The organism is Streptomyces sp. NPDC002888, assembly GCF_042888465.1.
In the GTDB taxonomy this organism is placed as follows: domain Bacteria; phylum Actinomycetota; class Actinomycetes; order Streptomycetales; family Streptomycetaceae; genus Streptomyces.
The window spans coordinates 1-57671 of the sequence record NZ_JBIAPU010000034.1; the positions used below are offsets into that span (position 1 = coordinate 1).

33 protein-coding genes and 2 pseudogenes (1 of these 35 running past the window's edge) are annotated in these 57671 nt (G+C 68.7%); 22 read left to right on the forward strand and 13 right to left on the reverse strand.

Annotation, left to right across the window (positions count from 1 at the left end; translation table 11 throughout):
* The coding region (locus tag ACFYWX_RS39380; protein WP_389429855.1) for a LysR substrate-binding domain-containing protein at window positions 1–758 on the forward strand (758 nt) is incomplete at its 5' end.
* 5 nt (window positions 759–763) lie between these two features.
* Here the strand turns inward: ACFYWX_RS39380 and ACFYWX_RS39385 are convergent.
* The 6 genes and pseudogenes from ACFYWX_RS39385 to kdpF all read right to left on the reverse strand — a co-directional run.
* A pseudogene (locus ACFYWX_RS39385) lies at window positions 764–925 on the reverse strand (sensor histidine kinase KdpD); the annotation flags it as partial.
* Window positions 926–927: 2 nt separating this feature from the next.
* Window positions 928–1611: a response regulator gene (locus ACFYWX_RS39390; protein ID WP_389429856.1), complete on the reverse strand. Its 684-nt coding sequence runs from the start codon at window positions 1609–1611 to the stop codon at window positions 928–930.
* A 114-nt stretch (window positions 1612–1725) separates the two neighbouring features.
* Window positions 1726–2394 carry a potassium-transporting ATPase subunit C gene (locus ACFYWX_RS39395; protein ID WP_389429857.1) on the reverse strand — a complete coding sequence of 223 codons (669 nt, stop codon included), beginning with the start codon at window positions 2392–2394 and terminating at the stop codon, window positions 1726–1728.
* A 24-nt stretch (window positions 2395–2418) separates the two neighbouring features.
* A complete protein-coding gene (gene kdpB / locus ACFYWX_RS39400) occupies window positions 2419–4542 on the reverse strand; it encodes a potassium-transporting ATPase subunit KdpB (RefSeq protein ID WP_389429859.1) in 2124 nt (707 codons plus the stop codon).
* The gene (gene kdpA, locus ACFYWX_RS39405) at window positions 4539–6218 is read right to left on the reverse strand and encodes a potassium-transporting ATPase subunit KdpA (RefSeq protein ID WP_389429861.1); all 1680 of its coding nucleotides are present in this window, start codon (window positions 6216–6218) and stop codon (window positions 4539–4541) included. The genes kdpB and kdpA overlap by 4 nt, the downstream gene beginning before the upstream one ends.
* An 8-nt stretch (window positions 6219–6226) precedes the next feature.
* Window positions 6227–6316 carry a K(+)-transporting ATPase subunit F gene (gene kdpF, locus ACFYWX_RS39410; RefSeq protein ID WP_037659531.1) on the reverse strand — a complete coding sequence of 30 codons (90 nt, stop codon included), beginning with the start codon at window positions 6314–6316 and terminating at the stop codon, window positions 6227–6229.
* Between the two features lie 460 nt (window positions 6317–6776).
* Here kdpF and ACFYWX_RS39415 point away from each other — a divergent pair, with 460 nt between their 5' ends.
* From ACFYWX_RS39415 to ACFYWX_RS39435, 5 genes and pseudogenes are all read left to right on the forward strand, one after another.
* Window positions 6777–7340 (forward strand): DUF1707 domain-containing protein, encoded by a 564-nt coding sequence (locus tag ACFYWX_RS39415; protein ID WP_389429862.1) that lies wholly within the window; start codon window positions 6777–6779, stop codon window positions 7338–7340.
* A gap of 223 nt (window positions 7341–7563) precedes the next feature.
* Window positions 7564–9519 (forward strand): amino acid transporter, encoded by a 1956-nt coding sequence (locus ACFYWX_RS39420; protein WP_389429863.1) that lies wholly within the window; start codon window positions 7564–7566, stop codon window positions 9517–9519.
* A 103-nt stretch (window positions 9520–9622) separates the two neighbouring features.
* Complete coding sequence (locus tag ACFYWX_RS39425) at window positions 9623–10141, forward strand: hypothetical protein (RefSeq protein WP_389429864.1); 519 nt, start codon at window positions 9623–9625, stop codon at window positions 10139–10141.
* A gap of 33 nt (window positions 10142–10174) precedes the next feature.
* Window positions 10175–10343: pseudogene (locus ACFYWX_RS39430) on the forward strand (integrase core domain-containing protein); the annotation flags it as partial.
* Between the two features lie 188 nt (window positions 10344–10531).
* A complete protein-coding gene (locus ACFYWX_RS39435; protein ID WP_389429866.1) occupies window positions 10532–10894 on the forward strand; it encodes a hypothetical protein in 363 nt (120 codons plus the stop codon).
* 820 nt (window positions 10895–11714) lie between these two features.
* Here ACFYWX_RS39435 and ACFYWX_RS39440 read toward each other — a convergent pair.
* From ACFYWX_RS39440 to ACFYWX_RS39455, 4 genes are all read right to left on the reverse strand, one after another.
* Window positions 11715–12806: a DNA helicase gene (locus ACFYWX_RS39440; protein ID WP_389429867.1), complete on the reverse strand. Its 1092-nt coding sequence runs from the start codon at window positions 12804–12806 to the stop codon at window positions 11715–11717.
* On the reverse strand, window positions 12803–14656 hold the full coding sequence (gene drmB, locus ACFYWX_RS39445) for a DrmB family protein (protein ID WP_389429869.1): 1854 nt from the start codon (window positions 14654–14656) through the stop codon (window positions 12803–12805). Before drmB ends, ACFYWX_RS39440 begins: the two co-directional genes overlap by 4 nt.
* Window positions 14653–17790, reverse strand: a complete 3138-nt coding sequence (locus tag ACFYWX_RS39450; protein ID WP_389429870.1) for a helicase-related protein — start codon at window positions 17788–17790, stop codon at window positions 14653–14655. The genes drmB and ACFYWX_RS39450 overlap by 4 nt, the downstream gene beginning before the upstream one ends.
* A 66-nt stretch (window positions 17791–17856) precedes the next feature.
* The gene (locus ACFYWX_RS39455) at window positions 17857–21423 is read right to left on the reverse strand and encodes a sigma-70 family RNA polymerase sigma factor (RefSeq protein WP_389429871.1); all 3567 of its coding nucleotides are present in this window, start codon (window positions 21421–21423) and stop codon (window positions 17857–17859) included.
* 334 nt (window positions 21424–21757) lie between these two features.
* Between ACFYWX_RS39455 and ACFYWX_RS39460 the strand changes: the two genes are divergently transcribed.
* The 8 genes from ACFYWX_RS39460 to ACFYWX_RS39495 are packed head-to-tail and all read left to right on the forward strand — an operon-like array spanning window position 21758 to window position 44291.
* Window positions 21758–28078, forward strand: a complete 6321-nt coding sequence (locus ACFYWX_RS39460; protein ID WP_389429872.1) for a protein kinase — start codon at window positions 21758–21760, stop codon at window positions 28076–28078.
* 29 nt (window positions 28079–28107) lie between these two features.
* Entirely contained in the window at window positions 28108–31056 is a 2949-nt protein-coding gene (locus tag ACFYWX_RS39465; RefSeq protein WP_389429873.1) for a helicase-related protein, read from the forward strand.
* Window positions 31056–35198, forward strand: coding sequence for an Eco57I restriction-modification methylase domain-containing protein (locus ACFYWX_RS39470; RefSeq protein WP_389429874.1), 4143 nt, complete (start codon window positions 31056–31058; stop codon window positions 35196–35198). The genes ACFYWX_RS39465 and ACFYWX_RS39470 overlap by 1 nt, the downstream gene beginning before the upstream one ends.
* On the forward strand, window positions 35195–36853 hold the full coding sequence (locus ACFYWX_RS39475) for a hypothetical protein (protein WP_389429875.1): 1659 nt from the start codon (window positions 35195–35197) through the stop codon (window positions 36851–36853). Before ACFYWX_RS39470 ends, ACFYWX_RS39475 begins: the two co-directional genes overlap by 4 nt.
* The gene (locus ACFYWX_RS39480) at window positions 36850–37464 is read left to right on the forward strand and encodes a hypothetical protein (protein WP_389429876.1); all 615 of its coding nucleotides are present in this window, start codon (window positions 36850–36852) and stop codon (window positions 37462–37464) included. The genes ACFYWX_RS39475 and ACFYWX_RS39480 overlap by 4 nt, the downstream gene beginning before the upstream one ends.
* The gene (locus ACFYWX_RS39485; RefSeq protein WP_389429877.1) at window positions 37461–39578 is read left to right on the forward strand and encodes an Hsp70 family protein; all 2118 of its coding nucleotides are present in this window, start codon (window positions 37461–37463) and stop codon (window positions 39576–39578) included. Before ACFYWX_RS39480 ends, ACFYWX_RS39485 begins: the two co-directional genes overlap by 4 nt.
* Window positions 39579–39580: 2 nt before the next feature.
* On the forward strand, window positions 39581–42553 hold the full coding sequence (locus ACFYWX_RS39490; protein ID WP_389429879.1) for a GTPase: 2973 nt from the start codon (window positions 39581–39583) through the stop codon (window positions 42551–42553).
* The gene (locus tag ACFYWX_RS39495) at window positions 42546–44291 is read left to right on the forward strand and encodes a GTPase (protein WP_389429881.1); all 1746 of its coding nucleotides are present in this window, start codon (window positions 42546–42548) and stop codon (window positions 44289–44291) included. The genes ACFYWX_RS39490 and ACFYWX_RS39495 overlap by 8 nt, the downstream gene beginning before the upstream one ends.
* A gap of 60 nt (window positions 44292–44351) precedes the next feature.
* Here the strand turns inward: ACFYWX_RS39495 and ACFYWX_RS39500 are convergent, their stop codons facing one another.
* Both ACFYWX_RS39500 and ACFYWX_RS39505 read right to left on the reverse strand, forming a co-directional pair.
* Window positions 44352–44537, reverse strand: coding sequence for a DUF397 domain-containing protein (locus ACFYWX_RS39500; RefSeq protein ID WP_389429882.1), 186 nt, complete (start codon window positions 44535–44537; stop codon window positions 44352–44354).
* Window positions 44534–45391, reverse strand: coding sequence for a helix-turn-helix domain-containing protein (locus ACFYWX_RS39505; RefSeq protein WP_389429883.1), 858 nt, complete (start codon window positions 45389–45391; stop codon window positions 44534–44536). Before ACFYWX_RS39505 ends, ACFYWX_RS39500 begins: the two co-directional genes overlap by 4 nt.
* A 158-nt stretch (window positions 45392–45549) precedes the next feature.
* Here ACFYWX_RS39505 and ACFYWX_RS39510 point away from each other — a divergent pair, with 158 nt between their 5' ends.
* The 3 genes from ACFYWX_RS39510 (at window position 45550) to ACFYWX_RS39520 (ending at window position 48353) form a co-directional block, all read left to right on the forward strand.
* The gene (locus ACFYWX_RS39510; protein WP_389429885.1) at window positions 45550–46008 is read left to right on the forward strand and encodes an ATP-binding protein; all 459 of its coding nucleotides are present in this window, start codon (window positions 45550–45552) and stop codon (window positions 46006–46008) included.
* A 78-nt stretch (window positions 46009–46086) separates the two neighbouring features.
* Window positions 46087–47292 carry an ATP-binding protein gene (locus ACFYWX_RS39515; protein WP_389429887.1) on the forward strand — a complete coding sequence of 402 codons (1206 nt, stop codon included), beginning with the start codon at window positions 46087–46089 and terminating at the stop codon, window positions 47290–47292.
* Complete coding sequence (locus ACFYWX_RS39520) at window positions 47289–48353, forward strand: ParA family protein (RefSeq protein WP_389429888.1); 1065 nt, start codon at window positions 47289–47291, stop codon at window positions 48351–48353. Before ACFYWX_RS39515 ends, ACFYWX_RS39520 begins: the two co-directional genes overlap by 4 nt.
* A gap of 82 nt (window positions 48354–48435) precedes the next feature.
* Here the strand turns inward: ACFYWX_RS39520 and ACFYWX_RS39525 are convergent, their stop codons facing one another.
* Window positions 48436–48852, reverse strand: a complete 417-nt coding sequence (locus ACFYWX_RS39525) for an EVE domain-containing protein (protein WP_389429890.1) — start codon at window positions 48850–48852, stop codon at window positions 48436–48438.
* Between the two features lie 127 nt (window positions 48853–48979).
* Here ACFYWX_RS39525 and ACFYWX_RS39530 point away from each other — a divergent pair, with 127 nt between their 5' ends.
* From ACFYWX_RS39530 to ACFYWX_RS39550, 5 genes are all read left to right on the forward strand, one after another.
* A complete protein-coding gene (locus ACFYWX_RS39530) occupies window positions 48980–51082 on the forward strand; it encodes an AAA family ATPase (RefSeq protein ID WP_389429891.1) in 2103 nt (700 codons plus the stop codon).
* The gene (locus ACFYWX_RS39535; RefSeq protein WP_389429892.1) at window positions 51075–52313 is read left to right on the forward strand and encodes an McrC family protein; all 1239 of its coding nucleotides are present in this window, start codon (window positions 51075–51077) and stop codon (window positions 52311–52313) included. Before ACFYWX_RS39530 ends, ACFYWX_RS39535 begins: the two co-directional genes overlap by 8 nt.
* Before the next feature lie 217 nt (window positions 52314–52530).
* On the forward strand, window positions 52531–54168 hold the full coding sequence (locus ACFYWX_RS39540) for a hypothetical protein (protein WP_389429894.1): 1638 nt from the start codon (window positions 52531–52533) through the stop codon (window positions 54166–54168).
* 109 nt (window positions 54169–54277) lie between these two features.
* The gene (locus ACFYWX_RS39545; RefSeq protein WP_389429896.1) at window positions 54278–55369 is read left to right on the forward strand and encodes a PASTA domain-containing protein; all 1092 of its coding nucleotides are present in this window, start codon (window positions 54278–54280) and stop codon (window positions 55367–55369) included.
* Between the two features lie 528 nt (window positions 55370–55897).
* Window positions 55898–57671: the 5' portion of a DUF4357 domain-containing protein gene (locus ACFYWX_RS39550; protein ID WP_389429989.1), read on the forward strand. The gene runs 44 nt beyond the window's last position; the window shows 1774 of its 1818 coding nt (coding positions 1–1774); the start codon lies at window positions 55898–55900; its stop codon lies beyond the right edge, outside the window.

Here is a 57671-nt window from a genome sequence, read left to right on the forward strand (position 1 = left end):
TGAGGCTGACCGCGCAGGCCGAGATCCTCGTCTCCCACACCGAAGCGGTTCTCGAACGCCTGGAGCGCGCGGAGGCGGACATCGCCGCCTCCCTGTCCGACGTGACCGGCACCCTGCGCGTCGCCTCGTTCCAGACGGCCGCCCTGGCCCTCGTCCCGACCGCGCTCGGCCTGCTGCGTGACCAGCACCCCCACCTGCGCGTCCACGTCACGCACATGGAGCCGGAGCAGTCCCTGCCTGCCCTGCAAGCACGCGACTTCGACCTCGTCCTCGCCGAGGAATACCCGGGCAATCCCAACTCGCGGCCCGCCGAACTCGAACAGGAAGTCCTGCTCGACGACCCCTTGCACCTCGCCATGCCGCAGCCGGCCGACGCAAGGGACGCCGACGGCCCGACGGCGGCGCTCCGCTCACTCGCCGACCACCCCTGGGTGATGGAACCCGAAGGCACAGCCGCCCGGCACTGGGCCATGACGCTGTGCCGCAACGCCGGCTTCGAACCCGACGTACGGTTCGAGACCACCGACCTCCTGCTCCATCAGCGCCTCGTCGAGCAGAAACACGCCGCGGCTTTCCTGCCCGGCCTCGTCTGGAGCGGGCAGCCCCCGACCGTCACCCTGCGCCAGCTCCCCCACGGCCGGCGCACACGCCGCATCTTCACCGTGGTACGCCGCGGCAGCAGCCGGCACCCCGCCATCCAGGCATGCCGGAACGCCCTCCGCCACGCGGTCACACTCCATTCCGGCCAGGCGCAGTGATTGTGGTGCAGCATCACCTCGGTGCGCGGCCGGTGGTGGTGCTCCACGAAGGCGACCACACAGTCGGTACCCCGCTCCACCCGGCGGTGCGCCTCGGACAGCATGGCGTAGGTCTTGCCGACGCCCGGTGCCGCGCCGAGATAGATCCGGAGCTTGCCGCGTGCCATGTTCACCCTTCGAAGCGGTAGCCCATGCCGGGCTCCGTGATGAGGTAGCGGGGATGCGCGGGATCTGTTTCCAGTTTGCGCCGCAACTGGGCCATGTAGACCCGCAGGTAGTTGGTCTTGTTGCTCTGGGAGACGCCCCAGACCTCCTGGAGCAGGTGCTTCTGGGAGACCAGCCGCCCCGGGCTGGTGACCAGGATTTCCAGCAGATGCCACTCGGTGGGCGTGAGCCGGACGTCGCCACCGCCTCTGTTCACCTTCTTGGCCAGCAGGTCGATGGTGAAGTCGTCCGTCTCGACGAGCGTGGTCCCAGGGGCGAGTGGCACCTCCTCGGTGCGGCGGACTGCCGCCCGCAGCCGGGCCAGGAGCTCGTTCATGCTGAACGGCTTGGTGATGTAGTCGTCGGCGCCCGCGTCGAGGGCGGCGACCTTCTCGTCGGACGCCTGTCGGGCGGACAGCACCAGGATCGGTACGCGGGTCCAGCCACGCAGGCCCTTGATGACGTCGACGCCGTCCATGTCCGGCAGCCCGAGGTCGAGCATCACCACGTCGGGCTGACGGGCGGCCGCGAGCCGGAGCGCGGTGGCGCCGTCGGGGGCCGCGTCGACCCCGTACCGGCGTGCCTGGAGATTGATGATGAGGGCCCGTACGAGCTGCGGGTCGTCCTCCACCACCAGCACTCGTGTCATGGGCGTGCGCCTTCCTGTCGTACGTCGTCGGGCCGTACCGGCTTTATGACGGCGGGAGCCGGCGGCACCGGTGCTGTCACCGGCCGCCGACCCCCGCTCGGGCGGATAACGCCATCAGCTCTTCGCCAGGAGTTCCTTGAGCGCGATGTTGAGTTCCAGGACGTTCACCCGGGGCTCCCCGATGAAGCCGAGGGTGCGGCTCTCGGTGTGGTCGTCGACCAGTTTTTCCACCTGGGCCACGGACAGCCCGTTCTTCTCCGCGATCCGGTGGACCTGGATGTCCGCGTACTGCGGGGAGATGTCCGGGTCCAGGCCGGAGCCGGAGGAGGTGACGGCGTCGGCGGGGACGTCGGAGGGGCTGACCTTGTAGTCGGCTGTCGAGTTGTCCTTGACGACGGCCGCCTTGGCGGCGGTCACCCAGTCGATCAGGTCCTTGTTGTCGGCGGACCGGTTGGTGGCGCCGGACAGGATCAGGCTGTACTGGGTGTTGACGCTGTTGGTGCCGAGCCCGTTCTGCGGGCGGCCCTGGAACCACTTCAGGTCGGGATCCGGGGTCTCCTGGCCCTTCTTCAGCGGGAGGTCGTACGACTGACCGATGAGCGAGGAGCCGACGACCTTGCCGTCCGCCTTGACCTCCGAGCCGTTCGCCTTGTCGTTGAACAGGGCCTGGGCGATGCCAGTGACGACCAGTGGGTAGATGACGCCGGTCACCAGGGTCAGCACGAGGAGGGCGCGCAGGCCCGCCCCGAGCAACCGGACGGTATTGGTTACGGAGTTGTTCATGGCCTTCAGCACGCTTTCAAAAAATTACAGCCCGGGGATGAGGGAGATGAGCAGATCGATGAGCTTGATGCCGATGAAGGGGGCGATCAGGCCGCCGATGCCGTAGATCGTCAGGTTGCGGCGGAGCATCCTGTCCGCGCTCACCGGCCGGTACTGCACGCCCTTCAGGGAGAGCGGGACCAGCGCGATGATGATCAGCGCGTTGAAGATGACCGCGGAGAGGATCGCTGAGTCCGGCGAGGACAGGCCCATGATGTTGAGCTTGTCCAGGCCCGGGTAGACGGCCGCGAACAACGCCGGAATGATCGCGAAGTACTTGGCGACGTCGTTGGCGATGGAGAACGTCGTGAGCGCGCCCCGGGTGATGAGGAGTTGCTTGCCGATCTCGACGATCTCGATGAGCTTGGTCGGGTTGGAGTCGAGGTCGACCATGTTGCCGGCCTCCTTGGCGGCCGACGTGCCCGTGTTCATCGCGACGCCGACGTCGGCCTGGGCGAGGGCCGGGGCGTCGTTCGTGCCGTCGCCCGTCATCGCGACGAGCTTGCCGCCCGCCTGCTCCCGCTTGATGAGGGCCATCTTGTCCTCGGGGGTGGCCTCCGCGAGGAAGTCGTCGACGCCGGCCTCTTCCGCGATGGCCTTCGCCGTCAGCGGGTTGTCGCCCGTGATCATGACGGTCTTGATGCCCATCCGGCGCAGCTCGTCGAACCGATCCCGCATGCCGTCCTTGACGACGTCCTTGAGGTGGATGACGCCCAACACCCGTGCGCCTTCGGTGTCTTCGACAGCCACGAGCAGCGGCGTACCGCCCGCCTCGGAGATCCGGTCGGTGAGCGCGCCGGCGTCCTCGGACACCTCGCCGCCCTGCTGCCGAACCCAGGCGACGACTGATCCGGCCGCGCCCTTGCGGATCTTGCGCCCGTCGACGTCCACGCCCGACATCCGGGTCTGGGCGGTGAAGGCGATCCACTCGGCGCCGGTGAGTTCGCCCTGGTCGCGTTCGCGCAGTGCGTACTTCTCCTTCGCCAGTACGACGATGGAGCGGCCCTCGGGCGTCTCGTCGGCCAGTGAGGAGAGCTGGGCGGCGTCGGCGAGTTCGAGCTCGGCGGTGCCGCTCACCGGCACGAACTCCGACGCCTGACGGTTGCCGAGCGTGATGGTGCCGGTCTTGTCGAGCAGCAGGGTCGAGACGTCTCCGGCGGCCTCGACGGCCCGGCCGGACATGGCCAGGACGTTCCTCTGCACCAGGCGGTCCATGCCGGCGATGCCGATCGCGGAGAGGAGGGCGCCGATGGTGGTCGGGATGAGGCAGACCAGCAGCGCCACCAGCACGACCATCGTCAGGTGCGTGCCCGCGTAGTCCGCGAACGGCGGCAGCGTGGCGACCGCCAGCAGGAAGACGATCGTGAGCGACGCGAGCAGGATGTTCAGCGCGATCTCGTTCGGCGTCTTCTGCCGGGCCGCGCCCTCGACCAGGGCGATCATGCGGTCGATGAAGGTCTCGCCCGGCTTCGTCGTGATCTTGATGACGATGCGGTCGGAGAGGACCTTGGTGCCGCCGGTGACGGCCGAGCGGTCGCCGCCCGACTCCCGGATGACCGGTGCCGACTCTCCGGTGATGGCGGACTCGTCGACCGAAGCGACGCCCTCGACGACGTCACCGTCGCCGGGGATGACGTCGCCCGCCTCGCAGACGACCAGGTCGCCGACGCGCAGTTCGGTGCCGGGCACCTGCTCCTCGCGGTCCCCGACGAGCCGCCGGGCGACGGTGTCGGTCTTGGCCTTGCGCAGGGTGTCGGCCTGCGCCTTGCCGCGGCCCTCGGCGACCGCCTCCGCCAGGTTGGCGAAGACGACGGTCAGCCACAGCCAGGCGCTGATGGTCCAGCCGAACCAGTCACCCGGGTCCTTGAAGGAGAACACGGTGGTCAGCACCGAGCCGACGAGCACCACGAACATCACGGGCGACTTGACCATCACCCGCGGGTCGAGCTTGCGGAAGGCGTCCGGAAGCGACTTCACCAGTTGCTTGGGGTCGAAGAGGCCCGCGCCGACCCGGCTCTCCTTGTGACCGGTCGGGACGTCCTGGTGGGGTGCCCGGGTGGGGGTGGCTGTGGACATCGCGTCCTCTTGCTTCGTTACGTCGGTGGTCATGACGCCAGCCCCTCGGCGAGCGGTCCCAGCGCTAGGGCGGGGAAATAGGTCAGGCCGGTGATGATCAGGATCGCGCCCACCAACAGGCCGGTGAACAGGGGCTTCTCGGTGCGCAGGGTGCCCGCGGTGGCCGGGACCGGCTTCTGCTCGGCGAGCGAGCCGGCCAGGGCCAGCACGAACACCATCGGCAGGAAGCGGCCCAGCACCATGGCCAGCCCCAGCGTGGTGTTGAACCACTGGGTGTCGGCGTTCAGACCGGCGAAGGCCGAGCCGTTGTTGTTCGCGGCCGAGCTGTAGGCGTAAAGGATCTCGGAGAAGCCGTGCGCGCCGCTGTTGGTCATGGAGTTGCCCGGAGTGGGCAGGGCCATCGCGGCGGCGGTGAAGATGAGCACCAGGGCCGGGGTGATGAGGATGTAGCAGGCCGCCAGTTTGATCTCGCGGGTGCCGATCTTCTTGCCCAGGTACTCGGGCGTGCGGCCGACCATCAGGCCGGCGATGAACACCGCGATGATCGCCATGATCAGCATGCCGTAGAGGCCGGAGCCGGTGCCGCCCGGCGCGATCTCGCCGAGCTGCATGCCGAGCATGGTGATGCCGCCGCCGAGACCGGTGAACGAGGAGTGGAAGGAGTCCACCGCGCCGGTCGAGGTGAGCGTCGTCGACACCGCGAAGATCGACGAGGCGCCGACCCCGATGCGGGTCTCCTTGCCCTCCATCGCGCCCCCGGCGATCTGGAGCGCCGGACCGTGGTGCGCGAACTCGGTCCACATCATCAGCGCGATGAAGCCGACCCAGATGGTGCCCATGGTCGCGAGGATCGCGTAGCCCTGCTTGATGGAGCCCACCATGATGCCGAACGTGCGGGTCAGCGCGAACGGGATGACCAGCAACAGGAAGATCTCGAAGAGGTTCGTGAACGGGGTCGGGTTCTCGAAGGGATGGGCGGAGTTCGCGTTGAAGTAACCGCCGCCGTTGGTGCCGATCTCCTTGATGGCCTCCTGCGAGGCGACCGCGCCGCCGTTCCACTGCTGGCTGCCGCCCATGCTGTGCCCATTGAAGAATTGGCCGACCTCATGAATGCCGGAGAAGTTCTGGATGGCACCGCAGGCGACCAGGACGATCGCGGCGACGACGGAGAGCGGCAGCAGGATGCGGGTGACACCGCGCAGCATGTCCGACCAGAAGTTGCCCAGCTCGCCGGTGCGGGAGCGGGCGAAGCCCCGTACCAGCGCCACCGCCACGGCGATACCGACCGCGGCCGACACGAAGTTCTGCACCGCCAGACCGGCCGTCTGTACGACGTGGCCCATGGCCTGCTCGCCGTAGTACGACTGCCAGTTGGTGTTCGTGACGAAGGACGCGGCGGTGTTGAACGCCTGGTCCGGGTCGATCGCCTTGAAGCCCAGCGAACCGGGCAGCACGCCCTGCAACCGCTGCAGCAGGTAGAGGAAGAGGACACCGACCGCCGAGAAGGCGAGGACGCCGCGCAGGTACGCGGGCCAGCGCATCTCGGTGTCCGGGTTGGCACCGATGCCCTTGTAGATCCACTTCTCGACGCGCCAGTGCTTGTCGGAGGAGTAGACCCTGGCCATGTAGTTGCCGAGGGGGACGTAGGCGAGACCCAGGGCCGCTATGAGTGCGAGCAGCTGGAGCACGCCGGCGAGTACCGGACCCATGACGTGTCTCAGAACCTCTCCGGGAAGATCAGGGCGAGGACGAGATAGCCCAGCAGGGCGACGGCCACGATCAGGCCGACAATGTTCTCGGCGGTCACAGCTTGGCCACCCCCTTGGCGACGAAGGCCACCAGCACGAACACCGCGATGGTGGTGACGACGAAGGCCAGATCGGCCATCACGAACTCCTGGAACTAGAAGAGGTTCGGAAGAGAAGCGGACAGATGGAGGAAACCCCGCACCTGGCCGGAATCGGTCGGCCGTTGACGACTCCCTTACGGCAGTCGCCGCACCTTTGACGGGACTCTTACGGCGGCTCTCGCAGCGGGCTCTTACGGCAGGCGGAAGCGCAGCCGGCAGATGACCGCGTCTGAGCCGTGATCGTCACGGTCCCCCAACGTCACGCCACGGGCGGTCACCCGCCCCCGATGCCGATCAGTCTGTGACTGAATCAGGCCACCCGTGGCCGATGTTGACGCTCTCCTGATGGTTTCTCAGGCCGGATTGACGCGACTTTGACGGCGCTCGCGCGTCACCGGCTCGGCAGTAGAGTGAAAACGTGACTTCCTTGCCGGAAAACTCGCCGTCACTGCTCAGCGAAGACCATCGCGACACGGCCGTGCAGCGCCTGCAGGAGGCGTACGCCGAAGGGCACCTGTCGCATGAGGAACTGGACGAGCGCCTCCACCAGGCGCTCACCGCCAGGACGGACAGCGAGCTCGCGTCGGCCCTGGCCTCGCTCCCGGCGCTTCCCGCGCTTCCGGCAGAGAACGCGGGCACCACGTCCACGATCGCCGCCGCCGGCGGACGGATCAAGCGCGGCGGCATGTGGCGGGTCCCTCGGATCCTCAAGGTCGAGTCCGCGTACGGCAGGGTGCACCTGGACTTGTCCCGGGCGGTCATCGAACATCCGGTGGTCGACATCGAGCTGCAGCTCGGCACCGGCAGGGCAAAGATCACCGTGCCTCGCGACGCGGTCGTCGAGTACGCGGATCTGTACACCGGGTGGAAGGACACGCGCTACAAGCCCCCACGGCGATCCGGCCCCGGCGGGCCGCCGACGATCCGGATCTCCGGGAGCATGGGCTACGGACGGCTGAAGATCCGCCACGCGCGGCGTTGAGGCCGGTGCGGTCGCTCCCTCCATACGGCCCACCCCTCGCCCCCACAACCGAACCAGCCACTCCTTGATGTGCCCGGCGTTCCCACGGCCGGTCTTAACGCAAGCTTGACGCCGGTGTGTGATCCATCCCTCGGCCCTCGCGTCACTCTCTGCATACGCTGGTGCCGCCGTCCGCGTGATGGCCGAAGCCCCACGCTGAGCCGCACACCGGGAGAGCACGCCGATGGCCACCACCGAACACCCGCCGCCGAGCCGTCTGCGGACGTGGATGCTTCAGGGCCTGTCCGACATGGGCAAGGCCGGCGGCCACACGGGCCCGCACGCCGAGCCCGAGCCCCCGCACAAGGGCCAGCCCTGGTACCGGGTGATGTGCCTGACCGGCGTCGACTACTTCTCCACCCTCGGCTACCAGCCGGGCATCGCCGCCCTCGCGGCCGGCCTGCTCTCCCCCATCGCGACCATCGTGCTCGTCATAGTCACCCTGGCCGGCGCCCTGCCGGTCTACCGGCGCGTGGCCGAGGAGAGTCCGCACGGCGAGGGCTCGATCTCGATGCTGGAGCGGCTGCTGTCCTTCTGGCAGGGCAAGCTGTTCGTCCTGACACTGCTGGGCTTCGCCGCCACCGACTTCCTGATCACCATCACGCTCTCGGCGGCCGACGCCTCGACCCACCTGGTCGAGAACCCGCACCTGACCGAAAGCCTGCACGGCAAGCAGCTGCTGATCACCCTGATCCTGGTCGCCCTGCTCGGTGCGGTGTTCCTCAAGGGCTTCCTGGAGGCGATCGGCGTCGCGGTCGCCCTGGTAGGCGTCTATCTCGCACTGAACGTCGTGGTCGTCGCCGTCGGCGTAGGGCACGTCGCCACCGCCGGCCACGTGATCACCGACTGGTCCAGCGCGCTGACCGCCGAGCACGGCAACGTCTTCGCCATGGTCGGCGTGGCCCTGCTGGTCTTCCCCAAGCTGGCGCTCGGCCTGTCCGGCTTCGAGACCGGCGTCGCGGTCATGCCGCACGTGAAGGGCGACGACGGCGACACCGAGGAGCACCCCCGGGGCCGTATCCGCGACACCAAGAAACTGCTGACGGCCGCCGCGCTCATCATGAGCGTCTTCCTGATCGCCACCAGCTTCATCACCACCCTCCTCATCCCGGAGAAGGAGTTCGAGTCCGGCGGCCAGGCCAACGGACGCGCCCTCGCCTACCTGGCCCACGAATACCTGGGCAACGCCTTCGGCACGGTCTACGACGTGTCGACGATCGCGATCCTGTGGTTCGCGGGCGCCTCGGCGATGGCCGGCCTGCTGAACCTGATGCCGCGCTACCTGCCCCGCTACGGCATGGCCCCGCACTGGGCACGGGCCGTCCGCCCGATGGTCATCGTCTTCACGCTCATCGGCTTCCTCGTCACATGGATCTTCGACGCCGACGTGGACGCGCAGGGCGGCGCGTACGCCACCGGCGTGCTGGTGCTCATCAGCTCGGCGGCGATCGCCGTGACCATCGCCGCCCGCAAGGCCGGGCAGCGGGGCTGGACGATCGGCTTCGCCGTCATCTCGGCGGTGTTCCTCTACGTCACCGTCGCGAACGTCATCGAACGTCCCGACGGCGTCAAGATCGGCGCCTGCTTCATCGCCGGCATCATCCTGGTATCCCTGCTCTCCCGCCTGGCCCGCGCCTTCGAGCTCCGCGTGACGAGCGTGACGCTGGACGACATGGCGGAACGATTCGTGCGGGACATGTCCCACCGCCGTATCCGCTTCATCGCCAACGAACCCGACCAGCGCGACAAGGCCGAATACCGCGACAAGATCGAGCAGATCCGGGCCGACAACGACATGCCGGAGCAGGAGGACTTCGTTTTCGTCGAGGTGACGGTCACCGACCCCTCCGAGTTCGAGGCGGGCCTGACGGTGCGCGGCGAGGTCCTGCACAACCGCTACCGCGTGCTGACCCTGGAGTCCTCCTCCATCCCCAACGCTCTCGCCGCGCTGCTCCTCCACGTCCGCGACGAGACGGGCTGCATCCCGCACATCTACTTCGAGTGGACCGAGGGCGGCCCCTTCGCCAACTTCCTGCGCTTCTTCCTCTTCGGCCAGGGCGAGGTCGCCCCGGTCACCCGAGAGGTCCTGCGCGAAGCGGAACCGGACCGCGCCCGCCGTCCCCGCGTCCACACCGGCTGAATCCGGCACCCGCGTCAGGATCCCGTCAGAATTCGCCCGTACGCCGTCAGAACCCCGTCAGCGACAGTCGCAGGGCCCCGCACAGCCGCCTAGCGTCAGCGACATGACACAGATGGACCCGCGGGCCCCGACCGGCGACCGCCACTGGCGCGGCAGCGCCCGGCTGGCGGCGACCTGCGCCCTGGTGTTCTGTGCCCTTTCCCTGCTCGTGGACTGGGACGCGGGCAGCCTGACGCTCCTGCGAGCTCTGCTGTGGCTGACCTTGTCCGCCACCCTCTTCGCCATCCTGCTCCCGAACCGGGTGACCGCGGGCCCCGGCTGGCTGGCGGTGCGCACCCTTTGGCGCAGGCACATGGTGCGTACGGACGCGCTGGTGGCCGTACGGCAGTACGGCTGCGTGTCCTCACACCTCGCCCTGTGCGACACCCACGGCGGGCGCCTGGAACTCGACCCCCGCGTCCTCACCGCCAACCCCCTGATCTGGCACGAACTCGACACCGGCGTCCACCGCTCCGTCGAACGCGGCACGCTCCGCCAAGGCGCGGACATCCTGGAACAGCTCGGCCACCGGATCGACGACGAGACCACGCGAGCGGTCCTGAGGGCGTCCGGGCTGTCCTGATCAGCGGCTGAGATGACACAAATAACGCACCCCAACCGCACCCTGCTGGACGAGGGGGCCTACGCCCGCCCCTACCGCTCAGAAGCCGAACGGCGCGAAGCATTCCCCGACTGGCTGCATACCTACAATCACCACCGCGGACACACCGCGCTCGCAGGCAAACCCACCCGCCAGCCGCGTCCCCAACCTCTCAGGGCAATACCTAGCGCTCCTCGCCGACGCCTCGCCGGAGCGCCGCGCCCCGCTGGAGGAGATGGTCGCGCCGGCCGAGTTCCTCGCCGAGCGCCTGCCCCGGTTGGTCGACGAGTGGGAGGCACACCGCGAGGAGTTGCGCGCCTCGGGACACCTGACCGGCCCCCGGAAATAGCCCACACCGAGAGGTCGCCCACGATGACCGACCACGACCCGACCGACCAGTCCGCCCTGGCCGCTCTACGAGAGCGAGCAGAGCACGGCGACCGCTACGCGGTCAACGAGCTGATCGGGCTCGCCACCGAACTCGGCGACATGAGCGAGCTGCGCCGCCTCGCGGACGCAGGCAACGCCGACGCGACCGACGAACTCATCCAACTCGCCGGGGAGCAAGGCGATCTCGCGGAACTCCGCCGCCTTTCGGACGGCGGCAACGCCACAGCCATTGACGAGCTGATCGAACTTGCCACCGAAGAGGACCACTTGGATGAGCTACGACGCCTCGCCGACGGGGGCAATGCGACCGCGGCCGAGCAGCTCGCGGAACGGACCGCTGAGTGACCGCAGCCCGCCGACCGCGGCATCGCCGAGGACGACGACCGCGCCGGACACCATGAGCAAGCGAGCCTGTGAGGTGCTGGTTCCTCGGCTGACACGGTCTGCTTCCCACTCGTCCAGGAGCTCTCCCGGATCGCGTACGAGTGCAGTCACGGGGTCAGCAAGCTGGGACATCTCCGCGTCTCATGCTGACCGTTTGCTGACCAGAGTGGCCCCGCCACGCCTCTGAACTGCACAGATGACCGAGCGCTAGACCTTGGACTTGAACATGGTGCGAAACATGGAGAAGCTCCCGTTTTCCCTGCTCCCTGCCCGCTTTTTGCAGGTCAAGGGCGGTCTCCGCAGGCTACATCGATTCAAATATTCGGTCAGCCTCCCCAGGCCTTTGATAGCTCACGCTGCTCCATGGCTGACTTTCCCGATGACCTAGCAGATCAGACGTTTCCTCACTCCAACCGCCCGTTTCCCGACCGGCTTCCCGGCTGCTGTTCTGGTACCGGTCAGAGACTCTTACATCGGGTCCCATTTCGGCGGAACGGCACTGGGCCCAGCCTGCATGCGACAGCGTCCGGCGGTCAGGTCCGCCGCCGATCACGACGGCAGTATCCGGGCCGTGATCCAACGTGAGCAGCCGACACCCATTACCAGCACGGTGGATGTCCCCTCTACTCGAATCCAACGGGCCATAACCCGCAGTTCGCCCCGCCTCGGAAGCGTCGCCCCGGCCAGCACGTTTTGCTGGGAACCCGCTTGGTGGTGGTTCGTTACCACGGGCGGCAGCTCGGCCTGTTGCGAAACCGACGGCACGCCTCCAAAGCCTTCGTCATCCTCGCAGCAGGTCACCGGGCCCCACCTGCGCGCACAGAGGTGGCTCCGTTTCTCCCTCGTATGCCAGATGGAGTTCACGTCGTGCCCGGGTCGCCAGAACGTAATACGTCATGCGCAGGGCGGCCGAGGTGGGATCGACCGCCGCATCTGTATGCGTGTCGGGGATGACGACGGTGTCGAAGCCCAGCCCTTTGGCACTCGCCCGGTGGACGAGCACGATCCCCGGGCGGCCGAGGTCCAGCGTGCGGTAACGGCCTTGTGCCGCTCGGGCCCGGGAGGTGTACAGCTGTGGTTTGAGCCGGGGTGATCTGCGCTCCAGACTGCCGAGCAGTGAGAACTGGGTTTCGGTGGAGTTCACGATCACGCCGATGCTCTGCTGCGGGTGCCTCTGCGCCAGAAGGATCAGCAGGTCGGCTGCGCCGCCGTGCGGCAGACGGTGCAATCGCGGGGGCGGCCCTTCGCGTTGTGGGAGGGCAGGCAGACCGGTCCCCGTGTTGAAGCGGGCGGCGAAGGACGCGATCTGGCGTGTGTTTCGATGGTTGCCGTCAAGTGCGAGACGTGTACAGCGGCCCAACCGCTCGGCGATCTCGGCGAGCGTGGAGTTGGCGTCGGTCAGCCGCTGGCACTCGTCCGCGAACACCGTCGTTCGGGCTCCGAGCAGACGGCAGAGGCGATAGAACTCCGGGGGCAGGTCCTGGCCTTCGTCGACGACCAGGGTGAGTCCGGGCACCGGGCCGGTCTCCACGGCACGGTCGTAGAAGGCGGGCCAGTCGAACCAGCCGTCCGTGCCGCGCGGGGGCTGTCCGCCGTACCACTCGGTGAGCCACGCGTGTGCGGTCGCCACGCGCACGCTGCGGTCCGCCGGGCCGAGCGCGTGTACGGTCGCGGCCAGTGACTGGCGGAGCAGATTGGACCGGGTCAACAGGACTGCCGGAGTTCCGGTGAGGGCGAGCATGATGGCCCGCTGGACCGCCAGGAGGCTCTTGCCGCTGCCGGGCGGACCGCTGATCAGGTGATTGCCGTCGAAGGGGAGGCCGTCGAGGCAGGAGCGCTGTTCCGGTACGAGGTCGAGGTAGGTCAGGGTCACATCTCCTCCAGGGCATCCACCGCGGCGCTCCGGGCGGCCGTGACGATCGACTCCAGGTAGCCGGGTACCTGTCCGCCGCCGACGACGAGAGCGCGGTCGAGGAGGGTGTTGCCGGTCTCGCAGCTCGTCTCGGGCAGTAGGGCGCAGGCGTGGCAGGCCGCGCGATTGAGGTTGCCGAAGCCCTGGCCGGTGTGTTCGGCGCAGAGGGGGTCGGCGGAGCACCAGGCGGCGGCTTCGGTCATCCGCAGCAGGGTCTCGGCGAGGCGCGGCGGTTCGCCCTGCTGCACGAGCCCGCCGAGAGTGCCTTCGGCGTCTCCCGCGGCGGTGTAGACGAGGATGCCGTACTGGTCCTGTTCGGGGCGTGCGTAGACGCGTTCGCGCAGGCTGGCCGTCGTGTAGCCAGATTCGAAGGAGAGCTGGCGGATCAGCAGGTGGGCGAGGGTGTGCAGGAGGACGAAGCGCGGGGAGAGTTCTTCCCCGGTCAGGGCTTGGAGCCGATCCTTCTGGAAGGAGCGGTCGAAGTCGGCGCGCATGCCCGCGACGCGCCGGCGCACCTCTGGGTCGCCTTCCCATGCGGTGAGTTCGTCCTTGTCGAGGGTGAGGAGGATGCCCTCTCCGAAGACTTCGACGGCCGGGAGCCATTTGAGGCGCCGGGCGGTGTCGGCGGGGACGAGGGCCGCGTCCGGGGAGACCCGGCTGAAGCCGGACAGTGCGCGTACCTCGCGCAATCGGTCGGCGAGCACGATACGGCCGATGCGGCGGTGCAGGCCGGCCCAGGGTTCGGCGGTCTCCTGCCCGAGTCCGAGGGTGGTCTCGCGCAGTGCGAAGTCCCGGGTGGCGGGCGGGGTCGGCGCGGTGAAGGCGGCCCACTCCTCGCGGCTGAGGTCGGGGCGGGCGGGCGCCGTGGCCGGGTCGGACGAAACGACGGGCAGGGGCTGCCCGATCTCCTCGGCGAGCAGGGCGTCGAGGAGCTGGTCGTCGGCGCCGGTGTCCTCCTGGATCATCGTGCGGAAGACGTCGGCGCGCGGGGTGCCGGTGACCCGGCAGAGCGACACCCACAGGTCGTGCTCGCGTATGCGTCCGGCGAGTTCTTCGTCTCCCTGCGACGCGGGCGCGTCCGACTCGGGGATGTCGAGCGCCGAGTGCACTAGCGGGTAGTACAGGTTGCCCGCCGTGCGCTGCACGATCTGTACGGGCACGACGCACTCCGTGGCCTCGTTGGCCCGCTGCCAGGGGTTGCGTCCCGAGCAGCGCATGCCGTGCGTGCCGAGGATGTCGAGCAGGTCGCGGGAGGCCCCGCACCCCTTGGCCGTGCAGGTGACGGAGAGCGCCTCGAGGCCGGAGGCGCGCTCGGACACGAGGAAGCGGAGTTTCTCGCGTTCGCCGCACTGCCGCCGTTCGCCTGCTTCTCGCCGCGAGTGAGCCCAGAACCACCAGTCGACGTCGCTGAGGTGGCCGGCCGCGCAGATCTGGACGAACCGCATGGGGGCGAGGGTGCGGCCGGGTGAGCAGGACGGGCAGCGGGGCGGCTGTCCCGGCTTTTCGTCGGCGATGCGCCACCGCTTCATACGGCGGCAGGCCCCGCAGAACAGCCAGGACGGGAAGCGGATGTAGGGAGCTCCGGGAGCGTCGGGGGTGTCGAAGCGGTCGTTGGCCGTGGGGGGCGCGGCGTAGAAGCCGGTGACGCCGAGCCGGCCCGCGAGCCGGGGGGACTCGACGCGCTGTTTGGCCTTCTGCGGCCAGTCGCCGATACCGGTGGCGACGAACGACTCGCCCTGGATGTCGAAGACGGCCCCGACACCGAACGGCAGAACAGTCTGCGACTGGCGTACTCGGAGTGTGCGGCTCACAGGTCGGCTCCCTTCACCGTCACCTGGCATTCCCGGTCGACGTTGCGCATGGAGTTCGGTGTCTCCCAAAGGCCGTAGCGCTGCTCGAAGCTCTTGATCAGGTTGGACTGTCCCTTGCCCTGGCTCCGGTAGTACAGCTCGCGGCCGTCCTTGCGGGCCTCGCGCGCGGCGTCCTCCCAGTCGGCGAGGAGTTCCTCGATTTCCTTGCGTACGGCGTCGGCGGCATACGGTTCACCGGCGGCGGCCCGCTCCGCCAGCTCACCGGCGAGGGCTTCCACTTCGGGTAGCCGGTCGAGGATGTGCCCGGCCTGGTTCTCGGCGGCGAGGCCGAGGCGGTGGCGTACGAGGATGACGAGCGCGGCGTGCAGGGCGCGCCGACGTGAGGGGACGGACCAGGGGGTGACGCTGGTCGGTTCGACGTGCCGGTAGAGGGAGCGGTGGTACACGTCGAAGGTCTCGTAGTGCGAACGATCCCTGGGGCGGGTGGCGTTGAAGAAGGTGACGACGAGACCGGGCACTATATGCCGGCCGACCCGGCTCGTGGCCTGGATGTATTCGGCCGTCGTCTTGGGCTGCCCCTGCATGAGCATCAGCGCGAGCCGCTTCACGTCGATGCCGACGGACAGCATGTTGGTGCAGGGCAGGAACGACACCGACTGCGGGTCGGTCCAGGGCTTTTCGAGCCGGTCGAGGAGAACGGGCTGTTCGGCGCGCGGCAGGTTGCTGGTGAGTTCCTGTACCTGATGGTCCGCCAGTTCCCTGATTCCCGACCCTGAATCCAGCCCCGTGAGCTGTGCGGGAATGTCGTCGGCCGCGGCCGTGACCGTACGGCCGAGTTCGCGGAGGCTGTGGTGGTAGGCGACCAGCGTCCAGTAGGCGTCTCGGTGTTCCTCTGGAAGTTCGTAGGCACCCTGGAGCATCGCCGCGGCAGTGGCGACGGCGGCGCGGCCCGCGGTGTGTCCCTGGGCCATGACGCCGAGGTAGCGGCGGCCGGGCCGGGAGGTGTCGGGTTCGGCGAAGTAGGAGTGCCTGGCGTCGAGTCCGGCGGGCGGGAAGAGCTGGGCGCCGCTGCCGTAGAGGGCGCGGATCTGCTCGCCGGAGCGGCGGATCGTCGCCGTGGACGCCACGACCTTGGGTCCGATGCCGTCGCGGTTGGTGCACAGTCCGAGCACTGCCGCCTCGTACAGGCCGACGGTGGTGCCGAGCGGGCCGGTGAGCAGGTGCAGCTCGTCCTGGATGACGAGGGACGGCGGCAGGTTCCCGCTGCCCGCGCCGAACAGGCGTCCCGAGCGCGGTTCCCATGCGAGCCGGGCGAACTTGTCCACGGTGCCCAGGATGAAGGTGGGCGGCCGGTCGTACAGCTGCTCGTCGACGACGGCGACAGGCAGCTCGTCGTGGAAGGCGCACTCCTCGCGCGGGCAGTAGAAGGTGAATGAGTCGGCGGTGGCGCGTACTCCGTAGTCCCCGATGTCGGGCGACTTGTGGGCAGGCATGATGCGTGTGCCACACCACGGGCAGCGGTCGAGGATGAAGACGTCGTCGGGCCGGGCGGCACCGCGCACGTCGTCGAAGGCCGCGCGTGCTTTCTCGTACGAGTTCGGGGAGGTGGCCTCGCCCACCCACAGGCCGATGGAAAAGGGCTCGTCCCCGTAGGGCGCAGGCTCGGCGCGGCGCAGTGTCTCCAGAGCGCAGATCGTGGTGGCTGCGCGTTGGAACTGCTGGGTGGTGAGCAGACTCAGGGTGTAGCGGCTCAGCACCGCGGTGCCCCCACCGCCCTCCTCACCCCGGCGGAGCACCATGGCGAACGCGGCCAGCAGGAGATAGGCCTCCGTCTTACCTCCGCCGGTCGGGAACCAGATCAGGTCGGCTGTCGCCCGGTCGCGGTGCCGGGGGTCGGCCACGCCGTCCAGGGCGAGCAGGAAGAACGCAAGCTGGAACGGCCGCCATACGGCATCCGGGCTCGGCTCCGGGTCGAGGAGCATCGCTTCGCGGCGGGCGCGGCGTTCACCTGCCTGATCGCGGGCGGAGTGCCGCATCTGGAGGGCCATGGCACGGTTCGCGGTACGGAAGGCGTGCAGCAGCTCGGGCCGCGCCGGATCACAGAGAGTACGGACGCCGGACTCGATCCGGGTGACGGCGGCGTTGATGCGGGCCAGGACTCGGTCGGCGGCCTCTCGACCCCACGCAGGGACCTCGGTGTTCAGCTGTCCCACGTACCAGGCCCGGTAGTCGGCAGCGAACTCCGCCAGTTCCTCGTGAAGTTGGGCGAGGGGCACAGCGGGATCGGCGAGGTGGAGCACGTTCAGTACGGGGGATCCGGTGAAGCCGGCAGCCCGTACACCGCTCACCTCGGCCTCCGGCATGACGGCGGCCTTCAGAGCCACTACCGCCCGCTCGCCGCGCTCGTCGTGCGAGGCATACCGTTCCTCGACCGCGCACCCATGGCCAACGGCATGTGTGCGGACGTGCCGGTACTGGAGACGTAGTTCCTGTTCCTCCAGGTCACGGCTGGCCAGCCGCACGCTCGGGTAGGGCAGGACATCGCCGTCCGCGGGCCGCACTTCCAGTTCGACCTGGAAGAGCATCCGGTCCCATTGCGCGGCCTTGCCGAGCGCCTGTTCGTGGTGGGCCGTGTTGACCAGGGCTACGGTGACGAGCTGTCCGGAGCCGAAGGCGCGCCTGCGGATGCGGATTTCGGCACGTCCGTCGAGCACGGGGACGTGGTCCCGGTCGGGTCCGAGCGCGTGGGTCTCCTCGGGCAGGGGGACGCGTTCCCAGCGGCGGCCCCGCTCACCGGTGGCGGCGAGAGTCTTGTAGCGGGCGCCGGCACAGCGGACGTCGATGGTCGTGGCGTCGGTGTAGAAGCTGAGGCCGAGCGAGGACGGCAGCCAGGAGTTGGACTCGGGCACCGGGTCCGCCGCGGGCGCCGTGTCTACGGCGCCGCCCTCCGTACCGGCGCCGTCGAGCTGCTCCGCTGCGAGGTCCAACTGCCGTTGCAGGTCAGCCTCCTGCGGATACAGCGTGCCCATGAGGTACTCGCGGTCGGGTGGCGCTTCGAGCAGCTCGTGTTCCCCGGAGGCAGGACCGACGAGCCGGCGGTGCAGGTAGGAGACGAGTTCCTGTCTGGGGTCCATGGTGGTGCTCCTGAAGCGGTACGAGTGGTGCGGGGTGTGGGGCGCCGCGGGGCTTGGAGTCTGGGGTCAGGACCGGCGCCAGCGATCCCGAAGCGTGGAACGGTCTGCTGCGGCTTCGCGTTCGGCGGCGAGTTGTTGCTGCAGCTCGGTGATGCGGGCCCAGGCGTCGTGCTCAGTCAGGGCGATCCGCGCCGCGGCCTGCTGTTCGGCCGCCGCCACCTGGGCCGATGCCTGCTGCTGGGCCGCGCGGAGAGCTACGTCGCGTTCGGCGAGCAGGGCCTCTGCCTGCCGCAGCCGCTGCTCCAAACCCGAGATGCGTGCCTCCCCTTCCTCGCGGTAGCGCCGCAGCCGCTGGCCGGTTTCCTCCGCCCGCCGCTGAGCTTCGTTCGCCCGCAGGTGCAGTACTGCTGCCCGATCTTCCGCCGTACTCGCCCTTTGTTCCGCATCGTTCGCGCGCTGTTCGGCCGTACGGGCGAGCTGCTCGGCGTCATTGGCGCGCTGCTCCGCCCGGGCACCGCGCTCGCCGGCTGCGGCCATGGCTGTCCGTGCCGCGCGTTCCCTCAGCTCGGCGTGTTCGGCTCGCTCGACCAGGGTCTGGTGCGCCTCGCGATGCCCGTCCTTGAAGCGCGCGATCCGCTCCTCGGCCTGTGCGCGCAGGTGCTGCTCTTTGCGGAGCAGAGCCCTGTCCGCTCGGCGCAGCAGCGTCTCCTCCAGGGCGTCGAGCTGCTGCTCGGTGTCTGCGAGGGCAGCGATGCGTCGGGCGTCGGCGGCCTGCCGCTCCTCGGCGAGATTCCGTAGGGCTTCGTCCCGTTCACGCGTCAGCTCGGCTTCGTACGCACGGCGTACGTCGGTGAGACGCCGTTCAGCATCGAGCTCCGCCTCTCCCCACCCGATGCCGCGGTTTGCGGTCCCGGTTCGGGGCATCTCCTCTGGGGTCCTGGCGGACGCGGATCGGCGCCCGGACTTGAGCAGAGACACGGGCTGTTCCTGGGCCATTGGTGTGTCAGCACTGCCGTGGTCGGCCGACTGGTTACCCGCTCTGAGCGGCGGGGCCTGCGGCCCGGCCGTGTCGTCCTGGGGCCGTTCGCTGCCTGGCACGGTGTTGGCTTCTGTATCCACCTGGTTGCGGCGGGCGTCAAGCGGCCCATCCCCGCGAGCCGCCCCGAGCCCGTCCTCGTCCGGCGATTTCGGCGAGGGGTTGTGCACGTCCGCCCGGGGGCCGTCGGGTGAGGCCGCTATGCCCTCGTCCGGCGCTCCGGCCGCACGCACCAGCGTGCTGTCCTCGGGCCCTGGGCCCGGCTCCAAATGAGGCCCCGCCACGACGCTGCCCGGCGAAGTGTCGGCGGGCACCGCTCCCTGGCCGGCACGCAGCGGGACCTCGGCGACGAACTCCCGCAAGGAGTCACGCAGTGCGAGGCGCGACTCACTCAGCACCAGGGGCTTGGCTGCCAGATACGCGCGCGGAGTCATGCCTACCAGTGCCTCGGCCGGTCTTTCGAAGAAATCCTCTGGCCGCAGCCCAGCCTCCTTCACAGCGTCGAACACGCGCCGCAGTACCTCCAGGGCCGTTATCACCGGCCGGTCGAGCACCCCTCTGTCCCGCACGGCACGCGCAACGGCGTCGGCCGAGGACAAACCGAGCAGCACAATGAGCTGCGCATGCCCCACCGCCAGCAGCGCGTACTCGGCGAGCCACGCCACTCCCCCGCCGAACTCAGGCGGCATCTGCAGCGCCTTCTGCCAGTCCGCTGTGTACTGCGTGGGTTCGGGAACCACCGGCTCAGGGACCGACGGCCCGCTCGCCTCAGTGACGGCCTGCGCGGAGTGCTCCTCGGACCGACGATCCGCCTGCTCCTCAGGCTCAGCCGTGAGTGCGGTGACAGCCTCCGACGGCGTGTCCGTCGCAGAGTCCATCACCGCCTCACCAGGTGCGGTGTGATCGCATGGCTCGCCCGCCGTTTGCTCTCTGAGGCATTCGCCGCCGTCCGGTGTCTCCCCCGCTTCGACGGACTGTGCCATTGCTTCCAGCGGAGCGTGCTTCGGTGCGGGGTCGGGCAGCGTGTCAGGCACCCGCTTTGCCCCGGAATTCTCCTTCCGGGTCCCCGCTCCAGCTCCTGCTCCGCTGTCGGCTCGCTGCCTGCCGGCCGGCTCCCCGGCGCTGCCGGGTTCCTCTCCAAGGCCCCCGTCGTACCGGTACGCAGCGGTGAGCCCGGCCTCTACCAGCCGATACTGGAATTTCTTCTTGGCCTTTGACTCGATCTGCCTGACGCGCTCGCGGGTCCGTCCGATCCGTTTGCCCAACTCGTCCAGGGTCGACGGCTCATTCCCGTCCAGACCCAGTCGCCGGACGAGGATATGGGCCTCGCGTTCGGAGAGCGTGTCGACAACACTCATGATCTGCTCCAGCAGCATCGAGTCGAGCACACCCTTCTCCACTGACGGCAGTGGCTTCGTCCACCCGATGAAGTCGCCCAGGGTGACCCCGTCCCCGATGACCCGGTCGAGGGAGTCGGTACGCCGGCTCAACTTCCGGGCCTCCTCGACTTTCTGCACGGTCATGTCGCAGTACACAGCCACGTCGGCGACTCCGGAGGGCAGCCCCTGTATCGCGAGGGTGCGCTCCGCCAGCGCCACCTTGCGAACCTGTTCGTGCATATGGACCGGGATACGAATGACGCCGCCCTCGTCCGCGATACCCCGGCTGATCGACTGGCGGACCCACCAGGTCGCATACGTCGAGAACTTGAAGCCCTTGGCCGGGTCGAACTTCCGCGCCGCCCGCATCAGCCCCAGCGCGCCGTGCTGGAACAGGTCGTCGTAGTCCAGCCCCTGTTCCAGATATCTGGGCACCATCTTGTGCACGAGTCGCTGGTTGTGCAGGACGAGACAGTCCCGGGCGCGGATCCGGAGGTCATCGGGGGACAGGCCACTCAGAGCATCGTCGTCGGGTTCCTCCGCCATACGGTCCGGTCCGCCCCGTACCAGCACGGCGAGTCCGACTTCCGCCTCGGCACTCAACAAATGCATGTCCGGCCGCCGCCGGAAGCGGTCGTTCTCCAGGACGGTCAGCGCGGCGGCCAAAGCGGCCGCGAGGTCCCCGATGCCCCCTCCGGTCGTCGCCTCCGGCCACGGGAAGGGCTCGTCCTCCGAAACGCCTTCCAGTTCGTGTTCCCCGTCAGTGAGCCCGACCGCGGTCTCCGCAGTCGCAACCGCTGTCGCTGCGACGGCCTCACCCCGTACACGCGCCCCGGCCCGCAGGGCCGCCGCGTCTCGCGCACCGAGTCCAGCCAGACGGGCGACGCCGTCCAGTGCGCGCGGGATCACATACCCATCGGGGTCGGCGTATCGGCTCAGCAGCGCCCGAACCACGTCGCCGGAGGGGAAAACAGTACTGGACACATTTTCTTCACGGATCCGTGCAACCTTTTCCGCAGTCGGGCCGTCACCGTCTGCATGCACCACCGCCCCCAGGACGGGCAGCCCCAGCCCTGCCAGTTCTTCGCGAAGCCGCTCCCGCTCGACGTCACCGAGCCCCAGCGCGCCGACTTGCTCCAGGAACACGGATTCCTGCACGGCGCCATCGACCGCCGCATGTCGCAGGCGGGCCAGCAGTCCCGTCAGGGCGGCCTTCATTCCGGATCCACGAGCCGACTGGGCCCCCTGCGCTTCCCAAGCGGCGCGGCCCGGTTCTCGCCCAGGCGCACCACCTGGCGCCCCATACCCTCCGACGGATTCGTGCATCACCCGCCCCCTCCCCGATGACACCGCAGAGCGTATGGTGATGCGTTTACAATGTCAACAGACTGACAGGCTGTTGGACTTATTCCACTTCGTGTACGGTTGCGGACACCGCACCTCCGCTCTGCCACGATGAGCGGTGCGGCAACGCATGCAGGGGGCACGTTCCGTTTTCTTACCCTCGCGCGCGGGGGCAGGAACGAGACGGCAGAGGACGAGGGGAGCGGCAGTGAGTCAGGAGCTGCTGGACGGCAGGTTCCGCATCGGGCATGTCATCGGCAAGGGCAACATGGGTGAGGTCCACCGGGCCGAGGATCTCCAGGCAGCCGAGGGCACCCCTGAGCGCACGGTCGCCGTCAAGACCATCCTGCGCCGCCGCACGGGCACCCGGATCGACACCGGCGCCGACCCCAAAGCCGCCGACCGCTTCGCCCGCGAAGTGCGCATCATGCGGCGCCTCGACGACCCCAACCTCACGCGGATCGTCGCCGGCGGGGTGGCCGAGGACCAGGACGGTCTGCCTTACCTCGCGATGGAGTTCCTGGACGGCGAGACGCTGCGCGACCTCATCGAGGAGGAACGGCAGCTCCCCGTCACCTGGGCCGCCGCCATCGGCGCCCAGATCGCGTCCGGCCTCGCCGCCGCGCACGCCGCCGAAGTCGTCCACCGCGACCTCAAGCCCGCCAACGTCATGCTCACCCAGGGCGGCACGGTCAAGGTCCTCGACTTCGGCATGGGGCGCATCGTCGACGACCCCGATGAGGCCCGGCTGACCAGCACCGGCGTCAGTGTGGGCACTGCCCGCTATATGGCTCCGGAGCAGTTCGAGGCCAAGCAGGTCACGCAGGCCGCCGATCTGTACGCGCTGGGCTGTGTGCTGTACGAGATGCTCCTGGGTGTACCGCCGTTCACCAGCGAGTCCCCGTTCGAGCTGGCCACCAAGCACACGCACGAGGTGCCGACGCCCATCGCCGTGATCCGCAGCGAGGTGCCCACCGAGCTCGCCCGGCTCGTCGACCGACTGCTCGCCAAGGATCCGGCGGCCCGTCCCGCGGACGCCGTGGCTGTACGCGACGCGCTGCTTCCGCTGGTCAAGCAGGACGGGGACACCTCACTGCTGGCGCACTGGGGCGCGCTGGACCCGACCCGCCCCCTGCGCGATCCCGCCGCCCAGGCCCCCGCACGGCAGGCCACCGCCCGGACGCCGGCGCCGGTCACCATCTCAGGGGCGGGCATGGACGTCTTCGGCGTCCACCGCACGCTCATCCGGGACTACCGCTCCTTCACCGAGGGTGGCACCGTCATCCGTGACGACCGCATCGCGGCGTTCGTGGAGGACGACCTCAACAGCAAGTCGCAGTGGCCCGACCCGTGGCTGTCGCTGAACCCGTTCTTCCAGAGCGGCGGCACGGTGGTCGAGCTCGCCGGGCAAAAGGTCCTGCACGACGAGTGCGCTCGTATCTTCCAGGCGAAGAAGACCGAGGGCGGCACAGTCCCCGACGGCCGCCCGCTGACACTCCACCAGCACCAGCGCGAGGCCATCGACGCCGCCGCGTCCGGTGCGTCGTACGTCCTCACGACGGGCACCGGGTCCGGCAAGTCGCTCGCGTACATCGTCCCGATCGTGAACAAGGTGCTCCACCAGCGGGACACCGAGGGACCCAAAGCCCCCAAGCGAGTACGGGCGTTCATCGTCTACCCGATGAACGCGCTCGCCAACAGCCAGCTCAAGGAGCTGGAGAAGTATCTGCGCGACGGCTACAGCACGGGCCGCGAGCCGGTCACCTTCGCCCGGTACACGGGCCAGGAGGACGACGAGAAGCGCAAGGAGATCCGGGACAACCCGCCGGACATCCTGCTCACCAACTACGTGATGCTGGAACTGATGCTGACCCGCCCGGCCGACCGGGCGAGCCTCATCAAGATGGCGCGGGGCCTGGAGTTCCTGGTCTTCGACGAGTTGCACACCTACCGTGGCCGGCAGGGCGCCGACGTCGCCCTGCTGATCCGCCGCGTCCGCGAGGCGTGCCAGGCTCAGGACCTGCAGTGCATCGGCACGTCGGCCACCATGTCGACCGAGGGCACGCTCGACGACCAGAAGAAGGTCGTCGCCGGAGTGGCGAGCACTCTGTTCGGTACGCCGGTGCGCCCGGATCACGTCATCGGCGAGACGCTGGTCCGCGCCACCCACGACACACCCGACACCGTTCCCGCCGAGCGCCTCAACTCCCCCGCCGCGCCGCGCGCGTACGACGATCTCGTACGCGATCCGCTGGCCCGCTGGATCGAGACCCGCTTCGGCCTGGCCACGGACGAGGCCACCGGGCGGCTGATCCGGCAGCAGCCGACGAAGATCGAGGTCGCGGCGAGGGAGCTGCACGAGCGGACCGGTGTCGCCGAGGGTCAGTGCGCCGACGCGATCCGCGCCACGCTGGAGGCCGGTTCGCAGGCGCGGCACCCGGTGACCGAGCGGCCGCTGTTCGCGTTCCGGCTTCACCAGTTCCTTTCCAAGGGTGACACCGTGTACGTCACCCTGGAGGACAAGCTCACGCGCCACCTCACCCGGTCTTATCAGCTCGAACAGCCGGGCAGTGACGGAAAGTTGCTGATGCCGCTGGCGTTCTGCCGGGAGTGCGGTCAGGAGTACCTGACGGTGTGGCGGACCGAGAAGGACGGCGAGGTCCGGTACGAGGCCCGCCGGGACACCTCCGCGACGGGCGGCCGGCAGGGCGACGGCTATCTGTACGTCGACCACGAGCGGGCGTGGCCGTCCAACGTGCAATACGCCGTGGACGACCGCCGACTGCCCGAGTCCTGGCTGGAGTTGGACGACAAGGGCCAGGAGGTGGTGAAGAAGTCGTACCGCGACCGGGTGCCTCGTGCCGTCACCGTCGATCCGCGCGGTCACGAGGGTCGCGGCGAACTCCAGGCCGCGTTCGTCCCCTCCCCCTTCCTCTTCTGCCTGCACTGCGGGGTCGCGTACGAGCAGACGCGCGGCCGGGACTTCGCGAAGCTGGCGACGCTCGACCAGGAGGGCCGGTCCTCCGCGACCTCGCTGATCTCGGCGTCGGTGGTGCGCTCGCTGAAGTCGGTGCCTGAGGAGACCCTGGACAAGGAGGCGCGCAAGCTCCTCACGTTCGTCGACAACCGGCAGGACGCGTCCCTTCAGGCGGGTCACTTCAACGACTTCGTGCAGATCACGCAGTTGCGTGGGGCGCTGTACCGGGCGGCTCTGGACGCGGGCGAGGACGGCGTCCACCACGAGGAGCTGGCCTCGTCGGTGACGAACGCGCTCGCCATCGAGCCGGCCGACTACACCGGCGACAGCGATCTGCCGCCCTCCCTCGCCCGCAACGCCGCCAAGACCCTCCGTGACGTGATCGCGTTCCGGCTGTATCTGGATCTGGAGCGCGGCTGGCGCATCACGATGCCGAACCTGGAGCAGACCGGCCTGCTGGAGATCGGCTACGAGGACCTTGACTGGGTGGCGGCCAAGCAGGACCGGTGGGCGGGCACGCACGAGGCGCTGCGCGACGCCGACCCGGCACTGCGGGCCGAGGTCATGAAGGCGCTGCTCAACGAGATGCGCCGGTCCCTCGCCATCGACGTCTCGTACTTCCGTGACGACTTCGACTCGCTCCAGCGGGCGAGCGAGGAGCGGCTGATCGACCCGTGGGTGCTGTCCGCCGCGGACAAGCCGAAGGTCGGCACTGCCTATCCGCACCCGTCCCGTCCGGGCATGGACCGCTCGGCGCTGTTCCTGTCGGCGCGCGGCAAGTTCGGCAAGTACCTGCGCCGCGCGGACACGTCGTTCAAGACGCTCGACCCGGCCGATCTCCAGTTGGTCATCGAGGAGTTGCTGAAGGTACTGGCCAAGGCGGGCCTGGTGAAGGAGGTGACGGAGGCCCCGCAGCGGGCGGGCCGCTACCGCAGGTCCTCCACCCCGGCCGCCACGGGCTACCGCGTCGCCGCCCAGTCCCTCGTCTGGCGTGCGGGCAGGGGCGAGCGGGGCACGCACGACCCGCTGACCCGCACCTACCAGAGCGGCGACGGCCCGCGCGTCAACACCTTCTTCCGCGACCTGTATAAGGACGCGGCGGGCGCCCTGTCCGGCCTGTTCGCGCGCGAGCACACCGCGCAGGTCTCGCCGGAGGAGCGGGAGCAGCGCGAGGAGGCTTTCCGCAAGGCGGAGTTGAAGCTGCTGTACTGCTCCCCGACGATGGAGCTGGGCGTCGACATCTCCCAGCTGAACGCGGTGATGATGCGCAACGTGCCGCCCACGCCCGCGAACTACGCGCAGCGCTCGGGCCGCGCGGGCCGCAGCGGCCAGCCCGCCCTCGTCACCACGTACTGCGCGACGGGCAACAGTCACGACCAGTACTACTTCCGCCGCTCGGAGCGCATGGTGGCGGGCGCCGTCGCCCCGCCGCGTCTGGACCTCGCCAACGAGGACCTGGTCCTCTCCCACCTCCAGGGCATCTGGATCGCGGAGGCCGGCCTGAAGCTGGGCCGTGCCGTCCCCGAGGTGCTCGACGTGTCGTACCCGGACACGGGTGACCGCCCGAACCCCGCGCTGGAGCTGCTGCCGGACATCCTCGCGGCCTCCCTCGACGAGAGCGCCCGGCGTCGCACCGTCGACGCGGCCCTGCGCGTCCTCGGCCCGCTCCTGCCCGACTTCGCCGACACCACGTGGTGGCACGACGACTGGATCCAGGACCGTGTGCGGACGGTGGCCAAGCGCTTCGACCGGGCCTTCGACCGCTGGCGGCAACTGTTCCGCTCCGCGCTCGACGACCAGTACATCCAGAACAGGCGCCGCCTCGACTACAGCCTCACCGAGGGCGACCGCATCCGTGCCAACGCCCGCCGCCGTGAGGCCGAGACACAACTGAACCTGCTGATGAACGAGAGCGTTGACAGCAAGTCGGTCCTCTCCGACTTCAACCCGTACCGCTATCTCGCGTCCGAGGGCTTCCTGCCCGGCTACAGCTTCCCGCGGCTCCCGCTCGCCGCGTACATCCCGACCATCGGCCGCCGCCGCGGGGACGGCGACTACCTCCAGCGGCCGCGCTTCCTCGCGATCCGCGAGTTCGGCCCCGGTGCGCTGATCTACCACGAGGGCGCCCGCTACCAGGTGACCCGCATCCAGCTGCCGCCGGACTCCTCGGGTGAGCTGGCGACCAGCGAGGCCCGCCGCTGTGCACAGTGCGGCTACCACCACGATCCGGAGCAGCTGGAGGACCGCTGCGCCATGTGTCACGAGCCGCTGGGCGCGGCGACGTACGGCCTGCTGCACCTGCACACCGTTTACACCACCCGCCGTGAGCGGATCTCGTCCGACGAGGAGGAGCGGCGCCGCGCCGGCTTCAAGCTGGAGACGTCGTACCGCTTCCAGGACCACGGCACCCGCAAGGGCCGGCTGAACGCGGCGGTCGCCGACGCCTCGGGCGCGCCGCTCGCCGACGTGGCGTACGGCGACTCGGCGACCGTCCGGATCACCAACACCGGCCGGGTACGCGCCAAGAGCGACGAGCCGGCCGGGTACTGGCTGGACCTCGCGGACGGCCGCTGGATGAACGACAAGGACGCCTCCGAGGCGTCCGGCGACTCCAGCGAGCTGCCCGTGATCGACGCGGACGGCAATGAGCGGCGCCGTAAGAAGCGGGTCATCCCGTACGTGGAGGACCGCCGCAACATCCTCGTCGTCACCCTCGACGAGCCGCTGCCGGAGCCGGTCGCGCTCTCCCTGATGTACGCCCTGGAGCGGGGCATCGAGGCCGCGTTCGAGCTGGAGGACGCCGAGCTGTCCAGCGAGCTGCTGCCGCCGGACGACGGTCCCCGCAACCGCATCCTGTTCACGGAGGCCGCCGAGGGCGGCGCGGGTGTGCTGCGCCGCCTCCAGGCGGAGGACGACGCCCTGGCGAAGGCCGCCGTACGCGCCCTGGACATCTGCCACTTCGACGCGGACGGCACCGACCAGGGCGGCCCGCACCCGGACCGGCCGTGCGCGCTCGGCTGCTACGAGTGCCTGCTGACCTACGGCAACCAGCTCAACCACGCCCTCATCAACCGTCACTCGGTGCGGGCCCTGCTGGTGCGGCTGGCGTCGGCGACGGCCCGGCGGGAGTCGCGCGGCGAGTCGCGTTCGGAGCAGTACCGGCGGCTGCTGGACCAGGTCTCCCCCGCCGCCGAGCCGACGCCGGTCGAGGCGGCGGTCGGAACGTCGGTCGAGGCGTCGGCGGCCGAGCTGGCCGCCCAGGGCGACTTCCTGGGCTGGGCGAAGGCGCGCGGCCTGCGGCTCCCGGACGAGCCGGGCTCCTTCCTCACCGAGGCGATGGCCACCCCCGACTACGTGTACCGCCTGCCCGGCGTGAACGTGGCCGTCTTCGTCGACCTGCCCGACCAGGAGCAGGACAGCTCCCGGGACGAGGACGCCGAGGACCGTCTGTTCAACGCCCGCTGGGACGTCATCCGCTTCGCGCTCGGCGCCGACTGGGACGCCGTCGCCGCCGCCAACGCCCGCTACTTCGGCTCTCCGGCCGCCAACTGATCGCCCATCCAGAGGACTTGAAGACTCACATGGCACTCACGTACTCCGCCGGTTCCCTGGTGAAGGCCCGCGGCCGGGAATGGGTCGTGCTCCCCGAGAGCAAGCCCGACCTGCTCGTCCTGCGCCCGCTGGGCGGCTCGGACGACGACATCGCCGCCGTGTTCCCCGCGTTCGAGACCGTGGACGAGGCGAAGTTCGCGCCGCCGGAGCCGAGCGACCTCGGTGACCAGCGGGCGGCGGGCCTGCTGCGTACGGCGCTGCGCGTCGGCTTCCGCTCGGGCGCGGGACCGTTCCGCTCGCTGGCCGGCATCGCGGTGGAGCCGCGCGCGTACCAGCTCGTGCCGCTCCTGATGGCCCTGCGGCAGAAGACGGTACGCATGCTGATCTCGGACGACGTCGGTATCGGCAAGACGATCGAAGCGGGCCTGGTCGCGAGCGAACTCCTCGCGCAGGGCGAGGCGACGGGCCTGGCCGTGCTGTGTTCCCCCGCGCTCGCCGAGCAGTGGCAGCAGGAGCTGCGCACCAAGTTCGGCATCGACGCGGAGCTGGTCCTGTCCTCGACGGTCTCCCGCCTCGAACGGGGCCTGGACCTGGGCCAGTCCCTCTTCGACAAGTACCCGCACGTGATCGTCTCGACGGACTTCATCAAGTCTCCGCGCCACCGGGACGACTTCGTACGCCACTGCCCCGACCTGGTCATCGTGGACGAGGCCCACACCTGCGTGGTCGCCGACGACACCTCGACGGCGTCGCAGAACCAGCTCCGCTACGAGCTGCTGCGCCGCGTCGCGGCGGACGAGAACCGGCACCTGCTGCTGGTGACGGCCACCCCGCACAGCGGCAAGGAGTCCGCGTTCCGCAACCTCCTCGGCCTGGTCAAGCCCGAACTGGCCGACGTGAGCCTGGATTCGGAGGCGGGCCGGAAGCTCCTCGCCCAGCACTTCGTGGCGCGCAAGCGGGCGGACGTACGCCAGTACCTCACCAAGGAGGACGGTCTCAGCGACGACTCCCTCGCGGAGCGGACGGCGTTCCCCTCGGACCGCTACTTCAAGGACGAGACGTACAAGCTGTCGCCGGAGTACCGGGCCCTACTCGACGACGCGATCGCATACGCGAGTGAGCGCGTCGAGCAGGCGGGCAGCCAGGGCAAGCGGGAGGCCCGCATCGCCTGGTGGTCGGCCATCGCGCTGCTCCGCTCCCTGGTGTCGTCCCCGCGCGCCGCCGCGCAGACACTGCGGACGCGTTCGGCGGCGGCGATCGCCGCGTCGGCGGAGGAGGCCGACAAGCTGGGCGCCCCGCTCAACAGCGACGCGGCCGACAGCGACGCGATGGAGGGCATGGACGTCGCACCGGGCGCGGAGACGACCGAGGACCCGCGCTCCTACCTCGCCGAACTCGCCGACATCGCACAGGAGTTGGAAGGACCCACCAAGGACCTGAAGCTCAAGGCGCTCATCAAGCACCTCAAGGCGCTGCTCGCGGACGGCCATAACCCGATCGTGTTCTGCCGCTACATCCCGACGGCCGAGTACCTCGCCGAGCAACTGGAGAACGACAAGGACTCTGGCAGGCGTGGCCCGCTCGGCGCGAAGACGGTCGTCAAGGCGGTCACCGGCACGCTCTCCCCGCAGCAGCGCCTGGAGCGCATCGAGAAGCTCGCCGAGGAGGCCGGCGAGGACGCCGCCGCCCGCCGCGTCCTCATCGCCACCGACTGCCTCTCCGAGGGCGTCAACCTCCAGCACCACTTCGACGCCGTCGTCCACTACGACCTGGCCTGGAACCCGACCCGCCACGACCAGCGCGAGGGCCGCGTCGACCGCTACGGCCAGCGCAGGGACCAGGTCCGTGTCATCACCCTGTACGGCGACGACAACGGCATCGACGGCAAGGTCCTCGAAGTCCTCATCAAGAAGCACCGTCAGATCAAGAAGGACCTCGGCATCTCCGTCTCCGTACCCGACGAACTGTCGACGGGCGTCACCGACGCGATCGTCGAGTGGCTGCTGATGCGCGGCCGCGAGGACCAGGACGCGCTGTTCAGCGCGGACGCCTTCAAGGTGAGCACGGCCAAGCTGGACAGCGACTGGAACTCGGCGGCCGAGCGCGAGAAGGCGTCACGCTCGCGGTTCGCCCAGCGCTCCGTACATCCGCAGGAGGTGGCCCGCGAGGTCGCGGCGGTCCGCGAGGCACTGGGGGGCGCGGGCGAGATCGACACGTTCGTACGGGAGTCACTGGGCGCCCTCGGGGCCGTACTCCGCGGGGAGGGTGAGGACTTCACCGCTCAGGTCGGCGGCACGCCCATCGGCCTGCGGGACGCGCTCGCGCCGACGGCGGGCGCGGAGGTGATAGAGAGGGACCGCCCGATCCCGTTCCGCGCGGATCCGGCGGTGGCGCGGGGTGAGGCGGCCTTGGTGCGGACAGACCCGGTTGTGGGCGCCCTCGCGTCCCACGTCCTGAACGCCGCGCTGGACACCCAGGCGGACGGCGCCCGCCCGGCCCGCCGCTGCGGCGTGGTCACCACGGACGCGGTAGGCACCCTCACCACCCTGCTCCTGGTCCGCTACCGCTTCCACCTCACGCTGCCCTCCCGCAGCGGCGAGAAGCAGCTGGTCGCGGAGGACGCCCGGCTGATCGCCTTCGAGGGCTCGGCCAGGAAGGCGGAGTGGTTGCCGCCGGAGCGGGCGCGGGACTTGCTCGACGCGACGGCGGCCGAGAGCACTGACCGGCACTTCGGCGAACGCACGATGACCCGCCTGCTCACCCAACTCCCGGACGTGTACGGCCATTTGGAGTCGTACGGCGAGGAGCTGGCCGCAGGGCTGGACGCCTCGCACCGCCGGGTGCGCCAGGCGTCCGGTGAGATCGTCCGAGGTCTGTCCGTCACCGTGCAGAAGCCCGCCGACATCCTCGGCGCGTACGTGTACCTGCCCTTCGTTCCCGCCGCCGCCCCGGCCGCTGCTTCTGGAGTGTCCGCCTGATGTCCGCCACCACACGCCACCAGGTGTTCACCGCCGTCCACACGGTCGGGGGGCTGCTGCCCGCCGACATGCTGGTACGGATCTCCGAGGGCAAAGCCACCAAGGACCTCCGGGGCCTCGCCCCCGCCGACTACCGCATTCCGGGGTCTCGTTCGGTACGTGATGAGGCCGAACGCCACTGGGACAACCTCAAGTCGCTCTGGCGTGAGCTGCGGGAGAAGCTGCCGGCCGAGCCCGAGGAGTCCGTCCGCCCCGACAGCACCGGTTACGCCCGGACCAACTGGGTGATGCCCTTCTTCGAAGCGCTGGGCTTCGGCCACCTCACCCCGGTCGGCGCCTCGGAGATCAAGGCGGCCGACGACGACACCAGGAGCTTCGCGGTCAGTCACCGCCGCGACAACACGCTCGTCCACGTGACGGCTTGGAACGTCAAGCTCGACAAGCACCAGGGCGCCGGCTCCCCGGCTCCCCAGTCGCTCCTCCAGGAAGCCCTCAACCGCACCGAACCGCACCTGTGGGCGCTGCTCACCAACGGCCGCCAGCTCCGCCTGCTGCGCGACTCGAACGCGCTCGCCACCGCCGCGTACGTCGAGTTCGACCTCGAAGCGATCTTCGACGGCGAGTTGTTCAGCGAGTTCGTCGTCCTGTACCGGCTCCTGCACGCCTCGCGTTTCGAGGGCCGTGACGGTGGCACTCAGTGGACCTGCTGGCTGGAGGTGTGGCGGGACGCCGCGATCCGTCTCGGCGCACGCTTCCTGGACGACATCAGCGAGGGCGTACGGCTCGCGATCAAGGAACTGGGCACGGGCTTCCTCAAGCACCCGTCGAACGGCACACTGCGCGAGAACTTCGACCGCCACACGTACCACGCGGCCCTGTTGCGCCTGGTCTACCGCCTGCTGTTCGTCTTCGTCGCCGAGGACCGCGACGCCCTGCACCCGCCGGAGACGCCGGCCGAGGCCCGCAAGCGCTACGCCGACTACTTCTCCACGGCCCGGCTGCGCGAACAGTCCCGCCGCCGTCGGGGCACCTCCCACTCGGACCGGTACGAGGCGCTCCGCCTGGTCCTCGACGCCCTCGGCAGGGAGGAGGGCCTCCCCGAGCTGGGTCTGCCGGGCCTCGGCGGCCTCTTCGACGACGACCCGGCCGACGCCCCGCTGCGCAGGCTGTCCCTCACCAACGCGCACCTGCTGGCCGCCGTACGCCACCTCGCCGTCGTCCGCGACACCGAGGCGCAGCGCTGGCGCACCGTCGACTATCGCACCCTGGACGCCGAGGAACTGGGCGCGATCTACGAGTCCCTCCTCGACCTCGTGCCCGAGCCCGACGCCGACCGCACCTTCGAGCTGGTGCCCCGCGCGGGGAACGAGCGCAAGAAGACCGGCTCGTACTACACGCCGAGTTCCCTGGTCGACGTCCTGCTCGACTCGACCCTGGACCCGGTGATAGACGCGGCGCAGGAGCGGGGCGAGAAGAAAGCCGCCGAGGCGAAGCAGACGGACCTCGTGGCCCGGGAGACCGTGGCCTCCGAGCTGCTGTCCCTGACCGTCTGCGACCCTGCCTGCGGCTCGGGGCACTTCCTGGTAGCCGCCGCACGGCGCATCGCCAAGCGGGTGGCGGCGGTACGGGAGCAAAACCCCGAGCCTCCCGTGGAACGCGTCCGGGAGGCGCTGCACGAGGTCATCGCCCGGTGTGTGTACGGGGTGGACCTGAACCCCATGGCGGTGGAGCTGGCAAAGGTCTCCTTGTGGATGGAGGCGTTGGAACCCGGCAAGGCCCTGGGCTTCCTCGACGCGCACGTCAAGCTCGGGAACGGGCTGATCGGGGCGACGCCCTCGTTGCTGCGGGGTGGCATTCCGGACGCGGCGTTCAAGGTCGTCGAGGGTGACGACTCGTCGGTGGCCAGGGAGTGGCTCAAGCGCAACAAGGACGAGCACAAGGGCATCGTCACGCTGGACGCCGAGATGGAGGAGTCGGTCAGCGTCACGAACACGGCGTTCGGGTCCGAGCTGCGCACCCTCCTGGACGACTCCCCCACCGACGAGCTCGGCCAGGTCCGGAAGCTCGCCGACCGCTACCACAAGTGGGCCGAGTCCCCCGCCTATCTCAACGCCCTGCAGATCGCCGACGCCTGGTGCGCTGCGTTCATGTGGGAGCAGACGGAGACCGCGTCGGCACCCGTGACACAGCGCGTCTTCCTGTCACTCCAGTCGTCCGACGGCAAGGGTGCGCTGCCTGAGACACACCAGGAGATCGTCCGGCTCAGCCAGGAATACCGGTTCTTCCACTGGTACCTGGAGTTTCCTGAGGTCTTCAGTGTGCCTGACAGTCCGGCGGCGCCGGGGATTGATCCGGTGACGGGGTGGGCGGGTGGATTTGACTGCGTGCTGGGGAATCCGCCGTGGGATCGGGTCGACTTTAAGGACCAAGAGTACTTCAGCGTAGTTGAGCCATCTATCGCGGAGATCTCCGGTACGGCGCGGCGCATGGCCATTGTCGAGTGGGCTGCCAAGCATCCCGAGGAGGGGGCCCACTACTACGCGGACCGGCGCAAGGTGAAGTCATCGTTCTTGTTCTTGGGGTCTTCGGGAGCGTACCCATTGCTCCGCAAGGGACTCTCCGTTAAGGGCGTCAACTCACTCCAAACGGACCAGCTCTTCACTGAACGGTTCGTTTCGATCATCTCGCCCAAGGGCCGCTGCGGCGCCATCGTCCCCACACAGATTGCCACTGGGGCTAGCGCCCAGTTCCTCTTCCAAGAGTTGACACAGCAAGGTTCCGTAACACACTTGTACGATTTCGAGAACGGCAAACGAGAAAAGCTGTTCCCTGCAGTTCACGCCAGCTATCAGTTTGCGCTGATCTCGCTAACGGGCCGCGAACTGTCAGAGCCCGCCGCAAGATTTGCGTTCTTCCTGGGTCACCCTGAGGAGCTCGCCGACGGCAAGACGGTTTTCGCTCTCTCCCCCGAAGAGATCGCCCTAATCAACCCAAACACGGGAACCTTGCCGGTATTTCGGACGCGCAGGAACGCCGACCTTACCGCCGCTATTCAGCGTCGCTTCCCGGTACTGGTCACAGAGGGCCGCAAGGACGGCAACCCATGGCAGATCACCTTCAAGCACCTCTTCAACTTGACCGATGACTCTGATCTATTCCGTGACCGGTCCGGGCTAGAGGCGGAGGGATGGGAACTTCAGGGCAACATTTTCATGCAAGAGGGGGAGCGAATGCTGCCACTGTACGACGCGAAGATGGCACACCTCTTCGACCATCGCTGGAACCGCTACTACGACCTTGGTAACGACGACTACGAGCATGTTCCCCTGGAGGACAAGGAGAACGCGTACGGTGTGGCGCAGCCGCGGCAGTGGATCAAGGAAAGGGGACGAATCCCAACCGTTCGCAAGGGCAAGGAAATCACCATCGCCGGTGTGGACCTGCGCTTGGCGGAGCTGGAGTGGGAAAGGGACTGGCTACTTGGCTGGCGTGATGTTGCCCGCACAACTGATGAGCGCACGGCGATTCCAGCATTCCTGCCGAAGGTGGCAGTGGGGAACAGCTTCCCATTGATGCTTCCCGGCACCCCGGCCGAACTGACAGCTGCCTTGGCCGCCGCACAGAGCTCCCTGGTCTTCGACTTCGTGGCCCGCCAGAAGGTCGGCGGCATCCACTTGGGCCTGATGACGTGGAAGCAGCTTCCTGTTCCCCACCCCGCCGACCTGGCCCCCCACACGACCTTCCTCACTCCTCGCACCCTCGAACTCGTCTACACCTCGTGGGAGATGGAGCCCTTGGCCGAGGACCTCGGCGACACCGGCGCCCCCTTCACCTGGAACCAGGACCGCCGCGCCCAGCTCCGCGCCGAGCTAGACGCCTACTTCCTCCACCTCTACGGAGTCTCCGCCGAGGACGCCGACTACATCCTGGAGTCCTTCCAGACCGAGAACGGCGGCCTTAAGAACAACGAGATCGCCAAGTACGGCGAGTACCGCACCAAGCGCCTGGTCCTCACCGAGTACGACCGCATGGCCGCCGCCGGCCTCACCCTGGAGACCCCGCTCATCGACGGCAAGAACTACACCTCAACCCTCACCCCGCCCCCCGGCCACGGCCCCCGGCACGAAGGAGCCGGAGAGTGACGAGTCCGCCGTCGGCCGGCGGAACGGGGCAGCCGGTGTCGGGGGCGCGGGCCGAGGCGGTCGCACGGGAGCGGGAACGGCTGAGGGCGCTCAGGGAACGCCGCGACGCCCAGAATGCGGACGCGGGGGTCGACGGGTTCGCCGTACGCAGGTGGCGGAAGGTGGGGGTGTTCGGAGCCCAGGCGGTACTGCAGGCCCACGCTCTGCTCCTACAACTCGCATCCCTCGCACAGGACGCGACGCACGACGCCATAGCGGATGCCCTGCGCGACGAACCGGACGACCGGCTGCTGCCTGCTGTACGGACCGTCCTCGAACGAGCCGACCCAGCCACGGTCGCCACGGCACTTACGGCGGTCCACGCGGGCGGCTTCCTGTGGCTGACCGAGGTCGGGGAGCAACGGCTCACCGCCCTGACAGCGGGCGACGACACGCTCGCCGCCTCCGGGAGCGAGGACCCCTCCGGGGCCTTCGCCCTCCTCTCGGCGCTCGCGACGGATGGTACGGCCGCCTTCCCGCCTCGGATGCTGCCGCGTGTGCTTCCCTGGATACCGCTGAGCGTCCTCGACGACCTCATCGACGCCGAGGCGGTCGGCCCCGAGCACCAGCCCTGGCAGTGCCGGGCCGAGCAGGCCGAGCACGCCTACCTCAAAGCCCGGCTGGTTCCCGATCAGGTAACCGCCGAGCAGGCAACCGCGCTGGAGTGGACGGCCCGGCAGCGGCGGAACGCGTTTCTCGCCGGGAGCGAGCCGCTGCCCTCGGTCGGCGACGTCTACGACCTCTTGGAGCGAGTTACCGACGGCGACGCCTCGGTGGTGAAGGAGCTCGAAAGGGAGCTGCCCCGCGATCTGGTGCTCCGGCTGCGCCGGCTCCTGGACGGGGTCGATGTCGGCAACTGGGACCGGGACATATGGGAGGACAGGGGGTTGTGGCGGCTCATTTTCTCTCTGTGGGAACCCAAGGCAGCCGTCAACCCCACGCGGTCACCCCTGCACGCGCTCATGGCCCTGCGTCAGGCCTACGACCTGCTGTGCCTGAACGACCTCGCCCGTGCTTCCCCCCAGATAGACAAGCTGGTGTCGTTCGAGACCGCTGATCCGGCCTACCGGGCCGAGGCGCTCAACTTCCATGCGTACACGCTGCTGCTCCGAGAGGAACTGGACGCAGCGGCCGTCGTTCTGAAGGGGATCAGTGGATCGCACGAGCTGGCCGAGTCCAACCTCCGCATGGTCGAGCAACGTCGGGCGATTCCCCGTAACGACAGACCGGCAGCGTCCAACCCCTATCTGGACCTCGGGTTGCCGCACGGCGCCCCGAGCTGGGAGACCCGGTACCGGGACCTCCGCCGGGAGCACGTGCACGACGTGGACATGAGCGCGCGGCTCAACAGCGCGATGAAACGCATCAGAGACGCCGAGCGCGACGAGGACTCGTCCGGCTTCTTCGTGTTACCGCTCGACCCGGACGTGTACGAGCTCCCGGACGAGGTGCCGGTCACGCTGGTCCCGCCCCTGGCCCCGCTGACCAGGCGAACGACGCCCCACTCCCCCGAAAGTCTGGCGCTCGTGCGGCAGCGCGCGGTTGCGGATCTGCTGCCCCACCTGCTTAACGCGCCCCGGCGCCCCGATCGCAACTCAAGGATGCACACACAGTGAAGAAGGTGCCCCGCAGCCAGCGGAAGACCACAGCGGCCCCCAAGCGGGTTACCCCCAAGGGGAACAACGGCCTCAAACATCGTCGGGAGAAGCAGCGGGCGGCGGCCGATGTCCCCAAAAACTCCCCGCGCACCTACCGCCCCGAGGAACTACTCAGCCCTCACATGCTGCTCTCCCGTTTCGCCGAGCGGGCAACCGGCCTCCTGACCGCTGTCCCGGAAGAGGAGCGACCCACGCAGGCCGCTGTGACGGCTGCCTTGCGCCAGGCCGTACTGGAAGCGTTTCGCTCCAGGGAGGAGTACGTGGCCCGGATGGTCGAGGTCGATCTGCTCGCCGGCGCGCCCAACCAGAGTGCAAGTTCGCTTCGGAAGGGCATCCGTACCGCCTTGCTGGACCAAGGAGTGCGGTGCGTGGACTCACCCGACGGCGAGAGCGAACTCTTCGTGGTGGTGGAAGGCGATGGTGAGGCGTTCGAGGTGCTGCGCCCGGCCTACGTGGACCAGGCCACCGGCAAGCTGGTGCTCTCCGGACAACTGCGCCGCCTGCCCGGGCCCGACGGAGGAGACCACTCCGTGGGGGACAACGAGGTGACGAACGGGGAGGGCGTGTGACCGCCACCGGGATCGATTTCGGCACCACCAACTCCGTGGTGGCCCAGTGGATGGGCGACAACGCCGACGTGCTGCTGCTGGACGCCCACCACATTGACGCCGACTGGCGCCATCCCGGCTTCGAGTACCTCTTCCCGTCGGTGGTGGGCATGAGTTCGCTGCGTCGGGGGGCGTTGTTCGGCTGGGAGGCCAAGCTCCGCTCCGAGGAGGCGGCCGAGGCCTGCAAGCGACTCCTCAAAAGCGACGAGTACGTCACGATCCACGGCCGCAGGTTCGCGGCCACGACAGTGGCCGCCGGTGTCTTCCAGGCCATGCGGAAGGGCGCGGAACACAATCTCACCGCCATTGACCAGGCCGTGATCACCGTGCCCGCCAACGCCACGGGTGCCGCGCGCTATCGCACGCGCGCCGCCGCGCAGTTCGCGGGCATCAACGTCCTGGCGCTGCTCAACGAGCCGACGGCCGCCGCGATCTCATACGCGCACGATCTACGACATGACCTACATGAGCTACGGAAGGACCCCACCATCCTGGTCTTCGACTGGGGTGGCGGCACGATCGACGTCACCGTGCTCGACTACCAGGACGGGTTCTTCGAAGAGCTTGCGTCACGGGGTGTGACCGAGCTGGGCGGCCTGGAGATCGATCGCCGTCTGCGTGACCTCGTCCTCGAACGCGCTCCGGCGCGGTCGGCGTGGACGCCCGCGCAGGAGCGGCAGTTCGGGCTGGATCTGGAGCGCAGCAAGATCCGCCTGTCCTCCGAGGACTCCGTCACCGTCAGGACTCCGGACGGTGACACCGTCGAGGTGTGGCAGGAGGAACTGGAGGACGCCATCACCGACCTCGTCGACCGAGCTCTCGCACCGGTCCAGCAGTGCCTCACCGACCTGCACATGGCCCCTCTGGACGTGGACGCGGTGCTGATGATCGGCGGCACCAGTCAGATCCCGAGCGTACGGATGGCGGTCGCCGAGGTCATGCAACAGCAGCCCGTCGAGGTCGACCTCTGCGACCCCATGACGGCGGTCGCCCGCGGTGCTTCCATCGCGGCAGCGGTGCTGTCGGGGGAGGCTGACGGCGTGATCCAGGTGGCGACAAGCCATGCCTTGGGTACGGTCGTCACAGACGACACCGGCCAGCGGAAGTTCAGTCAGATCATTCCGCGCAACTCACCGCTGCCGTGGAAGGAGCGCAAGAACTACACGCCGCGCCGGGACAATGCCCGCAGTCTCGCCGTGGAGATCTGGGAGGGTGACCCGGAGCGGCCCCTGGATCACCCCGACAATGTGCAGTTGACAGACCTCCGGCTCACCTATCGGGACCCTCGGGCTCGTGAGGACTCCCGATTCCTGCTGGAGTACACGTACGACACGAGCGGGCTTCTGCACGTCAAGGCGACCCTTGAACGTACCGGCGAGGAAGTGTTGAACGAGGAGATCAAGAGTTTCAGCTCTGGTGGCCCGACGCCGGCAGTGCGCAAGGAACTTGAGGATCTGCTCGCTGGCAACGTGGTCACCAGGCCGCTGCCGACGCAGGTACAGAAGCGAGCCACGGGTTCAGCGCCTGCGGCGCTCGTGGTAGACGGTTCCAACCTGGCGTGGATCGGCAGGTCGCCGCGGCAACCTGGTGTGTACGGCAGCGACGACCGACCGTCCTACGCCCAACTGCTGTCCGCGTGCGACGCCCTGACATCGCGGTATCCCGACGCCGTGCTCCACGTGGTCGTCGACGCCACTTTCAGGCACAAGGTCGCGGAGGAAGAACGTGCGGCAGTGGATTCGGCGCTCAGCAAAGGCGATCTCATCCAGCCTCCGGCCGGAACCGAGGGCAAGGGCGATGCGCTTGTCACAGCAATCGCGGAGGACACCGGCGGAACCGTCGTCACCAACGACAACTATGCCGAGTTGCAGAACAGATATCCCTGGTTGCGGGACAAGGAACGAGTGCTCGGGGTCACCTTGTCGCAAGGTATGTGGGTTTTCACACCGCGCACCTGCGTGCCGCCTCGCCACCGGATCGTACGAGCGGAGGTGCCTCAGCAGTCCCGGGCCTTGATTCCCCCGGGCCCCGGCCCGCTCCCCGAGTTCAGATACCACCGCCCCCACGAGGATTAGTGGTGAATGACACGGAAGTGAATGACACGGCGAGTCTCAGAGCCGAGGTGTTGGCCCTCCTGCTGGAACCGTTGGGTGTCGACGCCATGGCCGGGTCGGCCTCACTCGAGAGGCTCGCCAAGGATGTGAAGGCGGTTGCCCAAGCGTGTGGGTGTGCCGGTCTGCCACCGTCCGGGAGCACTCTTCGGTGGGTGTCCGAAGCCGCGGAGGCGTGCATCGAGGAACAGGAACTGGGCCGCCTGGCAACGGCTCGAGGCCGGACTCTTACGCCGGACGGGGCCAGAGCCCTCCGAGAGTTGATGCGGCTCGAAGGAGTACGGTCTCATCTTCAGGCACTTGAGGGTGTGCCGGTGGAAGCGCTTCGAGTGGACCTCGCGGCTGTGTCGATCGCGGAACGGCTACTGCCTGGAGTCCTTGAGCCGTGTCATCGTGCGGATCATGAATGGCCCAAGGAGATCTGGCGTTCGATCCGTGAGATTGACCTCGAACGCGCGCTGACTGACCTGAGCCGTCGCCGAAGAACCCGGCAGGCGGCAGACGCGCGTGAGCTCGTGCTCAAGCACAGTGTCTCGGCGGCTCGGGATCTGCAGAACCGGGATCTGGTGACGCGGCTTGAGAAAGTGCGGGACTTCGTCGCCGCGGAGCAGTCGTACGAGGCGGTCCTGTCCGTGCGACCGGAGTGGTGGCGCTGGCTCGGGCCGGACGCGCGGTCCAGGTTCAGATCGGATCGGCGTGATGCCCTGCTCTGGGCGATCGAGGCTCGCGACACCGGCGCCGCTTCCGGGAGCACTCTGGAAATGCTCGCGGACGACAGCGCGCGGGCAGTGATCGAGCACGGGCTCGCGACGGCGACCGTGAGCACGGCCGCGTCCCTGGCCCCGCCTGCTACGACTTCGGCCGCACGGCTCGTGGCGGGGCTGCCGGCGGTCGCCTCTCGGACCGACATCAGCGAGCTGCGAGCTCTGAAGTCCTGGTACACGAAAAACGTCGCACTGCTCGACCGCGTGGCAGCGGCCATGGACGTGCGGCGAACCGAACCGGATCTCCGCGAGGCCCTTGAGTCCCTGGTCGGCGAGCTCGCGCTTCCGTCCGGTGCGGTGGACATGAGTCGCTCGGCCTACCGCGATATCCAGTCCACCCTCCGGGCCGAGGTCGAGGCACGTCTTCAGCGAACGTCGTACTCCGCGCACGCAATCGAGAGCGAGGATCTCGTCGGGGCCATCAGCCACATCGGGGCGCTCGAACGCGAACTGCGCGATGCCGTGCAGGCCATGCCCGCGGTGAGAGGCAGACTGCTCGTGGCCGTTGCCGGAAGAACCAAGTCCGGGAAGACCACGCTTCGCAAAGCCCTGACCCGCGATGCGGACCGAACCGGGATCGGGCGAGGGGCGCACCGCACCACGCGAAAGACCTCCGCGTTCGAGATCGGCTCCGTGACCTACCTCGACACGCCCGGCGTCGCCGCGAAGGACGACGACCTCGACGCCCAACGAGCGCGGGCCGCGTGCGACATCGCCGACGCGGTGATATGGAACTACGCCGACACGCTTCGCGACGAGGAGTCCGCCGAACTCCAGCGTCTCCTCCTCTCGGGGAAGCCTCTGCTCGCTGTCGTCAACGTGAAGGAACGAGTCGACACACCCGACCGTCTTCAACTCTTCGCCCAGCGCCCGGAGAGGGCGTTCGCGTCGACGTCGGGTCACGCCGTCCGGATCGAGCAGGTCTCCAGAGCGGTCGGAGTCGCACCGCCCGTCGTCCTCGCGGTCCACGCCGCTGCCGCGCACGAAGCGTTGTCCACGGGCGATCGCGAGCTGGGAGACAGGGCCCTTCGGGCGAGCAGGTTGCCCGAGCTGGAGCAGTCCCTCGCCCAACTCCTGGCCGAGCGCGCGATTCCGCTTCGTGCCGTTCGGCTGGCCGAAGGTGTGCGGGCGCCGCTCGCCGCGTTTCACGACCGGGCGGTCGAGGTACTCCCTCAGATCGGTCTCGCGCTCGGCGAACTCGAACGCTCAGCGACGAGTGAACGGGTCGCGTTGCTCGAAGCTTTCCGGATCGCGGGCCAAAACAAGCGCGACCGACTCGAAGCCGAGCGCCACCGTGCCCAAGAGCGGTTGCCGGATGTGGTTCGGGACCTGGGCGGCGTGGATCACGCGCAGCGGTGGAGCGACTTCATCACCGGTCTGGAGTTGGAGGGACTTTTCTCCAGTCTCGAGAGCGAGTTCGAGCAGGAGACGCGGAAACGGGGGAGGGTTCTGCGCGCGCTGGCGAGCGCCCCGGAGCGTCAGGACGACGCGCGCCCGCGTGTCCGGGCGCGTCCTGACGTGAAGGTCGTGAGCCTGGGTACGGCGGCTGCGGCTGCCAAGGGAGCGGCGACAGCCCTCCTGGGCTCCTTTGCCGCCAAGGGGATCCCCAAGAAGCTCGCGGTCCCCCCTCCCGCGGCGACGGCGGTATACGTGGCGGAGACCCTGGCCGGAGCGGCGAAAGCGGTGAGCAGTGAGGTTGACCGCGCACGGCAGGCGAAGGACAAGTGGACCAGCGCAACCACGTCCGCGGCCGAGGCCAGCCTCGATGAGCTGTTCGACTGGGTCGAAGCGCGGTTGACTCGAATCGTCGATGACGCGACGGCTCAAGTCGATGCCCAGTCCGAAGCGCAGTCCGCGGACATCAGCAGCACGCGGGAGCGGTTCGAGCAACTCCGTCGGCTGCGGTCGGCCGTGCGGTCCGCCCTCGATGCGATCGACCTCGTTCTGGTGCGCCGACTCCAGGCCCTGGCGGGCGGGGACCCGGCGGTGATCCGTCTGGCACGCCGAACGCCAGGAGCCGAACTTCGCGTCTGGACCGACGCGTCCCGAGTCGTGGAAGTGCGGGCGTGTCTACAGGACCAATTCGTGGATGTCCTCACCGAGCGGATGGAGATTTGCCCGGATTCCGGGAGCCTCGGCACCCGCGGAGCAAGCGAAGGGAACGCAGATGACTGACGGCAATCCGGTTGACGCGTCGGAGAGCGACGGGGGTCTGAACGCCCTCGTACCCGCGCTGATCGCACGGGCTGAGAGTGCCCTGAAGGCGCACCCTCGCACTCGGGGCCTGATAGCGAGCCTGCCCCATTCGGACACGAGCCCGCTACGGATCGGGCTCCTGGGTCCTTACAGCGCCGGGAAGTCGATGCTCATCGCGGCACTGCGCCGGCTCCCGTCGGCCGATGTCGAGGAACTCGTCGACGCGGCACCCAAGACGCACGAGGCGACGCCGCACCCGTGGAACGGCGTGACGCTGGTCGACCTGCCCGGGACGCTGTCGGGCAATTACGAGCATTCCGATGCGTCGCGGCGTGGTGTGCGTAGTGCGGACGCACTGATGATCGTGACAACGAGCGAACTACCGGGCGAGGCCGAGACCAGGGCGATTCTGCAGGCGCTCGATGCCGACGGGTTCGCTGACCGAAGTGTGATTGTCGTCAACAAGATGAACGCCGAGAACAGTGATCGCGACGTCATCCTCGACGAGATTCGCAAGCGACTCGGTCCCTTCGCCGACCGTGTCCCGATCGTCCCGACCGACGCCCGCGACTACGTCGACGCGATCAATGACCCCGAACTTTCAGCCGCTCATCGTGAGTTGCTCGTCACGGAGAGCGGTGTCGACGCTCTTACAGCCGAGTTGCGGAGAATCATCGCACCTGGTGTCGGCGGTGTCCGGCCCAAGGCGCAGGCATTCGAACTCCTCCGGGTTCTGGCGGACGCCGAACGGAAGTGGGTACTGGACGGCGAGGAACTCAATGTCGCGGAGACCGCGAAGAAGGTCGAGGAGACAATCTCCCGGGCGAAGGAGAGTGTGCTGAACACCCTGGAGAGGGAGAGCGATGTCGTCGCCTCCAAGATCAGAACGGCGGGAGGCAGGGCCGCTGCCGGCATCTCGGAGAAGGATGGCGTCGTCCCCGTCGACGTCGCTCGTGTCGTCAGCGAGGAACTGGTGCGCGCGAGCACCGACTTCGACGCCACGTTCTCCTCATCGATGAGGACAGCGTTCGACGCTCTGGTCGCCGAGTACGGAACCGGTGTGCCTGAGCCTGAAGCCTGGGTGAACGACCTCGACTCACCCGAGGCGACGATCGACGCGTCCCCGGATGACGCATCACCGGTTGAACGTGCGGTCAGGGAAGCGGCGGAGAAAGCCGCGAAGGCCGGCGCCAGAAAGATGCACGAGTGGATCGGGAAGGTCGCAGCCGGCGGTAGCGAGTCGGGAAACGCGGCCTCCGACATCGCGACCTGGCTCAACAAGAGGCGAGTGGGCCAGAAGGTGCTCGACGCCGGCGGGAAGATCACCAATGGCGTGGGCAAGTTCAAGCCGTGGGGCAAGGGCAAGGCGGCCAAAAAGGTCGCCAGTACGGCCGGCAAGGTGCAGTGGGTGCTGGCGGCCATGGGGCCGTTGATGGACTTGAAGAGTGTCGCGCAGGACCAGGGCAAGTGGATGACGATCAACAAGCACCGGAAGGTGATCAGGGATCACTTCGACGAAGAAGCACGCAGACAGCGGACCAGTCTCACTGACGCCGGAGAGCAGCACCTGAGCGAGTGGATCGCCGAGGTGGAACAGTCGCTCAGCGGTCTCACGAAGCAGGGTGCGGAGATCAGCGCTGAGCGTGAAACAGCGTTGGAGAGAATCAAGAGCCTCCGCGACGAGGCCGAGAAGCTTGTCAGGCCTGCCGCCGACTGACCCGGCGGGCCGGTGCCCCGGCGGTGAACGCCACCACGCGACCGCCGGGACGAACGCGGCTCAGGCCTCCGCCACGAACCCCACGAAACGCGACCACTCCTCACGCCCGACCGCGAGGTGCGGGCGCGTCACGTTCTTGGAGTCCCGTACGCAGATGGCCTGTTCGGTCACGGCCACCTCCACGCAGTCGTCCCCCTGGCTGCCGCTGTAGCTGGACTTGAACCAGGCGAGTTCCGTCGTGCTCATAGCTCTCCTCGCAGTCGCTCCAACAGACCCCTCGAGTCTTTGGGGTTGAGGGCCTGCGAGCGCAGTGTGTCATAGCGCTGCTGAAGGAGGCTTACCTCTTTCACGTCGGCAATCAGCCGCCCGTTCTGCTGCCCTTCGGAGTACGCGAACCGCCGCCCCTCTGAGGTTTCCAGAAGCCGCACAGGACCATCCAGACACGCGTGCAACCCCGCTTCCATCGGAACAATTTGAAGCGTCACGTTGCGCGGTGCGCTGTGTTCCAGCACATGGTCGAGCATCGCCCGCATCTGCTCCACGTTCCCGAACCTCCGCCGGAACACGTGCTCCTCGACGATGAAGCTAAACGGCACGGTCGGCCGCTCGTACAGCATCCGCTGCCTCTTCATCCGGACGGCGAGCAGGGCCTCGAGCTCCTCGTCCGTGATCACCGGAATGGTCCCCTCGAACACCGCCCGCGCATACCCCTCCGACTGCAACAACCCCGGCACCAGCCGACACTCATACGTACACAGACTGACCGCCACCTTCTCCAGCCGAGCCCACCGCCGGAACCAAGCCGCCAGTCCCGCCTCACCCCGCGTGAGATGCCCGGCCGCCTTCCGCAACGCCCCCGTGTTCCCCAGCACCGCCTCCGCCCGCTCCACGAACGACTCGTCCGGCATCCGCCGCCCCAACTCCACCGACTCAACCGTGTGTTTGGAGAACTGGACCAGCCTCCCGAACTCGACCCGACTGAACCCGGCGTGCTCGCGCAGAGCCTGGACGACGGCTCCGAAGGTCCGCAGACTGTCGGAGGGGTCGGGCTCCCGCTCCCAGTCGACGTCGCCCGTCACTTCGGCGTGGTCGGTCGTCATACGCGGCTACCTCCAGGTGCGTTCGTGCGATGCCCCACGATCGGCTCACCCAGAGTGACGCAAAGATCTCGTACCGTCCACCGAACGTGCCCGTACGCTGACGCAGCGTACGGGCCATCCTGCTGGCGCACACCCCGCACGGCCGCCACCGTGGCCCCATGAACGCCACCACGCCCCAACTGACCTCCGTCGTACGTACGTTCGCACAGCACCTGTCCTCCACACGCCGCGGTGCCCGCCTCGCTCGGCTGCTCGCCGTCGAAGAACTCCGCACCTGGCCCGTGTCACCGACTGTCACCGAACGCGCGGAGCAGATCGTCGCCGAGCTCGCCGCCAACGCCGCGCTGCACGGTCGCGTACAGGGCAGGGACTTCAGGATCACCGTCACGTTCGACGAGGCGACGGGCGTCCTACGCGTCGAGGTCACCGACACCAGGGGCGAGGCGCTGCCCGTACTCCGTCCGGAACCGCGGCCGGACGGCGAGTCCGGCCGCGGACTGCTCCCGGTCGCCGCGCTCGCCGACCGCTGGAGCACCGAGCCGTACCTGCCCTCGGACAAATCCGCATGGGCGGAGATCAGTGAGCCCGGGTCAGACGTCGGCCCGGCGGCCGAGTGAGCTGGGCGAGACGCACAGGCGCCGGCGCCGATCCGCCACAGGGCTTGGAACACGGCTGGGCACACCCCGCACGGCACAATGGGCACCGTGAGCGACAACAGTACGGATCTTGCCGACCTCCTGGGCACGCAGGAGTCCGCGTCCCTTGAGTTCAAGCGCACCGCGAAACGCGAGGGGAGACGAGGAGACGCCATCGGTAACGCGGTGTGCGCCATGGCCAACGATTTGTGCGGTCACGGTGGTGGCGATGTCCTCATCGGTGTGGACGACAAGGGCCACCCCGTCGACGACGTCGACCTGAGTGACCGAGCGCTCCTTCAGCTCACCGAGCTGCGGGACGACGGCCGCATCCTCGACCGCCCGTCGCTCACCGTCGGTCGGGCCGTCTTCCGGGGCAAGCCGGTCATCCGGCTCCATGTCGAGGCCTGCGCGACTCCACCCGTCCGGTTCGAGGGCGTCATCTGGGTCCGTCCCGGCCCCACCACGCGCAAGGCGAGCCGCGAGGACGAACGCGTGCTGGCGGAGCGGCGTCGCGCCAAGGACATCCCGTTCGACACCCGGCCGCTGTCTCTCGCCCACCTCGACGATCTGGACCTCGACCTGTTCCGGCAGTCGTACCTGCCTTCCATGGTCGCACCTGAGGTCATCGAGGAGAACGGCCGTCCCGTGGACCTCCAGCTGTCGTCCCTGCACCTCATGACGCCGGACGGTGTGCCGACCGTGCTCGGCCTGCTGACGGTCGGACTCGACCCGGGGAGCCACGTTCCCGGGGCGTACCTCCAGTTCGTCCGCTATCAGGGCACGGACCTCGACGCCCCCGTCGCGGACGAGCAGGAACTGCGGCAGAACCTGGTCGGGCTGTCGGCCCGGCTCGAACCCCTCCTGCGGAGCAATCTGCGTACCAGGCTCGTGGAGGACGGCTTCCGTGAGACGCCCCGCCCGGACTATCCGCTGGAAGCACTTCGCGAACTCTGCATGAATGCCCTCATGCACCGGAACTACGAGACCTCGTACGCGCCGACCCGCGTCGTGTGGTTCGACGACCGCATCGAGGTCACCAATCCCGGTGGGCCTTTCGGGCAGGTCCGGGACGACAATTTCGACCGGGTCACCGACTACCGCAATCCTTCCCTGGCCGCCGCGATGAAGGGCCTCGGCTATGTGAACCGGTTCGGCCGGGGTATCGGCCGGGTGAAGAAGGCGCTGGAGACCAACGGAAACCCGCCCGCCGAGTTCCAGGTCGACGACTCGTCCTGGGCCGTCGTCATCCGGAGAGCCGCATGACCTCGATCGCGCTGTTCAACAACAAGGGTGGTGTGGGCAAGACGACCCTCACCTACCACCTCGCCCACATGATCAGGCGACTCGGCCTGAGTGTGCTGGCGGTAGACCTCGATCCCCAGGCCAACCTCACGTCGATGTGCCTGGAGGAGACCGAGATCGAAGAGCTGTGGGAGAACTCCTCCGAGCTCATCGACCAGGGTGCGGCCATGGCGGGTCTGCCGGGCACGGGGAGGGTGCGTAGCGGCCAGACCATCGCCGACGCCGTCCGCCCCATCCTGGAGGGCACCGGCGACATCGCGGTCGTCGAGCCGGCCCGGCTGCAGCCGGGCCTCTGGCTGCTGCCGGGCAGTCTCGACCTGAGCCGCTTCGAGGACAAACTGTCCAACGAGTGGTCACGCGCCTATGCCGGCGATGTCGCGGCCATTCGCACGTCCACGTCGTTCCACCGCATCATCGAGCAGGCGGCGCGAGCCGTGGACGCCGATATCGTCCTGATCGACGTCGGCCCCAACCTGGGTGCCATCAACCGGGCGGCACTGATCTCGGCCGACACCGTGCTGATGCCACTGGCCGCGGACCTGTTCTCCCTGAAGGGCCTGAGCAACCTGGGTCCGACCCTGCGCCAGTGGCGCACCGACTGGCAGTCCCTCGTCCTGCCCAGGGTGCCCGAGGCCATCTCCGCTCCCCGCGCGAGCATGCAGCCGCTGGGGTACGTCATCATGCAGCCGGAAATGCGACTCGACAGGCCGGTCAAGGCGTACAAGCGGTGGCTGGAACGCATTCCCTGGGTCTATTCCTCGGCGGTCCTCGGCGAGTCCCCGCCCTCGCGCGGGGACGACAGCCACCGCATCGCCACCATGAGGAACTACCGAAGCCTGATGCCCCTGGCGCACGACGCGCGCAAGCCCATGTTCGATCTGAGGCCGGCCGACGGTGCGCTGGGCAGCACCCAGCAGTACGTGAAGACCTGCTTCAAGGAATTCAAAGCGTTGTCCGAAGGAGTTCTCGCCAGGGTCGAAGACCTCCCCCGAGGCACGGGCGACGCGTCGACGGCTGGTTGACAGTGACTCCTTCGGCGGCTACGTCCAAGCGTGTTCGTCCGATGTCCCCCTTATCCTCAACCGATCAGCCCCGGCGGTCGTCTCACAGGCCGGCTCGCGCCAGCAGCACCTTCAACGCCGTCGGCTTGACCTTCTGCACCGACCGCACCTGGCCGAGTTCCAGCTCGGCCCGGCCCACCGGATTGCCGTACAGCGAGTCCGTGGGCCCGGGCAGCAGGGTCACGTCGACCCGGTAGGAGAAGTCGGGGTCGTCTGGGTCCTCCTGCGGCTCGTTGTCGACCTCGGCCACCGCGGCGACCGCCGACTCCGGTTGGCTGAAGAAGAACCACAGGCGGTCGCCCGGGTTCATGCGGTTGCGTCGGCTGAGCCAGAGGTCGAGCTCAGGGTCCTCGTGGGAGAGGCGGCGGACGGTCTCCTTGTCGGACCGTTCCCCGTCAAGGGTGTCCTTGTTCGGATTGAGGATGTAGATCCAGTCCTGCACGATCTCTCCCGTCGCCACGGCGCTCGCTGCCCAGGAACGACCTCGCCCTTCTGAGCATCGTGCCAGCCACCTGACTCACACGCAGGAAGTTGCCCAACCTCACCGCGAGGGGAACGCCCCCTCGCCCTCAGGCATCATGGCCTCCATGACGAACGCGGTGGATCTGCGCACGGCGGCGGCCGAGTTCGACCGGGCCGCCGTGGCGGACGTCGAGTCGGCTGCCGAGGGCGAGCGCAAGCAGGTGCTGGCCCAGTTTCCGTTGGAGGAGTGGGCGGAGCTGCCGCTGGAGCGCTACGCGCTCGGGCAGCCCGCGCCACCCGAGTCGGGGCCGACGTACTGCCGGCTGCTGGAGTTCCTCACCCCGAGTCTGGGCAGTATCAGGGGCGGCAGCGCCGCGAAGCACATCATGTACCACCACGTCTCCGGCGAATGGCGGCTGGCCGCTCCCCTGCGCGGCATGGACCCGCAGGACGCCTGGGCGGAACTGCGCGGACAATTCGTCCGGGCCTTCGACGCCGTCGGGGCTGGAGACTTCGAGGCCTTGGACGACCTCGAAGTGCTGCGGTACGGGCCGACGTTGGTGACGAAGTCCCTGGCGACCTACTTCCCACAGCACTTCCTGCCGATCTATGCGGCCGAGCATCTGCGGACGTTCGTCACGCTGCTCGGCGGCGAGGCACAGGCCGGCGTCCCCGCCTCGCGCACGAACCGTCAACTGCGAGAACTCGTGCGGACCCGTGAGGAGTTCGAGGGCTGGTCGGGACAGGAGGTGATGCGCTTCCTGTACAAGCACTTCAATCCCCGGCAACGCACCATCTGGAAGATCGCCCCCGGCGAGCGCGGCCGTCTGTGGGAGGAATGCCGGGACGGCGGGTTCATCTGCGTCGGGTGGGACGAGCTCGGCGATCTCGGCCAGTACCAGAGCGACACGGAACTGAAGCAAGCCCTGGACGCGCATTGGCCGCGCAGCAGTGGTGGCAGCCTGACCCTCGCGCGCCGGTTGCTCGCCTTCCGGGACCTGGAGGCAGGAGACCGGGTCGTCGCCAACCGCGGTACGGACGAGATCCTGGCCACCGGCAGGGTCGAAGGGAGCTACCGCTACGACCCGGACCGGCCGGAGTTCCACCACGTCATCCCGGTCGCCTGGGACCTCTCCCACGCGCAGAAACTGTCGAAGCCCCAGCACGGGTGGCGGTCCACCTTCGCCAAGGTCGATCCGTCCCTCTTCGCCAGGTTCACTGCACACAGCACCGACTCCGGCTCCGTCCCGGGTACGGACCAGACACAGCCGGGCACCCCCGTCGCGCTGCCCGAGGACGTGCAGGTCGTACTGGACGCGCTGGAGCGCAAGGGTCAGGTGATCCTGCACGGGCCGCCCGGTACGGGCAAGACCCGGCTCGCGCTCGGCGCCGCACTCGCCCTGGACGGCCGCGCGGACGTGCTCGGTGCCGACGTCCGCCAACGTGCCGAGGCGCAGGCTGAGATGCTGCACGGCGACCGTGTCCGCATGGTCACCTTCCATCCCTCCTACGGCTACGAGGACTTCATCGAGGGCTTCAAGCCGGACCTGAGCGCCACCGGTCCGGGGCTCACCCTCGCCCTCACGGACGGCCTGTTCCACAGCCTGTGCCGCCGGGCCGCCGCCCATCCCGACCAGACGTTCCTGCTGGTCGTAGACGAGATCAACCGCGGTGACCTGCCGCGGATCTTCGGCGAGTTGATCACGCTCCTCGAACTCGACAAGCGGAACCTGCCGGTCGCCCTGCCCGTCAGCAAGCGACGCTTCTCCGTACCGCCGAACGTCCGGGTCATCGGCACGATGAACACCGCCGACCGGAGCATCAGCCACCTGGACGCCGCGGTCCGCCGCCGCTTCGCCTTCCTGCCCGTGGGCCCGGACCCGGACGCGGTTTCCGGGACCGTCGGACCTCTGGACCTGGCCGCGTTCTTCGAGTCCCTCAACACCCGCATCGCCCGCCATCTCGACGCCGACCACCAGATCGGGCACGCCTACCTGCTGCGGGACGGTGAGCCGATCGCCACCGAGGAGGATCTGGCCGCGGCCTTCCACCACGAGGTGATCCCGCTCCTGGAGGACTACTGCCTCGGCCGGGCGGAACTGCTGCACCGCATCCTTGGCGACCTGGTCGACGCCGACACGGGTCGTCCGCGCCTCATGTCCCCTCAGGACCTGGCGGACGCCCTGGCGACCGAGTTCACCAGCGGCGTTCCCGTCCCGGATGCCTGACCGCACCCCGGTCCAGCTGGGCGAATACGAGTCCGCCCCGCTGGAACCCGATCAGCTCACTCCCCGGGACCTCGACCGCCTGCACGCACTCCAGGCCCGGGGTTGCCTCACCCTGACCCGGGAGCGCCCCGAGTGGCGGCTGAAGGCCGACGCGACCGTCGGAGTCCTGGTCCTGGACCGTGTCCGCGTGGTCATCGCACCCAAGTTCGCCATTCCGGGAGAGCAGCTCATGAGCTGGCTCGCCTACGCCCTCGGCACGCCTGTCCCGGCGACGGCCAGACGGTGGGCCACCGGCCCTGACGGTTACACCGACCTGGTCGCCGCCGCCCTGCTCGAACAGTGCGAGCGGCTGCTGCGGGAGGGACTGCGCCGGGACTACGTACGCCGCCGGAGTGTCGAACCGGTGCTCCGGGGACGCCTGGACGTCGCCGCCCAGGCCACCCGCCGCTACGGGCAACTGGACCAGCTGCACGTCCGCACCTTCGACCGGGAGGCGGACATCTGGGACAACCGCGTTCTGGGGAGCGCGCTGAAGGCAGCGCTCGGCCTGACCGCCAGTCCCTACCTTGCGCGCGCCCTGCACGGCGCCGCCGCCGCCTTTCCGCAGGCCCCGACCACGGCCGCGGCGCTCCGCGCTCTGGACCGTATCCACTACACACGCCTCAACGCCCGCTACCAGCCCGCCCACACCTGGGCCCGCCTGCTGCTGCGCGGTGGAGGCGTGACCGACCTGCTCACCGACCAGGGCGCCACGGCGGACGGTCTCCTGCTCGCAATGCCCGCGCTCTGGGAAGCCGTCGTCCGCCGTCTCGGCGCCGAGGCAGCCGGACTGCATGGCGGCCACGCCGTGCCCGGCGGAAGCGGCGTCGGCATCACAGTCCGCGGAGACCTGGGCAACGCCTCGACGTTCCGGCCCGATCTCCTGCTCAGCCTTCCAGGACACGACCCGGCACATCGCACACTGCTGCCCGTGGACGCCAAGTACAAGCGCTACGACCGCCACGGCGTGAACGCAGCCGACGTCCACCAGCTCCTCACCTACAGCAGCGGCTACGCGTCCGCCGCCGCCCCGATGGCCGTCATCGTCCATCCCCAGCCGGGCAGTCACGCCCAGCGAACCCTCCAGGTGCGCGGCCCCAAAGGCCTGTTGGGCACCATCCACGTCCTCGGTGTCGACACCCGCACCACGCCCGAGCAGGCAACGCCCTGGATCGGCTCAGTACTGCGCTGACCCTCAGATGCTGCGGGACGGCCGGATCAGCGGATCGGTCGCCCGAGCGCGTCTCCGTTCCTACCAGGACACCCGAACACATGTACACGCGGGCAAGTATCGAGAATTCAGTGAAGTGCGTTGACGTCGCTAACAGACTTCCATCATGCTCAGAGTGCCAACAGCTCACCGTCCCCTCGCGTCGCCTTGGGCACGCCTGCCGCAGAGGAGCAGCACGATGGACGCCCGCCGCTACCGCATGGTGGTCACCAGCCGGACCGACTACGTGCGGACCGGTGCACTCGTCGACGAGCAACTGCGCCACTGGCTCGCCCAACCACCCAAGCGCTACAACGTCGACGCATTCGCCGAGGGCCGCAACGAGATAGCCCGCGGAGTCACTCTCGACCACGACTCCGTCACCGGTGTCACCGGCACCTACGGACGATGGCGCCTGCGGGAGACCGCGCCCGACGGCACCTGGCAGACCACGGTCGTGACGCGTCAGATCGCCGACGGGCCGACCTGGGTCCAGCTCGACGTCGAGCACCTCCCCGACGACGCCGAGGCGGCCCCTGTGCCCGCCAAGACTCCCCGGCTCGCGAAGCACCTGCTGGAGGCGCTCGACGTACACGACGGCCTGGCGGACGTGACGGCCATGCCCCAAGTCGTCGAGGCGGAGGATGTCGAGGCGGTCATCGACGAACTGTGCGACGCCGACCGACGCCTTCCCGTCGTCATGGCGAGCACACCGTACGACGTGGACTTCGACGCCTGGCTGGAGGGGACGGTCGACCCTCTCGTCCGTCCCCTGGTGGGGTTGGCGATCCTTTATGTGCTTACTCCGGGAGCCGAGTCGGCCTTCAACCGGGCGTTGGAACACCATCGCGTGTACAACGGGGGAATCCGCACCTACCTGCCCGGCGTCGACCCGGCCTGGCCCGCCGACGGCCAGCGGCACCGTGTGATGTCGAAACGGCTGATCACCGAGAACCCTCGACTGGCCGCCCGTATCCTCAACCAGCTCCCTCAGGGACTCGCCACCCGACTCCCGCTGCCCGACGCCCTGGACTCCGTGCCGCTCATGCGCACACGGGCCAGGGACGGGGTCGGCGGCTCCGAACAGGAACGGCTGCGCGACGAGAACGACGCCCTGCACGAGATCCTGGAAGAGGCGGCACGCGAACAGCGCGTCAGAGCCGACGAGATCCGTGACCTCAAGCGGGAACTGCGTCAGGCGGAGAGCAACGAGGCCCAGGTCGTTGTCGACTACGACGAGCAGTACAAGGAACTCCACCGGGCCAAGGCGCAGATACGCGAACTACAGAGAGAACTCCTGAGGCTGGGCGCCGCCGAGCAGGCGTACGCGACCGTGGACCCCTCGGTCAACGCCCCCACGTCCTTCGCCGAGATCCTGGACCGGATCGGCGACATGCGACGCGTCCACTTCACCGGCCGGCGCAAGTACACCCTGGAACTCGACGACCAGGCCTACGGCTCGTCCTGGGTCCGGATGGCCTGGGACGCCCTGCTGGCCCTCCAGGACTTCGCGGAAGCCATCGCGAGCGGCAAGGCAAACAGCGACTTCAAGCAGTGGTGTGCGGACGCGCCCGAGGGAGCGCACGTCATCTCACCGCGCAAGGTCGTCAGGGACGAGTCGAAGTCCGTGAAGGCGAACGGCGACTGGAGCCGGGCGCGCACGTTCCCCGTGCCCCGCCACGTGCATCCGGACGGCAAGCTGTTCATGGGTGCCCACCTGCGGATCGGCGGAGGCAACACCATCGCGCCGCGCCTGCACTATTACGACGGAGCCTCTACCGATCACGGAATCTTCGTCGGCTACATGGGCCCGCATCTGACCAACACCATGACCTGAGGCGTCCACCCACAACGACCGCCGCACCCCGGCCGACAGTCCGACCCCAGACCATACGAGTCCAGGCCCGAACCAAACCCAGTCCGTACCCGAGGAGCACAGCGCCCGCGTGAACCCTTACAACACCCCTTCCCCGCTCCGCCCTTGGTGGAAGACCACTCCCGCCGTGCTCGGGCTGCTCGCCCTTGTCGCCCTGCTCGGCGCGTTGAGCTTCGGGCTCGGCGTCGTCGTGATGATCGCCGCCATGGTGGCGGTGTGGGTGCTGCCGCCGTGGCGCCGGTTCGCCAAGGTCGGCGCGACGTTCGGAACCTTCCTTCTGCTGACAGTCGGCGCGGGCCTGGGCGGGCAGCTCGACGACAGCGCCACGAAGCAGCCCGACGTAAAGGCGCGTGAAGACAGCAAAGCGAGCGCCGAGGCCGCGTCGCCCCCGGCCCCCGCGAAGGTCGTCAAGGCCGCTGACTACACCGGCAAGCCACTGAACGACGCGGAGAAGCTGGCGCGTTCCGCAGGCTTCACCACTGGTCACCACGACGCGGCCGAGGATGACCGCTCGATCATCATGCGGTCCGGATGGACGGTGTGCTTCCAGAAGGCCGACACAACCGCGAAGACCATCGACTTCGCGGCCGTCAAGAGCGTCGAGCCGTGCCCCGAGAAGGACGGCGGCGCGCTCCCGTGGCCGAAGATGCCGGACGTCGTCGGCGCCACCTACAACACGGCCGTCAAGGATCTGAAGCAGGACGGCATCGACCTCGACAGCGTCACGCTCGATGACGTCTACCTCGACATCGACACTCCCACCGCCGAGGAGGCAGCCGAGGACGGCGACGAGTGGCGCGTCTGCTTCCAGTCCCCGGACGAGGGAACCAAGGTCACCTCCACCACCACGGTCAGTCTCGACCTGGGCCGGTGGAGCGACGCCGACTTCGTCCAGGACTGCCCGAAGGCGAAGGACACGACCTACAAGATCCCGGCCAACGATCCCGACTACGAGAGCGACAACAGCACCGGCGAGGATGACGGTTCGACAGGCGGCGGCTCCTCGTCCTCGTCCGGCGGCTCCACCGGCGGCGGCAGCGTCGGCACCGTCCACCCCGGCTCGTTCTGTTCTCCGCAGGGAGCGACCGGCGTCACCAAGGCGGGCACACCCATGGTCTGCGGCCCCGGCTCCGACGGCCGCAACCGCTGGCGCTCCTCCTGACCCCACAAGAACCCAGAACTCCACAGCCGGTCGGTCCGGCGCACACTCCACCACCGGGGAACCCCATGCCGTACGCAACGAACGGGGCACCTCGTGGTCTCACCCGTGGTGCTCACCGAACTGGACTCCCTGCTGACCTCACGGATCGGCACCAAGGCCGCCACGAACGCGCTGGACTTCATCACCGGCCAGGCGGAGGCCCGCAGGTTCGAGGTCCCCGACACCGCACCGCACCTGAGAAGTGCCACGGCGGTGATGCGCGGGTACGTCGACGCGGACGGCGGTGCGGGAGTGGGTCTGGCGGACGCGATGAACGTTGCCCTGGCAGCGGCCTTCCAAACAGCCGATGTCTTCACGACGGACAGTCACTTTCGCGTGATGCGGCCTGACCGGGCAGCCCTCCTTCCGGCTGCTCCCCGACGACCTCTGACGTCCGCTCAGCGCTTTGTGCTCTGCCCAGAAGACGACTGTCAGAGGGAGACCCTACTGTTCTCGGTGGATCTTCTGGTTTGGGGGGAAGTGCTAGCGATGGCCGACAACGGTACGCAGTACCCAGTGTTCTGGCTGCGGTTGCCCAAGGGGGAGGGGATCGACCGGGCACGGGGGGTACTGCTGAACGAGACCGGAACGAACGGCAGCAGGAAGTTCCTGGTACAGGCGGGATCGCCCGCGCGTGAGCGCGCATCGGTCGCGCGGCAGGGCAGCGGCCCGTTCCGTCGGCGCGAGGAGTTGAAGAAGGCGGGCGTGTTGATTCCGTCCACGCACCGGCCAGGCTGGCTGGAACTCACTGAGGACGTGGTCTGCGGCTCCCCCTCCTTCGCCGCGGAGCTCTTGGTGGGAGCACCGCGTAACGGGTGGCTCGAGTGGCGGGCCGGCAACGGCACGCCACTGGCCGACTTCATGCCCGGTGTCTGGGCAGGCCCCAGCCGCCCCTGGCTCGTCCGCGGCTCGAACGTCACCGGCCACGACCTGGTCCAACGACTTTGGCTACCGGAGGGCCGCATCACCCTCGCCGCCTCCCGCCTCCGGCCGGGCGTGAGACAGGGCACCAGTAAGGAAGACCTGCGTGCCTTCGTGCAGGAGGACTACGAGTCCACGGCCACGTACAGCCAGAAGCAGCAACTGGTCGAGGATCTGCACGCGTTCTTGTCCCGAATGAAGCCCGGCGATGCCGTGTGCACCATCTCAGGCGGGCATCTGTACGTCGGTGAAATCACCGGCGGGGTGGAGCAGGTCGAGTCCGAGGACCGGCGGTCCAACCTTCGGCGGCCCGTTGAGTGGCAGCCGACCGGATATCCGTACGAGAGCCTGCCTGAGGAACTGCAGCAGAAGCTGTCGATCCAGCATGACGTCGTCGATCTCACCTCGGTCCAGGCTCACATCGAGGGGCTCGGTCTCACCAACCAGGAGCTGGTCGAGGAAGCTGAGGCCATAGAGCGGGACCCCAGCATGGAGATCCCGGCGATCACCGCCCGCCGCGATCTCGAGCTGCCGGAGCCCACGAACGAGCTGGCATCCGAACTCTTGGTGCACGACATCGCGTGGCTGCACGAAGTGCGTGATCTACTCGCGGACGAGCGTCAACTGGTGCTCTACGGCCCGCCAGGCACCGGCAAGACCTACCTCGCGCTGAAGCTCGCCGAGTTCCTCGGCGGTGGGCCCGAGCAGGTCAAGCTCGTGCAGTTCCACCCGTCGTACGCCTACGAGGACTTCTTCGAGGGCTTCCGGCCTCAGGAGGACCCGCAGACCCGAGAGGTCGCCTTCCGCCTCACCGCGGGCCCGCTGCGCGAACTCGCCGACCTGGCCTCCCGCGAGGGCAACCGGCACATCCCGCACTTCCTGATCATCGACGAGATCAACCGGGCCAACTTGGCGAAGGTCTTCGGCGAGTTGTACTTCCTGCTGGAGTACCGCAACAAGTCGGTTCGGCTGACCTACTCCGGCGACGACTTCGCGCTGCCGCCGAATCTGTTCGTCATCGGCACGATGAACACGGCCGACCGGTCCATCGCCCTCGTGGACGCGGCGATGCGCCGCCGCTTCGCCTTCGTCGAACTGTCTCCGCGTACTGAGCCGACACGCGGTCTGCTGCGCCGCTGGCTGGCCAAGGAGGGCAAGGACGCGGAGCCCGCCGACCTGCTCGAAGCGCTGAACTCCCGTATCGATGATCCCGATTTCCGTATCGGGCCCTCGTACCTGATGAAGAAGGGCGTGTACCGGAAGGGCGGCCTGGAGCGGACCTGGCGGACGAAGATCCTTCCCTTGATGGAGGAGCACCACTACGGCGAAGGTGTGGACATCG

Bases quoted from the DNA above. Each gene is read 5' to 3' on its own strand.
- ACFYWX_RS39390 (WP_389429856.1), bottom strand. From the start codon at position 1,611: ATGACACGAGTGCTGGTGGTGGAGGACGACCCGCAGCTCGTACGGGCC.
- ACFYWX_RS39395 (WP_389429857.1), bottom strand. From the start codon at position 2,394: ATGAACAACTCCGTAACCAATACCGTCCGGTTGCTCGGGGCGGGCCTG.
- kdpB (WP_389429859.1), bottom strand. From the start codon at position 4,542: ATGACCACCGACGTAACGAAGCAAGAGGACGCGATGTCCACAGCCACC.
- kdpA (WP_389429861.1), bottom strand. From the start codon at position 6,218: ATGGGTCCGGTACTCGCCGGCGTGCTCCAGCTGCTCGCACTCATAGCG.
- ACFYWX_RS39420 (WP_389429863.1), top strand. From the start codon at position 7,564: ATGGCCACCACCGAACACCCGCCGCCGAGCCGTCTGCGGACGTGGATG.
- ACFYWX_RS39425 (WP_389429864.1), top strand. From the start codon at position 9,623: ATGACACAGATGGACCCGCGGGCCCCGACCGGCGACCGCCACTGGCGC.
- ACFYWX_RS39435 (WP_389429866.1), top strand. From the start codon at position 10,532: ATGACCGACCACGACCCGACCGACCAGTCCGCCCTGGCCGCTCTACGA.
- ACFYWX_RS39450 (WP_389429870.1), bottom strand. From the start codon at position 17,790: ATGGACCCCAGACAGGAACTCGTCTCCTACCTGCACCGCCGGCTCGTC.
- ACFYWX_RS39455 (WP_389429871.1), bottom strand. From the start codon at position 21,423: ATGAAGGCCGCCCTGACGGGACTGCTGGCCCGCCTGCGACATGCGGCG.
- ACFYWX_RS39465 (WP_389429873.1), top strand. From the start codon at position 28,108: ATGGCACTCACGTACTCCGCCGGTTCCCTGGTGAAGGCCCGCGGCCGG.
- ACFYWX_RS39470 (WP_389429874.1), top strand. From the start codon at position 31,056: ATGTCCGCCACCACACGCCACCAGGTGTTCACCGCCGTCCACACGGTC.
- ACFYWX_RS39495 (WP_389429881.1), top strand. From the start codon at position 42,546: ATGACTGACGGCAATCCGGTTGACGCGTCGGAGAGCGACGGGGGTCTG.
- ACFYWX_RS39500 (WP_389429882.1), bottom strand. From the start codon at position 44,537: ATGAGCACGACGGAACTCGCCTGGTTCAAGTCCAGCTACAGCGGCAGC.
- ACFYWX_RS39505 (WP_389429883.1), bottom strand. From the start codon at position 45,391: ATGACGACCGACCACGCCGAAGTGACGGGCGACGTCGACTGGGAGCGG.
- ACFYWX_RS39510 (WP_389429885.1), top strand. From the start codon at position 45,550: ATGAACGCCACCACGCCCCAACTGACCTCCGTCGTACGTACGTTCGCA.
- ACFYWX_RS39515 (WP_389429887.1), top strand. From the start codon at position 46,087: ATGGGCACCGTGAGCGACAACAGTACGGATCTTGCCGACCTCCTGGGC.
- ACFYWX_RS39520 (WP_389429888.1), top strand. From the start codon at position 47,289: ATGACCTCGATCGCGCTGTTCAACAACAAGGGTGGTGTGGGCAAGACG.
- ACFYWX_RS39530 (WP_389429891.1), top strand. From the start codon at position 48,980: ATGACGAACGCGGTGGATCTGCGCACGGCGGCGGCCGAGTTCGACCGG.
- ACFYWX_RS39535 (WP_389429892.1), top strand. From the start codon at position 51,075: ATGCCTGACCGCACCCCGGTCCAGCTGGGCGAATACGAGTCCGCCCCG.
- ACFYWX_RS39540 (WP_389429894.1), top strand. From the start codon at position 52,531: ATGGACGCCCGCCGCTACCGCATGGTGGTCACCAGCCGGACCGACTAC.